56 protein-coding genes, 1 other RNA gene and 2 pseudogenes (1 of these 59 running past the window's edge) are annotated in these 57,671 nt (G+C 36.7%); 17 read left to right on the top strand and 42 right to left on the bottom strand.

Annotated features, from left to right (window positions below):
* The 3 genes in view from AC4BHA_RS03905 to AC4BHA_RS03895 are tightly spaced (at most 22 nt apart) and all read right to left on the bottom strand, a layout consistent with a single transcriptional unit that may run on beyond the window.
* Positions 1-714 carry the 5' portion of an aliphatic sulfonate ABC transporter substrate-binding protein gene (locus AC4BHA_RS03905; RefSeq protein WP_066101248.1) on the bottom strand. The gene continues 261 nt to the left of window position 1, outside the view, so only the first 714 of its 975 coding nucleotides appear in the window; it begins with the start codon at positions 712-714; its stop codon lies beyond the left edge, outside the window.
* A 22-nt stretch (positions 715-736) separates the two neighbouring features.
* Positions 737-1,546, bottom strand: coding sequence for a VOC family protein (locus AC4BHA_RS03900; protein WP_066101251.1), 810 nt, complete (start codon positions 1,544-1,546; stop codon positions 737-739).
* Between the two features lie 11 nt (positions 1,547-1,557).
* A complete protein-coding gene (locus tag AC4BHA_RS03895; protein ID WP_066101254.1) occupies positions 1,558-2,736 on the bottom strand; it encodes a M20 metallopeptidase family protein in 1,179 nt (392 codons plus the stop codon).
* A 240-nt stretch (positions 2,737-2,976) separates the two neighbouring features.
* On the opposite strand from AC4BHA_RS03895, the gene AC4BHA_RS03890 reads away from it, so the two are divergent.
* Positions 2,977-4,245, top strand: coding sequence for a hypothetical protein (locus AC4BHA_RS03890; RefSeq protein ID WP_490558192.1), 1,269 nt, complete (start codon positions 2,977-2,979; stop codon positions 4,243-4,245).
* Between the two features lie 220 nt (positions 4,246-4,465).
* On the opposite strand, the gene AC4BHA_RS03885 is transcribed toward AC4BHA_RS03890, so the two are convergent.
* Complete coding sequence (locus AC4BHA_RS03885) at positions 4,466-4,981, bottom strand: CueP family metal-binding protein (protein WP_148629480.1); 516 nt, start codon at positions 4,979-4,981, stop codon at positions 4,466-4,468.
* 552 nt (positions 4,982-5,533) lie between these two features.
* Here AC4BHA_RS03885 and AC4BHA_RS03880 point away from each other — a divergent pair.
* Positions 5,534-6,109 carry a hypothetical protein gene (locus AC4BHA_RS03880; protein WP_490558191.1) on the top strand — a complete coding sequence of 192 codons (576 nt, stop codon included), beginning with the start codon at positions 5,534-5,536 and terminating at the stop codon, positions 6,107-6,109.
* Between the two features lie 141 nt (positions 6,110-6,250).
* On the opposite strand, the gene AC4BHA_RS03875 is transcribed toward AC4BHA_RS03880, so the two are convergent.
* The 3 genes from AC4BHA_RS03875 to AC4BHA_RS03865 form a co-directional block, all read right to left on the bottom strand.
* Complete coding sequence (locus AC4BHA_RS03875) at positions 6,251-7,900, bottom strand: catalase (protein ID WP_490558190.1); 1,650 nt, start codon at positions 7,898-7,900, stop codon at positions 6,251-6,253.
* Between the two features lie 558 nt (positions 7,901-8,458).
* Complete coding sequence (locus AC4BHA_RS03870; protein WP_066101271.1) at positions 8,459-8,998, bottom strand: PadR family transcriptional regulator; 540 nt, start codon at positions 8,996-8,998, stop codon at positions 8,459-8,461.
* Positions 8,999-9,039: 41 nt separating this feature from the next.
* Positions 9,040-9,270, bottom strand: a complete 231-nt coding sequence (locus AC4BHA_RS03865; protein WP_139063792.1) for a hypothetical protein — start codon at positions 9,268-9,270, stop codon at positions 9,040-9,042.
* 53 nt (positions 9,271-9,323) lie between these two features.
* On the opposite strand from AC4BHA_RS03865, the gene AC4BHA_RS03860 reads away from it, so the two are divergent.
* The gene (locus AC4BHA_RS03860; RefSeq protein WP_139891400.1) at positions 9,324-10,865 is read left to right on the top strand and encodes a multicopper oxidase family protein; all 1,542 of its coding nucleotides are present in this window, start codon (positions 9,324-9,326) and stop codon (positions 10,863-10,865) included.
* A gap of 93 nt (positions 10,866-10,958) precedes the next feature.
* On the opposite strand, the gene sdaAA is transcribed toward AC4BHA_RS03860, so the two are convergent.
* From sdaAA to AC4BHA_RS03830, 6 genes are all read right to left on the bottom strand, one after another.
* A complete protein-coding gene (sdaAA, locus tag AC4BHA_RS03855; RefSeq protein WP_066101277.1) occupies positions 10,959-11,864 on the bottom strand; it encodes an L-serine ammonia-lyase, iron-sulfur-dependent, subunit alpha in 906 nt (301 codons plus the stop codon).
* Between the two features lie 33 nt (positions 11,865-11,897).
* Positions 11,898-12,557, bottom strand: coding sequence for an L-serine ammonia-lyase, iron-sulfur-dependent subunit beta (sdaAB, locus tag AC4BHA_RS03850; protein ID WP_066101280.1), 660 nt, complete (start codon positions 12,555-12,557; stop codon positions 11,898-11,900).
* 143 nt (positions 12,558-12,700) lie between these two features.
* Positions 12,701-13,372: a helix-turn-helix transcriptional regulator gene (locus AC4BHA_RS03845; protein ID WP_066101283.1), complete on the bottom strand. Its 672-nt coding sequence runs from the start codon at positions 13,370-13,372 to the stop codon at positions 12,701-12,703.
* Between the two features lie 307 nt (positions 13,373-13,679).
* Positions 13,680-14,663: a ring-cleaving dioxygenase gene (locus tag AC4BHA_RS03840; protein WP_490558366.1), complete on the bottom strand. Its 984-nt coding sequence runs from the start codon at positions 14,661-14,663 to the stop codon at positions 13,680-13,682.
* Between the two features lie 135 nt (positions 14,664-14,798).
* Positions 14,799-15,326: a YceI family protein gene (locus AC4BHA_RS03835; protein ID WP_066101287.1), complete on the bottom strand. Its 528-nt coding sequence runs from the start codon at positions 15,324-15,326 to the stop codon at positions 14,799-14,801.
* Positions 15,327-15,594: 268 nt separating this feature from the next.
* A complete protein-coding gene (locus tag AC4BHA_RS03830; RefSeq protein WP_490558189.1) occupies positions 15,595-15,828 on the bottom strand; it encodes a DUF3953 domain-containing protein in 234 nt (77 codons plus the stop codon).
* A gap of 1,150 nt (positions 15,829-16,978) precedes the next feature.
* Between AC4BHA_RS03830 and AC4BHA_RS03825 the strand changes: the two genes are divergently transcribed.
* A complete protein-coding gene (locus AC4BHA_RS03825; RefSeq protein WP_139891403.1) occupies positions 16,979-18,370 on the top strand; it encodes a DHA2 family efflux MFS transporter permease subunit in 1,392 nt (463 codons plus the stop codon).
* Between the two features lie 101 nt (positions 18,371-18,471).
* Here the strand turns inward: AC4BHA_RS03825 and AC4BHA_RS03820 are convergent, their stop codons facing one another.
* Both AC4BHA_RS03820 and AC4BHA_RS03815 read right to left on the bottom strand, forming a co-directional pair.
* Positions 18,472-18,927 (bottom strand): GNAT family N-acetyltransferase, encoded by a 456-nt coding sequence (locus AC4BHA_RS03820; protein ID WP_148629478.1) that lies wholly within the window; start codon positions 18,925-18,927, stop codon positions 18,472-18,474.
* A 191-nt stretch (positions 18,928-19,118) separates the two neighbouring features.
* Complete coding sequence (locus AC4BHA_RS03815) at positions 19,119-19,508, bottom strand: PepSY domain-containing protein (RefSeq protein ID WP_225983665.1); 390 nt, start codon at positions 19,506-19,508, stop codon at positions 19,119-19,121.
* 319 nt (positions 19,509-19,827) lie between these two features.
* Between AC4BHA_RS03815 and AC4BHA_RS03810 the strand changes: the two genes are divergently transcribed.
* Together AC4BHA_RS03810 and AC4BHA_RS03805 are read left to right on the top strand one after the other, a co-directional pair.
* A complete protein-coding gene (locus AC4BHA_RS03810) occupies positions 19,828-20,502 on the top strand; it encodes a response regulator transcription factor (protein ID WP_066101294.1) in 675 nt (224 codons plus the stop codon).
* Positions 20,499-21,860, top strand: coding sequence for an ATP-binding protein (locus AC4BHA_RS03805; protein WP_490558188.1), 1,362 nt, complete (start codon positions 20,499-20,501; stop codon positions 21,858-21,860). The genes AC4BHA_RS03810 and AC4BHA_RS03805 overlap by 4 nt, the downstream gene beginning before the upstream one ends.
* A gap of 100 nt (positions 21,861-21,960) precedes the next feature.
* Here the strand turns inward: AC4BHA_RS03805 and AC4BHA_RS03800 are convergent.
* Positions 21,961-22,546 (bottom strand): annotated as a pseudogene (locus AC4BHA_RS03800) (YdhK family protein).
* A gap of 365 nt (positions 22,547-22,911) precedes the next feature.
* On the opposite strand from AC4BHA_RS03800, the gene AC4BHA_RS03795 reads away from it, so the two are divergent.
* Positions 22,912-23,265, top strand: coding sequence for a hypothetical protein (locus AC4BHA_RS03795; protein ID WP_066101300.1), 354 nt, complete (start codon positions 22,912-22,914; stop codon positions 23,263-23,265).
* Between the two features lie 42 nt (positions 23,266-23,307).
* On the opposite strand, the gene AC4BHA_RS03790 is transcribed toward AC4BHA_RS03795, so the two are convergent.
* The 6 genes from AC4BHA_RS03790 to AC4BHA_RS03765 form a co-directional block, all read right to left on the bottom strand.
* The gene (locus tag AC4BHA_RS03790) at positions 23,308-23,700 is read right to left on the bottom strand and encodes a hypothetical protein (RefSeq protein ID WP_066101303.1); all 393 of its coding nucleotides are present in this window, start codon (positions 23,698-23,700) and stop codon (positions 23,308-23,310) included.
* 193 nt (positions 23,701-23,893) lie between these two features.
* Positions 23,894-25,021: a carboxynorspermidine decarboxylase gene (nspC, locus tag AC4BHA_RS03785; RefSeq protein WP_066101306.1), complete on the bottom strand. Its 1,128-nt coding sequence runs from the start codon at positions 25,019-25,021 to the stop codon at positions 23,894-23,896.
* Between the two features lies 1 nt (position 25,022).
* A complete protein-coding gene (locus tag AC4BHA_RS03780; RefSeq protein ID WP_139891408.1) occupies positions 25,023-26,222 on the bottom strand; it encodes a saccharopine dehydrogenase family protein in 1,200 nt (399 codons plus the stop codon).
* A gap of 73 nt (positions 26,223-26,295) precedes the next feature.
* A complete protein-coding gene (gene speE / locus AC4BHA_RS03775) occupies positions 26,296-27,156 on the bottom strand; it encodes a polyamine aminopropyltransferase (RefSeq protein WP_139891409.1) in 861 nt (286 codons plus the stop codon).
* A gap of 4 nt (positions 27,157-27,160) precedes the next feature.
* A complete protein-coding gene (locus tag AC4BHA_RS03770; RefSeq protein ID WP_139891410.1) occupies positions 27,161-28,633 on the bottom strand; it encodes an aminotransferase class I/II-fold pyridoxal phosphate-dependent enzyme in 1,473 nt (490 codons plus the stop codon).
* A gap of 762 nt (positions 28,634-29,395) precedes the next feature.
* Complete coding sequence (locus tag AC4BHA_RS03765; protein WP_066101318.1) at positions 29,396-29,872, bottom strand: hypothetical protein; 477 nt, start codon at positions 29,870-29,872, stop codon at positions 29,396-29,398.
* 323 nt (positions 29,873-30,195) lie between these two features.
* On the opposite strand from AC4BHA_RS03765, the gene AC4BHA_RS03760 reads away from it, so the two are divergent.
* The 3 genes from AC4BHA_RS03760 (at position 30,196) to AC4BHA_RS03750 (ending at position 33,246) form a co-directional block, all read left to right on the top strand.
* Positions 30,196-31,395 carry a dicarboxylate/amino acid:cation symporter gene (locus AC4BHA_RS03760; RefSeq protein ID WP_066101320.1) on the top strand — a complete coding sequence of 400 codons (1,200 nt, stop codon included), beginning with the start codon at positions 30,196-30,198 and terminating at the stop codon, positions 31,393-31,395.
* A 442-nt stretch (positions 31,396-31,837) separates the two neighbouring features.
* On the top strand, positions 31,838-32,773 hold the full coding sequence (locus AC4BHA_RS03755; RefSeq protein ID WP_490558187.1) for an SH3 domain-containing protein: 936 nt from the start codon (positions 31,838-31,840) through the stop codon (positions 32,771-32,773).
* Positions 32,767-33,246, top strand: a complete 480-nt coding sequence (locus AC4BHA_RS03750; RefSeq protein WP_490558186.1) for a phosphodiester glycosidase family protein — start codon at positions 32,767-32,769, stop codon at positions 33,244-33,246. The genes AC4BHA_RS03755 and AC4BHA_RS03750 overlap by 7 nt, the downstream gene beginning before the upstream one ends.
* A gap of 472 nt (positions 33,247-33,718) precedes the next feature.
* Here the strand turns inward: AC4BHA_RS03750 and AC4BHA_RS03745 are convergent, their stop codons facing one another.
* From AC4BHA_RS03745 to AC4BHA_RS03725, 5 genes are all read right to left on the bottom strand, one after another.
* Positions 33,719-34,093 (bottom strand): hypothetical protein, encoded by a 375-nt coding sequence (locus tag AC4BHA_RS03745; protein ID WP_066101323.1) that lies wholly within the window; start codon positions 34,091-34,093, stop codon positions 33,719-33,721.
* A gap of 231 nt (positions 34,094-34,324) precedes the next feature.
* Positions 34,325-34,521, bottom strand: a non-coding RNA gene (ssrS, locus tag AC4BHA_RS03740) — 6S RNA.
* 129 nt (positions 34,522-34,650) lie between these two features.
* A complete protein-coding gene (locus AC4BHA_RS03735) occupies positions 34,651-35,538 on the bottom strand; it encodes a TIGR01777 family oxidoreductase (RefSeq protein ID WP_139891411.1) in 888 nt (295 codons plus the stop codon).
* 84 nt (positions 35,539-35,622) lie between these two features.
* The gene (locus AC4BHA_RS03730) at positions 35,623-36,480 is read right to left on the bottom strand and encodes an ATP-grasp domain-containing protein (RefSeq protein WP_139891412.1); all 858 of its coding nucleotides are present in this window, start codon (positions 36,478-36,480) and stop codon (positions 35,623-35,625) included.
* Between the two features lies 1 nt (position 36,481).
* Positions 36,482-37,375: an ATP-grasp domain-containing protein gene (locus AC4BHA_RS03725; RefSeq protein WP_490558185.1), complete on the bottom strand. Its 894-nt coding sequence runs from the start codon at positions 37,373-37,375 to the stop codon at positions 36,482-36,484.
* Between the two features lie 171 nt (positions 37,376-37,546).
* Here AC4BHA_RS03725 and AC4BHA_RS03720 point away from each other — a divergent pair, with 171 nt between their 5' ends.
* Positions 37,547-38,311 (top strand): YqcI/YcgG family protein, encoded by a 765-nt coding sequence (locus AC4BHA_RS03720; protein WP_139891414.1) that lies wholly within the window; start codon positions 37,547-37,549, stop codon positions 38,309-38,311.
* 63 nt (positions 38,312-38,374) lie between these two features.
* Here the strand turns inward: AC4BHA_RS03720 and AC4BHA_RS03715 are convergent.
* The 3 genes and pseudogenes from AC4BHA_RS03715 to AC4BHA_RS03705 form a co-directional block, all read right to left on the bottom strand.
* Positions 38,375-38,557: pseudogene (locus tag AC4BHA_RS03715) on the bottom strand (KGG domain-containing protein); the annotation flags it as partial.
* Positions 38,558-39,109: 552 nt separating this feature from the next.
* Positions 39,110-39,784, bottom strand: coding sequence for an SOS response-associated peptidase (locus AC4BHA_RS03710; RefSeq protein ID WP_066101340.1), 675 nt, complete (start codon positions 39,782-39,784; stop codon positions 39,110-39,112).
* A gap of 74 nt (positions 39,785-39,858) precedes the next feature.
* Positions 39,859-40,338 carry a spore coat protein gene (locus AC4BHA_RS03705; protein ID WP_225983664.1) on the bottom strand — a complete coding sequence of 160 codons (480 nt, stop codon included), beginning with the start codon at positions 40,336-40,338 and terminating at the stop codon, positions 39,859-39,861.
* A gap of 226 nt (positions 40,339-40,564) precedes the next feature.
* On the opposite strand from AC4BHA_RS03705, the gene AC4BHA_RS03700 reads away from it, so the two are divergent.
* Entirely contained in the window at positions 40,565-40,780 is a 216-nt protein-coding gene (locus AC4BHA_RS03700) for a hypothetical protein (protein ID WP_066101348.1), read from the top strand.
* 30 nt (positions 40,781-40,810) lie between these two features.
* On the opposite strand, the gene AC4BHA_RS03695 is transcribed toward AC4BHA_RS03700, so the two are convergent.
* Positions 40,811-41,371 carry a phosphatidylglycerophosphatase A family protein gene (locus AC4BHA_RS03695; RefSeq protein ID WP_139891415.1) on the bottom strand — a complete coding sequence of 187 codons (561 nt, stop codon included), beginning with the start codon at positions 41,369-41,371 and terminating at the stop codon, positions 40,811-40,813.
* Between the two features lie 135 nt (positions 41,372-41,506).
* Here AC4BHA_RS03695 and AC4BHA_RS03690 point away from each other — a divergent pair, with 135 nt between their 5' ends.
* From AC4BHA_RS03690 to AC4BHA_RS03680, 3 genes are all read left to right on the top strand, one after another.
* The gene (locus AC4BHA_RS03690; protein ID WP_490558184.1) at positions 41,507-42,238 is read left to right on the top strand and encodes an alpha/beta hydrolase; all 732 of its coding nucleotides are present in this window, start codon (positions 41,507-41,509) and stop codon (positions 42,236-42,238) included.
* A 78-nt stretch (positions 42,239-42,316) separates the two neighbouring features.
* Positions 42,317-42,832, top strand: a complete 516-nt coding sequence (locus AC4BHA_RS03685) for a 2'-5' RNA ligase family protein (RefSeq protein ID WP_066101354.1) — start codon at positions 42,317-42,319, stop codon at positions 42,830-42,832.
* Between the two features lie 5 nt (positions 42,833-42,837).
* Positions 42,838-43,263, top strand: coding sequence for a GNAT family N-acetyltransferase (locus AC4BHA_RS03680; protein WP_066101357.1), 426 nt, complete (start codon positions 42,838-42,840; stop codon positions 43,261-43,263).
* A gap of 110 nt (positions 43,264-43,373) precedes the next feature.
* On the opposite strand, the gene AC4BHA_RS03675 is transcribed toward AC4BHA_RS03680, so the two are convergent.
* Positions 43,374-43,661 (bottom strand): hypothetical protein, encoded by a 288-nt coding sequence (locus tag AC4BHA_RS03675; protein WP_066101360.1) that lies wholly within the window; start codon positions 43,659-43,661, stop codon positions 43,374-43,376.
* A gap of 152 nt (positions 43,662-43,813) precedes the next feature.
* Between AC4BHA_RS03675 and AC4BHA_RS03670 the strand changes: the two genes are divergently transcribed.
* On the top strand, positions 43,814-46,129 hold the full coding sequence (locus tag AC4BHA_RS03670) for an ATP-dependent helicase (protein WP_318839204.1): 2,316 nt from the start codon (positions 43,814-43,816) through the stop codon (positions 46,127-46,129).
* Positions 46,130-46,197: 68 nt separating this feature from the next.
* On the opposite strand, the gene spoVIF is transcribed toward AC4BHA_RS03670, so the two are convergent.
* Both spoVIF and AC4BHA_RS03660 read right to left on the bottom strand, forming a co-directional pair.
* Positions 46,198-46,455 (bottom strand): sporulation-specific transcription regulator SpoVIF, encoded by a 258-nt coding sequence (gene spoVIF / locus AC4BHA_RS03665; RefSeq protein ID WP_066101365.1) that lies wholly within the window; start codon positions 46,453-46,455, stop codon positions 46,198-46,200.
* A gap of 188 nt (positions 46,456-46,643) precedes the next feature.
* A complete protein-coding gene (locus tag AC4BHA_RS03660) occupies positions 46,644-46,802 on the bottom strand; it encodes a YjcZ family sporulation protein (RefSeq protein WP_066101369.1) in 159 nt (52 codons plus the stop codon).
* A gap of 170 nt (positions 46,803-46,972) precedes the next feature.
* On the opposite strand from AC4BHA_RS03660, the gene AC4BHA_RS03655 reads away from it, so the two are divergent.
* A complete protein-coding gene (locus tag AC4BHA_RS03655; protein ID WP_490558183.1) occupies positions 46,973-47,659 on the top strand; it encodes a GNAT family N-acetyltransferase in 687 nt (228 codons plus the stop codon).
* A gap of 489 nt (positions 47,660-48,148) precedes the next feature.
* Here the strand turns inward: AC4BHA_RS03655 and AC4BHA_RS03650 are convergent, their stop codons facing one another.
* The 8 genes from AC4BHA_RS03650 to AC4BHA_RS03615 all read right to left on the bottom strand — a co-directional run bounded on the left by AC4BHA_RS03650 (position 48,149) and on the right by AC4BHA_RS03615 (position 57,631).
* Complete coding sequence (locus AC4BHA_RS03650; RefSeq protein WP_490558182.1) at positions 48,149-51,904, bottom strand: AAA domain-containing protein; 3,756 nt, start codon at positions 51,902-51,904, stop codon at positions 48,149-48,151.
* A gap of 308 nt (positions 51,905-52,212) precedes the next feature.
* Positions 52,213-52,569 carry a stage V sporulation protein AE gene (gene spoVAE / locus AC4BHA_RS03645; RefSeq protein WP_066101378.1) on the bottom strand — a complete coding sequence of 119 codons (357 nt, stop codon included), beginning with the start codon at positions 52,567-52,569 and terminating at the stop codon, positions 52,213-52,215.
* 22 nt (positions 52,570-52,591) lie between these two features.
* Complete coding sequence (gene spoVAD, locus AC4BHA_RS03640; protein ID WP_490558181.1) at positions 52,592-53,608, bottom strand: stage V sporulation protein AD; 1,017 nt, start codon at positions 53,606-53,608, stop codon at positions 52,592-52,594.
* A gap of 1 nt (position 53,609) precedes the next feature.
* Positions 53,610-54,089 carry a stage V sporulation protein AC gene (spoVAC, locus tag AC4BHA_RS03635; protein ID WP_066101382.1) on the bottom strand — a complete coding sequence of 160 codons (480 nt, stop codon included), beginning with the start codon at positions 54,087-54,089 and terminating at the stop codon, positions 53,610-53,612.
* Positions 54,090-54,101: 12 nt separating this feature from the next.
* A complete protein-coding gene (locus AC4BHA_RS03630; RefSeq protein WP_066101385.1) occupies positions 54,102-54,572 on the bottom strand; it encodes a hypothetical protein in 471 nt (156 codons plus the stop codon).
* A 364-nt stretch (positions 54,573-54,936) separates the two neighbouring features.
* Positions 54,937-55,515, bottom strand: a complete 579-nt coding sequence (locus AC4BHA_RS03625) for a hypothetical protein (RefSeq protein WP_066101388.1) — start codon at positions 55,513-55,515, stop codon at positions 54,937-54,939.
* A gap of 193 nt (positions 55,516-55,708) precedes the next feature.
* Positions 55,709-56,566: a nickel transporter permease gene (gene nikC, locus AC4BHA_RS03620; RefSeq protein ID WP_066102359.1), complete on the bottom strand. Its 858-nt coding sequence runs from the start codon at positions 56,564-56,566 to the stop codon at positions 55,709-55,711.
* A gap of 57 nt (positions 56,567-56,623) precedes the next feature.
* Positions 56,624-57,631: an ABC transporter permease gene (locus AC4BHA_RS03615; protein WP_066101395.1), complete on the bottom strand. Its 1,008-nt coding sequence runs from the start codon at positions 57,629-57,631 to the stop codon at positions 56,624-56,626.
* Positions 57,632-57,671: the final 40 nt, after the last annotated feature.

The raw sequence follows: 57,671 nt of genomic DNA, 5'->3' as shown, positions 1-57,671 counted from the left end.
ATCTGAATGCTCTTTCGCAAAGTCTGGCGTTGCATAGTAGAACGTACGATTGGGATATTGATAATCCACGTTTTCTGTAAATGTGATCGTATCTAATTCAACTTCAGCAGCAGCAAAGAATGGGTCATAGGATGCCAAAGCATCCACTTTTTTCGTTTCAAAAATGGATCTTCCCTGCGCAGCATCCTCCGGATATACCCACTCCACATCATCAACCGACAGACCGGCCTTTTCAATTGCCAGTACCGCTAAATAATGATGATTACCACCTTTTAAAACCCCTATCTTTTTTCCTTTTAACTGTTCAATCGAAGTAATCCCTGATTCCTTTAAAACCATCAATCCAACACCTTCAGGATTTGGTGCATCTGCCCCTACATATACAAGTGGTTTACCGGAGGCTTGAGCAAAGATTCCGGATCCGTCAGCAGCGTGTCCATAGTCAATGGCACCGGCATATAATCCTTCTAACAATGTTCCGCCATGTGTAAACATTTCCCATTTCACTTTGTACCCTTTTTCTTTCAAGGTATCTTCCAGATAGCCAGATTCTTTTAAAATATGTAGTGTATTCCCTTTTTGATAGCCGATCGTAATCTCTTTATCTCCATTTTTTGAAGCGTTACTTGAACTTTCTTTTCCGCATCCAGTGATGAATAATACACCAACCAGTAATAGAATTCCGATTAAGTAGTTTGATGTACGCTTTTTCATAGGTCCCCACCCTTATCTTCATTTATTTTGAAAATCTATAGATTGCTTTTGAAATTTGGACCTCTTCATCCTGTCCGGCACCGCTAAATTGGACTAAAAATGGCTTTTCTCCTCTTTTATTTAAAATGTCGGATACACGGCCTTCTCCATTCGGGCTAAATAAAACAATATCTCCACCCATTACATGCAGCCTTTTTCCAGTAGCATTCAATGAAGAATCGATAAAGGTTTCTCCTTCCTGCAAATCTAAATATTCAGCCCATTTTTTCGCTGTTTCATCATGCTTTTGAACAGCAAATCCTACGTATGATAAATGAATGTCACCTTTTTCATGCTTTGCGATGACAGATCGATCTTTTAAATCCTGTTTGCGTTCTTCGTCTTTTTGATCCCATTCAATAAAGAATGGTAAATCTAGTTTTGCTCCCTGTTTCCCTGCGTATAATAGCTTCCAGCTGACCACACTTCCATCGGGTCTTTTTCGACTCATCGGGTGCGGCCCATATACATCCAATCCATGTTGACGAAACCTCTCCGCAACACTTTCTAAATCATTGGAACGCAGCGCGATCCTTGATAATCCTTCTACGAATTGATCGTTCTTCAATGTTTCCCTTAAGCTATATTTCATACCAGAGGAAGATACTACTGCCTCTTTGTCATAAACACCGATCAATTCTATGTAACTTAAATCAAAATAACTAAGAGAATTATATGTACCTAAACTCTCATGCTTACCGCCTTCAACAGCGTGTAAGCCAACATCGCGAAACTGCTCTATTGCCTCTACTGGGCTATTAACAAAGTGAACAAGATGGTCAAATTGAAACATAAATCTTCCCCCTAGTCTGTTACTAAATAATGATTAGCTAATTGTAGAAAAATACGGCTTAACTGCAGCAATGCCTTTTCATCAAAATCAAATCGCGGATGATGGTGAGGGAACTGTGTTTCTGCCTGTTCATTATGTGCTCCAACATGGAAGTATGCCCCTGGTCTCTCTTCCAGATAATAAGCAAAATCCTCAGCTCCAAGGACGATGTCTTTTTCAACAAAGGCATCCAAAGAAATCGTTTCTTTTACTAATTTTTCAATTAATAAGGCTTCCTCTTTATGATTGACCAGGACTGGATATCCGTGGATATACTCTAATGAATACTCAATTCTATCAGCAACCTTCATCCCATCCAGAATGGCACGAATTTCGAACTCGATTTGTTGACGAACATTCGAGTTCATAGCGCGAACAGTTCCTTCCAAAACGGCCGAATCTGCAATAATATTAAAGGCATTTCCAGCATGGAAGCTTCCAACCGTTACAACAGCCGGTTCAACTGGATCAACACGGCGGCTGACTATCTCCTGCAGATTAGTAACCAACCTGCTCCCAATTGCTACAGTATCAATGGTTTGATGCGGTCTTGCACCATGCCCTCCTACCCCCTGCAAGGTGATTTTAAATGCGTCAACAGATGCCATGACAGGACCCGGTCTTGTTGCTATCTTCCCCACAGGCAAATCAGTCGCAAGATGCCCACTAAAGATGAAATCCACACCATCCAAAGCACCCTCTTCTATCATAAATTTTGCACCGCCTGGTGGCTTCTCCTCCGCATGTTGAAATAATAAAACTACTTTCCCCTTTAATTGATTGCGATGATTGTTTAATACTTTCGCTACCGCAAGTAAAGCCGATGTATGTCCATCGTGACCGCAAGCGTGCATGACTCCGTCAACACTTGATTTATACTCAACGTTCTTTTCATCATGGATTGGTAAAGCATCAAAATCAGCTCGGAAAGCAATGGTTTTTCCCGGATGATTGCCCTCAATAACACCGATCACTCCATTTCCTCCAACCTGCTCCTTCACGTTGATCCCAAAGCTTCGCAGCTTATCTGCAATGAATTTAGCAGTGTTGGACTCTTGAAATGACAATTCCGGATTTTGATGTAAATATCTCCTCCAGGAAACCATTTCCTCAAAATCTTTACTTAATTGGTCATAAAATCGTTCTGTCATTTGAACACCTCAAATACTGCTTAAATTTTTTAAATCCGAGCTATCAAATTAATGATTAAGAATAATCTTACAATTTATCCAAACATTACGTCAATAGTCAATTCCAACTAATTAGCTATGTTTTGTATGAATTATTGTTATTACTAATAATCGAAGAATTAATAATTTATAACCTAAAGCTCACTCTTCTGTATAATTAAGGTAATATGCGTTCTGATTATAAAGGGGTAGGTGCAAAATATGAATATAAAAATAAACGAATTAATTGATTCTACCAGAGCTAAATTTGGTTTGGATAATTATTATTTGAAACGACATTCATTATCTCGCAAGTTAAATATCTTAAATGAGACGGTATATTTTCTTGAAATGGAGTGGTTTCCTAATCATGTGGAGGAACAAGAGGAAGAAGAACTTAACCCTGAGGGCACAGCAGTTATTGAATTAGATATTAATAGCCTAAGATATGAGAGAGTAATTTTTGTAGGTGACATTTCTTATGCAAACGGCTTTAGATTTACTGAAGTTAATAGAGACACCGTTGTAAACTGGATTGAACAAGAAACTGGTTTGTCATATGGGAAGCACTTTAAATTGCATAAAGAAGAAAATGGGGAATTTAACTTTGAAGCATTCTTTGAAGATATATATTTTTCTCCCTCGGGTCATATTAAAGTGATTGTAGATCATAATGGTAACCTCACCCTCTACTCTAAACATGGTCTATTTCCACCCAATGAAATGATAAAGAAAGAAGTATACACACTATCTCTTGAATCAATAGAACACCTTGCATGGAAACAATTAAAGTTACTCAATTTCCCATCCTTTGAATCGGAACAACTCATCCCCGTTTATGGCGTGGAGGAAATTTATGTTACAAATGAACAGAAATCTGTAATCCCATTAGATTTCAACAAAGATATGAGACCCTTAGAAATAAATAAACCTATATATTGGGATGAACCCAACCTCAAACCATTTGAAAGACAGGAACTTAAATTGAGTTGGGATGTAACAATCGAGCAAGCAATATCCAATGAGCAGAGCCCGGATTCATTCCCAATTAGTAAAGCTGAGGAAGAAAAATGTATAGTAGGGGTCACTGAATTTTTGCGCCAGGTATACTCAAATGAAACAGGAAATTGGAGACTGAAAACTCTACACCGTGATCAAGGATACATCCACGCAATATTACGATTAAATCAAGAAGACACTAAATGTGTTTTTCATAGAAAGCTTATGATTATTTTTGATGCGAAGAGTTTGCAAGCTATTAATTACATGGATAATCAGCCTTTTATTGATCAATTTGGTCATTTTTCTTGCTCAGAAGAAGTTTTGGTCAATAAAAACGAAGCTTATCAAAAAATTAAAGATCATTTTGAGCTGACACCTCGTTATGTCTTTGATTCTCAGCAAAATAAATATATATTATGCGGACTATTAGATTGTCATTATGGAGTACGCGCCTCGAGCGGGGATATTATCTCGTTAAATGATTTGTAAGCACAGTAACCAAATAGATAAATCATTGATATAAAAAATCCGCCCATCGTTTAAATTGGCGGATTTTACTTTTGCTTATGGGGTGGAATCTTTGTAGATTTTTTTTGAATTTTTGTTGTAATTCCCAATTTATTTCCTTTAGTTCACTCTCTACTTTTATATTTGTATAGATAAAAAAATCAGCGTATAGTTAATCTCAAACATATTTCTGAATAGACACCTATATTAATTGCATTGTAGTAATGCAGGTATTGTCGTCCTTAAAGGTAGAAATCGTCGTTTCAGATGTTTTTTCTCCATAGTTAATTCTTACCTGATATGTTTTCTCCCGTGGTAACCATATATCTATAAACCCATTTTCCAAGGAAGTCATGGTTTCATCAACAATGACCTTGCCATCTTCATCTTGAATATATACATTGAAATCCTTATTAACCAGTTCCCCCTGGCAGCCTGTTAAACTGTGGATTTCACATGGATGAGTCTCTTTAACATAGGGTGCAATGGAAACAAAAAACTCTTCCGCAGGAAGATCATAAGACTTCTCCTTATCATCCTTCACAATTAACTTATGTGATGTAATGGACGCAGAGACATTATCAAAACTCCCCGTACTATAATCTTGAACCATTTCCCTTATATCCTGTCCTTCTTCTTTACTTTCCTCTTCCGAATTACATCCCATCAACAAAAAAATGGACCATAAACTGATCATGATAAATAAAGCTTTTTTCATCTTTTCAACTCCTGTACACTAATTCTATACAGGAATATTTTAACATACTAATAGATTTATATTTCTGTAATTGTTAACATTTATAGTCATTTAAAAAATGAAAGAGCCCTCACAAGGTTTTGCAAGCCAGCGTATACCAACAATTCTTTTACAATTTTATAATGCTATCTATTTTAGTTAAATATTTTCCAAAATATTGATTGATTTTCGTAGATTCTCTTTATCTTTGATTTCTCAGATGTCAAAATATTACATATATTAACAAATAAGAATACAAATCTTAGCAATCTTGCTCTGCTAGACTGTACTCCTTGAGGATCTTACATAAGTTTGCCAATCAATTTAAAATACATACTACATCACTAAAAAAGTCATTCCTTCCTATCCCATGAAATGACGTTTATTTAGGTTAGTTTTTAGCTTTTTAAAGATGAGCTAGAGATAAACACCTCAGTAGTTTTAATTTGTTGCCAAACACATGTTCAATATTTTCTATGATTAGCACGCTGGAAAAAGGGATAAACGAACAAATTACAAAGGAGTGGAAGGCTAATGAAAAGAGCGATGATTAAAACTGGGCAAGGAAATTCTGTTAGTGGAAAACTGGCTGAAGAGATCAGTTATGAAGATCTAGTAAGCTATGGGAAAAGAGCTAAGCAAACATATTTTCATTTTGAGGAAGTACCCGATTTTCCCTTTCCAGGATTATCACCTACCCTGTATCCAATCTGGGAAGAAGGTGAAGGAGACGGTTGTTTAGTACTCTATGCTGATTATAATTTCCTTCCGCAAGCTGCCCTCTATTTAAGCGTCAATATTGATTATTTAATGGAGGAAATGGAAAAAGTGGCAGAACAAGCTAATAATGATGCTGGTCACCAAATGTTTGAAATCGCTTATGCTGCAGAAGAAGATTATGATTATATGATTTCAACAGGGGTGGCTATAGATCCCGAAGAGGCCAGTAATCTCAATGATTATCTAGAATTTATCAGCCTCACTTATATTTATCCTCTATTTGTATCTTCTTTGCGTTTTGCTGCATTGAGACATCAGGAAGACTTGAAGCAATTGATTGAAGATATGAACGAAAATATGTATGAAGATTCTGAAAACCAAAGTTCCTAATTATCATATTGGGAAGGCGATTTAATAAAGGGAATCCTCTCTTTCTATCATTTATCTCTAACTACTTCTATTGCTTCAATAACAAATCGTCATTAAAAAACTGCCAGTCAAATTGACTGGCAGTTTCTTTTAGTCCATCTATTAATATGGATCAGCCTCATGGCTTTTCTTCACAGCATCTTTTGTTGCTTCCATTGCTGCTGCCGTACCTTGACCGAATCTGGATTTACCTGCTTCACGGCCTGGTACTGCAGATTCTTCCTTCATTTCTGCTAATTCTTTCATTTTCATTTCGATGCCTTCTCTTACACGGCGTCCATATTCTTCATCTGCTTGAGTGAAGTATTCCACCATGGCATCTTGAATACGTTTATCACAAATTGCAAGAGCATTGGATAGGTTGTTAATTAACTCATCACGTTCCCAATCCTCAAAGCTGCGATATGTTTCACCTGCTTGACCAAAGTTGTTAGGACGGTCAATTGGTTCACTCATGACTGCAGCATTGTATGTTGGACGGTGTTGCGGACGTTCTTCTTTACTTGCTTCCTGGAATCCGCCAACCATAGATGGCTCATAGTTAATATGCGGATTATCTCCGGATTCTTTTGGATCGCGAACATCCATTTGGCCGCGATGCTGATTAGTGCGAACTGGCACTTTTGGTGCATTCACTGGCAATTTAAGATAGTTCGGTCCTACACGATAACGTTGTGTATCAGAGTAGGAGAATGTACGTCCTTGCAGCATTTTATCGTCTGAGAAATCCATACCATCAACAAGAACTCCAGTACCGAAGGCAGCTTGTTCAATTTCAGCATGATAATCGACCGGATTACGATCTAATACCATTTTACCAACTGGCAACCATGGGAATTTGTCCTCTGGCCATAGTTTAGTATCATCAAGAGGATCAAAATCAAGTTCAGGATGATAATCATCCTCCATAATTTGTACATATAACTCCCATTCAGGGTATTCTCCACGTTCAATCGCTTCATATAAATCCTGTGTTGCATGGGCAGTTGTTTTAGCCTGGATAGAATCTGCATCTTCTTGTGTCAAGTTACGAATTCCTTGTTTTGGCTCCCAGTGATATTTAACCAACACTGCTTCGCCTTTATCATTTACCCATTTATACGTATTTACACCAGATCCCTGCATGTGGCGGTATGTTGCTGGAATACCCCATGGAGAGAATAGGAATGTAATCATATGTGTTGCTTCAGGTGTGCGGGAAACAAAATCAAACATCCTTCTAGGATCTGCCACGTTTGAAGCTGGATCCACTTTAAATGCATGAATCATATCAGGGAATTTCATTGCATCACGGATAAAGAAAATTTTAAGGTTGTTCCCAACCAAATCCCAGTTACCGTCTTCTGTATACATTTTAACAGCAAATCCACGTGGATCACGTGCTGTTTCAGATGAATCTTTTGCACCTGCCACTGTAGAGAAACGAATCATTAATGGGGTACGTTTTCCAGCACCGGAAAATACTTTTGCACGAGTATATTTTTCTACTGGCTCATCGCCAACTTTTCCATATGTTTCGAAATATCCAAATGCTCCTGCACCACGAGCATGAACGACACGCTCAGGTACTTCCTCACGGTCAAAGTGGGAAATCTTTTCAATAAAGTGATAGTTCTCAAGTGTTGCAGGTCCACGATTTCCGACTGTGCGGATATTTTGGTTATCCGTTACTGGATGGCCCTGACGAGTTGTCAAAGTCTCGCGTTTCATTTCTTCTTTCTTTGAACCATTATGATCTTTGTTCTCTGCCATACTGAAAACCTCCTCTTTTAATAGCTCTCCTTATAACCCCTGTATGATGAATATACAGTATTAAGGAGTACCATCTTTGGAATTAATTTCAATCTATAATAATTATAAACAACTTCTATTATTACTATAAATTACAGTTTAAAAAGATTGCAAATGATATGGTATTTCTAAGTTTTAAACCTCTTTTTTCAAAAAAAATACATGAAATTTATCCTATATTTCTACCAGAATTTTTAATAACAGCAGTTATCTAATGTTGTATGGTGAATGATAATTCTGTGAAGTAGATAAAAGAACCATAAATATATGTACCTTTATAAATGAGAAAATCTTTGTGTCCAATTCTAGTAGAAATAAAATATAGGAGTTTATTGGTGAGAAGCTGACCAATCTATATTTCATTTTTATAGAACACCTCTCCTTCTAGATAGGTATCGCCAACACTTTATTAGGCAGCATATAAAAGGCACCACAATTGTTAGTAGACTCTAACATTTGTGGTGCCTTAAAATCTCCAAATCTTTTGTAATTTTTCAAAAAAATATAGTTCCTGTTAATTTATATTTTCCTCTGTTTGATCTGTTTGATTAACTCTTCCAACCAGTAAATAGTATGATCTACTCTAGCAGTCACATACTCCCCTATAAACTCTACAAGGTTCTTGTTTTCCTCGTCTACTTCAACCTTTTTTTCAAAATCTTTAATATGCATCCATTGAGCACGGATATGCTCTGATTTCTTGTTAAGAATAGTTAGAACCCGATCACGATCGACATACCTGATATTAGCAATACCTACTACCATATCACTGATATCCTCGGCATTTTCCAACAGTTTGTATATTTTCTTAGGAAGCTCTTCACGTCCCTTATCCGTAATCGCAAAAACTTGTTTATCTGGACGATGTTCCTCTTTTATAACTTCAACTTGTTCAACCAATCCCTGTTTAGCCAACGATTCAAAGTGATAGTACAGTTTGCTTTCTGTTAATCCACCTAATTGATCCAATGGAATTGGCTCTGAAAGCTGCTTTTTTAATTTATAAGGATAATTATTATCCTCCATTAGTTTGCTTAATATAAAGATTTGGATAGCCATTTCTAAGCTCCTTCAGCATAATTATCTTTATTTTAGCAAAATTAAGCAGGCATTTCAGCAGTCTTCTCATTTTCGGTTTCATTTATTGCTTCATCATTCTCAACTGGAACTGATTTGTGGAAGGTACTCAAATAAATAGATTCAGGGAACTTCAGCCAGTCTGTTGTTCCCTTTTTTATTGCTAAAAATTTTAATGCATTTTCTTTAAACAATCGCCGCTCCGCTATTCTCACTAATTTATCTCTCTTTACTAGTCCAAATGACCACTTCAAACCATCCTGTTCATCATAGTCTAATGTATATTGTGAAAAAGGAGACCGACAACATGAGTCCAAAACTGGAAAAGTTCGTGGATCCACTCCAAATTATGAAAACCCTGAATCCCAAGGAGAATGGTCGAGGCGGAACATATTATGAAGTAAGAATGCAGGAGTTTCAACAAAAGCTACACCGAGATTTACCGCCAACTCGCTTATGGGGTTATAACAGCCAATATCCCGGGCCTACTATAGAAGCCAAGCAGGGGGAGGTTGTAAAGGTTAAATGGAAGAATAATCTTCCTGACAAGCATTTTCTCCCTGTCGATAAAACATTCCATCATCTAGAACATATGCCGGAGGTTCGAACAGTTACACATTTACATGGCAGCGAAACCCGTCCCGATAGTGATGGATACCCGGATGCCTGGTTTACAAATAATTTCAAGGAAGTTGGCGAAGCTTTCACAAGAAAAGTATATGAATATCCAAACAATCAGCGTGGAGCTACCCTCTGGTATCATGATCACGCCATGGGCATTACCAGACTGAATGTATATGCTGGTCTTGCCGGAATGTATATTATTCGGGATGAACAGGAAAAATCGCTGAAACTGCCAAGCGGTTCTTTTGAAATTCCCCTATTGATACAGGACCGGACATTCAACGATGACGGCTCTTTATTTTATCCAAGCCAGCCGGATAATCCCGCAGAAGGTTTACCAAACCCTTCCATCAGACCGTTCTTTCTTGGAGATACTATTCTTGTAAATGGGAAGGTATGGCCGTTTTTAGAAGTGGAGCCACGCAAATATCGTTTTCGTATTTTGAATGGTTCGAATACACGCGGTTACCAAATGGAACTTGATTCCGGACAATCTTTTTATCAAATTGGATCTGATGGCGGTTTATTGCCAAAAACAGTAATGATGGACAGCATTCTAATTGAACCTGCAGAAAGAATGGATGTCATCGTCGATTTTAGCCAATATGAAGGCAAAACCATCACGCTAAAAAATAATCTTGGACCTAATACAGACCCAGCTGATCAAACAGGTGATATCCTTCAATTCAGGGTAAATCAGCCACTTTCCAGCCAGGACAATAGCCATATTCCCAACAGATTATCCTATGTACCCTCTTTAAAACACAACAATATATCGGCCATTCGCAACCTCAAATTAGTAAGTACAACCGACCAATACAGCCGTACTCTGCTTTTACTCGATAATAAAATGTGGATGGATCCAGTGACAGAAAAACCACGATTAGATACGACTGAGATTTGGAGCTTAATGAATCTTACAAACGTTACTCATCCAATTCATATCCATTTAATCCAATTCCAAATACTCGATCGCCGGCCATTTGATTTGGATCGTTATAACGAGGATCGAACCATTATCTTTACTGGACCTGCACAGCCTCCAAAGCCAAATGAATACGGTTGGAAAGACACAGTTGCTGTCCCTCCTGGAGAGATTACCCGCTTGATCATGCGCTTCTCTCCATATAGCGGCTCGTATGTTTGGCATTGTCACGTTCTGGAACATGAAGATTATGACATGATGAGGCCTTACATGATTATAGATCCACATAAAGAAGATTAATGGATTCCTTCCCATTTAATTTCAGGACCACACTCACAACCATTTAAAAAGCGCCTGCCTGCATCTTAACTTGATGCGGACAGACGCTTCTTATTATTTTGCCAACAAGTAATCTACTAATTTAGCTTTTGGTTTTCCGAAGATTTCTTCTTCCAATCTGCGGCCTGTTGGAGTGGCTGCAAGTCCGCCTTCTGCTGTTTCCCGTAATGCAGATGGCATGGACTTTCCGATTTCATACATCGCACTGATTACTTCATCACATGGGATACGGCTTGTTACCCCTGCCAACGCCATGTCAGCTGCTGTTATTGCATTTGAAGCTCCCATCGCATTTCGTTTAACACACGGAACTTCCACAAGCCCGGCGACTGGGTCACATACAAGCCCAAGCATATTTTTCATAGTAATTGCAAAAGCTTCTGCGGATTGCTGCGGTGTTCCACCAGCCATCTCCACTATGGCAGCTGCCGCCATGGCACTAGCTGATCCAACTTCTGCCTGGCAACCCCCAGCTGCACCAGAGATGGATGCATTATTTGCTACTACAAAACCGAACGCTGCTGTCGTAAATAAGAATTCAATCATTTCCATTCTAGTCGGATTCAACTGTTCTTTAACGGCAAATAATGTACCAGGAACAACGCCGGCTGAACCTGCTGTTGGTGTGGCACAAATAACTCCCATTGCTGCATTTACTTCATTGGTTGCCACTGCTTTGCTGACAGCATCTAATAAAAGTTTACCAGATAGAGATTTACCTGAATTAATATAGTTTTGTAATAACACCGCATCTCCTCCGGTTAATCCCGAATGAGATTTAACACCATTAAGACCTCTCTCTACCGCCCGTTCCATAACTGCGAGGTTCTCATCCATTTGAGCAATAATATCTTCTCTTGATCGCTCGGACACTTCCATTTCCTGCCTAATCATAATTTCGGAAATTTTAACATTATTGGATTGTGCCAGCTCTACAAGCTCGGCCACATTTCGAAACATATTCTTTCCTCCTCTTGCTGTCAGTATTTAATTTTACATACGGATTACATGGTTTACGTTTGGCAATGAACTAAGCTCTTCTATGATTTCTTCTCCGAGCTTTTGATCCATTTCAATTACCATAATTGCGATGTCTCCCCGTTCTTTACGCGAAACCTCCATATGGCTGATATTAATCTCATTTTTAGCTAATACACTTGTAACGGATGATATCAGCCCAAATTGATCCCTGTGAATAACCAATATAGCTGGCTGCCCACCTGACAGCTTTAATTTAAACGAATTTATTTCAGTTATCTCAATCGTTCCACCACCAATGGAAATGCCGACTAATTCTAACTTTTTATCTCCATCATCAAACAAATTTATTTTAACCGTATTAGGATGTTCAACTACAGCCTCTTCAACCAGAAATTGAACTTCCATTCCTGCCTGTTCAGCGAATTTATATGCATCTGGAATACGCTCATCAAAGGTATCAAAATCCAGTAAACCAGCAATTAAGGCTAAGTCTGTTCCATGACCTTTATAGGTTTTTGCAAAAGAACCGTATAACGAAATGATTGCTCGCTTTGGTTGTTTGCTAAATATAGTTCTGGCTGCTCTTCCTATTTTGGCAGCTCCTGCTGTATGTGAACTGGATGGGCCAATCATAACCGGACCAATTATATCAAATGCTGATCGATACTTCATTATGTTTTTCTCCTTTTTTCAATCTGCTTTTTAGATAGCTTACTTTTCTTCAGATACTTCCAGCCAAAGCCCCATCGCTTTCATTCTATTAGAAGCTTAGCTAAATAGTGCAAAAATCCTTAATCGACAAGTAATAGATTCCTTTATTTCACCTGATATTCTAATTGGTAATCTATTTGTGTGCGTATTTTTTGCAAATAATTATAGATTGTAAACTTCGATACTCCTAAAACGGATGCTAAATAGTCTGTTGAACCTTTAATGAGGAAAGCACCTTTTTCCTGTAATAATCTTACACATTCTATTTTCTCTTCTAGACTCAACATGGATGGCGGTTTCTTAAAACCGGATAAAACTTGATCAACCATATCTTGAATGACTTCCTGTACGGTCGAATAAAAGTTTTCAGACTTCTCTTCTGTTTCAGTAAAAGAAATGAAATCCTGAATTTCTGCCTCGTATTGAATCATCATTGAAATATCATAATTAATGCAAATAGCCCCAATAACATGATTTTCCACATCCCGCAGAAAAATGGTCGATGATTTCATTGTGATTCCATTTATCAATCTGGTTTTATAGTTTGGAATATCCTCTATGTCAGATACAGGTTTAGTCAATTCGTTTAATACTAAATCCGTACATGGACTACCTATTTCTCTTCCTGTAACATTGCCGGCTAAATAGACAAGAGATTTTTTTAAATCTGCAAAATCATGTACCGCCACTTCACAGCGCGGACCAAACATTTTAACGATCATATCTGCTGTGCGTATCGCCATATTAAAAATCGGTGCATTCGGATCTATCGCCATACTCTCACTCCCTAAACGCAAACGGTTTCAAATCATTCTAAAATAAATAAAATTTAATCAAAAATGGATTTATTTGTTAACTCAGATATCATAACATGAATTTGGTATAATTTAAATAAAATTGTAATAGTTACAAAAATATTGTAACAATTTTCAAATAATCTATCTTCCTTATATAGAAAACTAGATTCACTATTAAAGATAAAAGGGCTAATCGAAATTTACGATTAGCCCTGAAATAGTATCTTAGTTTTCAATCTCATCTTAGTTGCTTATAATGAATTGCCGATTATGTTGTTCTTACTCTTTACAAGTATTCTTTTTCAAACGTTAAGGTACTGCGAACCGTATTAATGGATCGAACTATACTTTCAATTTGTTCTCGTTTTTCTTCTAAAAATGGCGGCAAGGATAATTTTTCTCCAAGAGTTTCGTATGGTTCATCCTCCATAAATCCAGGACCGTCCGTTGCAAATTCAAATAAAATATGCGGTGCCAATCTTGCATAGAGTGAACCAAAATAATAACGTTCTACATAACCTGAATTGGGTATATTAAATGCCTGCAAACGTTTTTGCCAATCCTTCAGCTCTGAGCGGTCATTCACGCGAAATGCCACATGGTGAACTGTACCAAAGCCTTGCTGTGCCTGTGGAAGAGTTGTATTGTGTTCTACAATAACCTGTGCTCCATTGCCTCCTTCGCCCATTTCAAACAAATGATAAGATTCATGGCTGTCTAACACTCTAAACAACAAAACCTCTTCCATAAGTTTTTTTAAATAATCGAAATTAGAGGTACGAATAAATATTAGACCCAATCCTGTAATAGCATATTCCAATGGGACAGGCCCCTTTTGCCAAGGCGTTCCGGAAGCTACTCCCTCATTACTCTGATCAGAAATTAGTTGATATGACTGATCATCAAAATCAGTAAAGGACACTGTGTTTTTGCCGAACCATTCTTGAATTCCTGTATGTTTAACTTCGTATTTATCAAACCGTTTAATCCAATAGTCTAGAGCTGCGTCACTTGGAACTCGGAAAGATGTTTTCGAAATTTCATTGTTCCCGTGAATTCCCTTTGAAATACTAGGGAAATCAAAGAAAGTCATATCTGTACCCGGGGAGCCGACATCATCTGAAAAAAATAAATGATACGTTTTAATATCATCCTGGTTGACGGTTTTCTTCACTAAGCGTATACCAAGAACCCCTGTAAAGAATTCATAAATTTTTTCTGCACTGCTCGTAATGGCAGTCACATGGTGCAATCCTTTTAATTCATTCAATATCATATCTATACCCCCGTTAACTATTTATCTCGAATTCGAGATATTGGATAAAAAAAGAGCGGAATCACTCATAAATTACCCTCTTTAGAAGACATTATCCTTCTTTATTTCCCCTTAGAAGAACGATTAAACTTATGCTGCCGGGTTAATCTCTAATTCTATTTCTATTTTAATATCTTTACCAATTAAAACGCCGCCCGTTTCAAGTGCTGCATTATAAGTAAGACCAAAATCTTCTCGGTTAATCTTCGCGTCCCCTTCAAAACCGTATACTTCAACTCCCCAAGGATTTTTGCCTTTTCCGCCAAATTCGACATCGAATGTAACTGACTTTGTTACATCCTTAATAGTCAGATCACCAGTTACTTTATAGTCATCCCCAGATCTTGTAATGCTTGTAGATTTAAATTCGATTGTAGGATATGCTTCCACATCAAAAAATTCAGCAGATTTCAAGTGTGTATCACGATCTTCTGAAAAAGTGTTAATACTTGCTGGATCAAATTGAAATGCAATTTGAGCTGTTGTCAAATCTGTTAAATCCGCGGCTTCAATATCTGCTGTATACGTATCAAATTTTCCTTTTACCTTTGATACCATCATATGTTTCACTGCAAAGCCAATTGTTGAATGAGACTGGTCAACTATCCATTTTGCCATTGTTATTCCTCCAATACTTTTATTTCGAATTCGAGACTTTATGTAAAATGCAATATATCTCGAATTCAAAATTCTTTAATTAAGGATAAATTTAACACGAGTACATTTTCTTGTCAATTTATTCAGGATTTTTTACCAATGTGGATATGGATCAGTTTATGCCAGATCTCTAAACAATATGATTACTCACAATGTAATCTGAAATGTAAGATGTGATCACATATTGATCATAAATCTGAAAGCGCCAAAAAGATCCTACTGCAGATTGTTAACTCAGTATAAAACCTTCAATTGCTACATACATGGCAAACAAAAATCCACCTAGACTCACCCAACTAAAAAGTTTTCGTCCTTTTTGATATTCTTCTAATCCGATGATTAACATCATTAACCCTAAGAAAAAAATCATAAATGGTTGGTACGCAAAGCTTCTTGTAATAAATCCGTATAATACAAATATTAAAACTACCGTTGAAAAAACATAGCGTAAAATTTTCAGCATGATTCCATACTCCTTATATCCTAGTAACAACCTATTACTATAGCTTTTCGACTCCTAATGCCGTTAATCCTTTTTTATTCTATACAGTTCTTAAAGATGTAAAACTTTATTTAATCAGAAAGCAGAACCTTTTCATTTTCAAATATTTCACATCTTAAATAATTATGTATCACAGGATGATTTTATTTACTATTTTCTTGGTGGCCAGTAGTGAAATAGGTATTCAGAGGATAATAAATCGGGAACTACCTATCAATGAATATTTATCAATAGTTGAATTTAGATAGAATAAACTACCCCGCTGTATGAAACCATCACTAATAACCAGTTAATCTAACCACCGCTTTATATTATTTTGAAATAATAAAATTCGGTATATGAATTACTTAAAAAATACAATCCACTTCCCAATTTAGTGCATGTTTACCCTGCTATAAATGTAAGGGGATACATTTTTAATAGATTTATATACTGATTCATCCTTGATATAACAAGGTTTCATTTTTACCCCCATGCATAAAACTCCTAATACATAAAAAGATCAATTATAAAAATATTGTCACAAAAAAACAAATTACTTACACAAGAAGAAATATTTTGTTATAGTGAAAAACAGACTGACTGGTTAGTATGGTGGAGGTGTACTAACAGGAGGGATACAAAATTGCTGATTATTTACGAATGCAATGGACTATCCCGCCAAAAGGATATACAGGTGTTGGATCCTACGAAACAAGCATAAAAATAGCAAAGTTTCGTTCTCTCACCATTTGAAAGAAGTATGATTCTACTTGCGAATACTGGATTTATCTCAAATTATCAATAATTAATGCCCAAGTGGAATGATTAAAAACGAATCAATGACTAAAAAAACATAGAGACAATGACTTGCTTTACAGTTAGCAAATATAGGTGAGTGAAAATTCGCCCTAATGTAGTTTTAGTATGTATGTTTACAAGAGTCTGATTTTAATTGAGAAAATTTTATAATCAAAGGTTTTATCGAATCTTTTTTCAGAAGATTCTGTATTCTTCTATTTCTTTAGTGATTAGACTTCCAATGAAGATGGATTTTTGCTCTACAAATGCGTTTCTCCCTGAGAGCAATCTCGAATTTACAAATAATTTATTTTTAGAGGAGTTATAACAAGTGAATAAACAGATACAAATCAAAACGGGACCGATAATGGCTGCCCTCTTGGTAGCAGGATTTGTCGGGCTTTTTAGTGAAACAGCTTTAAATATAGCATTAGGACAATTAAGCCAAATTTTTAGTGTGGATGCAACAACCATTCAGTGGTTGGCAACAGGCTACTTTTTAACACTTGGTATTTTAGTACCAGTTACAGGTATTTTAATGCAAAAATTCACGACACGCCAAATGTTCATGGCAGCTTTATTTTTCTCTCTTATAGGGACAGTTTTAGCTGCTTTAGCACCCACATTTAGCGTACTTTTAACAGCACGTATTATTCAAGCAGCTGGGTTGGCTATCATTTTACCTTTAACACAAAGTGTTATTTTCACGATTTTCCCGCCAAATAAACGTGGAGCTGCAATGGGAACAATGGGATTAGTTATTTTAGCTGGACCAGCTTTTGGACCAACCTTAGCAGGCATGATTTTAGACACCTTATCTTGGCATTGGATTTTCTGGTTCACCATTCCATTCTTATTAATTTCACTAATCATTGGCTATATCTATATACCGAATGTTAATGAAATCCGTAATGTCTCAATTGATATTTTATCTGTAGTATTATCTACAATTGGTTTTGGTGGTGTTGTATACGGTGTAAGTGTCGGTGGAGAGCTTGGCTGGACAAATGCAACCGTATTAGGAACAATTATTATCGGCTTAATCGCATTACTATTCTTCTGTATCCGTCAAAATAAGATGGAACACCCAATGTTAAACTTAAAAGCATTTAGATACCCAATGTTCGTTTTAGGTCTTGCTATGAATATTATTACCTTCCTCAACATGCTTTCCATGCTTGTTGTTTTACCAATGTATATGCAAATGGCCCTTATCGTTTCAGCATTTGTAACAGGATTAATGATGCTTCCGGGGAGTTTAATCAACTGTGTACTTGCGCCGATAATTGGTAAATTATTTGACAAATATGGACCACGTGCCGTGATTACTCCAGGTACAATTCTTGTTGTCATTGGATATGGACTTTATGCATCATACGGAACAGATACCGCTCTTTGGATTATGGTATTGACACATATCGTGATGATGTTAGGTGTTGGTATGGTCTTAGCATCCGTACAAACAAATACACTGAATGCATTACCTAGACAATATTATCCAGATGGTATTGCAATTACACAAACGTCTCAGCAAGTAGCCGGAGCTATAGGTATTGCGGTAATGGTATCTCTATTCTCTATGAAACAAGCTGATTACTTATCCGGTGCAGCCAATGATTTAACTGCAGCTGCAGCTACTGGTTCAGCATTTGTATTTAAGATCAGTTTAATTTTAGCTATCATAAATGTCGTTCTTTCATTCTTCTTGAAAAAAACACAGTAAACTGGGAAGATTGAGAGAAAACGAAACCAAATAGAGTGAAATAAATAAAGCTAACACCCTAAATCCTCTGCGATTCTAGTTGGTGTTAGCTTTGTTTTTATTTATCTATGCCCCTCTTTACGGGCTTGTATATATCCATAATAGACGCACGTTCCATTTTGGGACAAGTCTTTGACTTCAAATCCGCACTTTTCATAGAAACTGAAATTAACAGCGGACGTATGCGCGAACCAATCTCCATGAGGAAGCTTTTGTACACATAGTTCAACTAATTTTTTACCGATCCCCTTTCCTCGATATTCGGTTAAAACGACTAAATCCATTATAGTAGCGGCCATTATTTTGTCTGAAATAACCCGAACCATTCCAATCATTCGGCTAGAATCCCATACAGTATAAGCCCAGGTGGAGTTTTCAAATATTAATGAAAACTTTTCTTTCTGCCAATCTGTTGTGTTTCTCGCCCATCCTGCATCTGTAAAAAGAGATTCTACACTTTCAGCTGGAACTCCTTCTGTCCCTTCCCGGATGACTAAGCCGTTAAAATATTGGTACATATCGTCTCCTCCTTGTATCCAGATATCTTTTATATCATAATACCAGAATTTAACTTATCCATATCCATAAAAAAGAGACTCCCAAAAAGAGATAAATCTTTTGGCGGAGTCTCCTGATTATTAAATCCATTTAATTCAATTAGACATGTTCTTCCTCTTATGTTGGTTGTACTTAAGAAATTTTCATGAATTTAATTTTTATCATCAAATTCGGAACGGGAAATATGATCATCGTCAAAATCATCATCTATTTCTATAGTACCTGTTCTACCTTTTACAGTGATTGTTTTCAAAAGATTTTCTGAAGTTTTAATTTCAACATCGTATTCGTATTCAGAACGAGAAATACGGTCATCTTCCAAATTGAATTCTTTTTGAACACTGATAACTTCTCCATCAATTTGCTTCAAAGCTATTTCTTTAATTTGTGCTTCTGTATAGTTGTCATTCTTATTTGCATAGTAATAACCCATTCCAACATAACCGCCTACAATGGCGATACCAAGAACAATTATGGCAATAAAGCCACCGATTATTTTCTTTTTATTTTCTACTACCATGTTTTTGTATTTTGTTAACATAGCTATCTCTCCTTTTTATCGTTTATATACAATTTCCTTTTCTAGTTAATCTTCAAACTGGTCTAATTGGTCAATAAAATTGATTAGAATTTTTAATTTACGAAGAACATAAGACCATTTGACCAGAACAGGAACCAATTATCATTCCATTAATTTTGACGCCTCTCCTCCTGTCTTTTATTCTTTTCCTTGATCTTGACTTCATCATAATGGGTAAACATTAAAGGAACATTAATGAATAAAAATGATTTTCTCATCTTTTTTTAATAAACGTGAATTATAGTAAAATATATTAAATAAGAAGAAAAGGAGACTAAACATGCGGATTCTCATAGTCGAAGATGAACAAGATTTACAAAACGTTCTTGCAAACCGTTTAAAAGTGGAAAATTACAGTGTGGACGCATGTGGAAATGGGTCTGATGCACTCGATTATATTTCCATGGCTTCTTATGATTTGATCGTGTTAGATATAATGATTCCAGAAGTAAATGGACTGGAAGTTTTGCAGCATATAAGAGAAGAAGGTAATCGTACTCCGGTTTTATTGTTAACCGCAAAAGATACGATTGAAGATCGGGTCAAAGGACTGGATTTAGGCGCAGATGATTATTTAATCAAACCATTTGCCTTCGATGAACTACTGGCCAGGATACGGGTGTTAATGCGCCGGCAATCAGGTAACACATCCAACGTTTATGAAATGGGAGATTTAGTAGTGGACTGTAATACCCATAAGGTAACGCGACAGGGTAAAAATATTGACCTTTCCAGCAAGGAGTTTGCAATTTTGGAATATATGATTCGCAATAAAGATATTGTATTGTCTCGAGATAATATTGAACAACATGTTTGGAATTATGATTATGAAGGCGGCTCAAATATCATTGATGTTTATATTCGTTATCTAAGAAAAAAAATAGATAATGATTTTGAGATCAAGCTTATCCATACTATTAGAGGGTCTGGCTACGTATTGAGGATAGAGTCATGAAAAAATTATCTATTAAAATGAAGATCACTCTCTGGTATACGGGCCTAATTGTGATTATTATGGCTATGGTATTAAGTATTATTTTGGCCTCTTCCGATAAAATTCTTCTGTTAAATATCCAGGACCAACTCGAGGAATCAGTAAAAGAAGGTTTTAGAGATATAGATTATGAAAACGGACATTTAGAGGTAGATAATGATTTTGAGTATTATGATGATGGGGTCACTCTTTTAATTTACGATAAAAATGGTGCTTTACTGGAAGGCAATGTTCCATCTGGATTTAACGGGGACATACCAATGAATAAGGATGGACTTCAAACCATTGAACAGAATGGACAGGAATGGCTATTATATGATCATCCATATAAAAAATTTAATGATGAGATATGGATTCGAGGCGTTTATCAATTAAATCAATTATCGTCAGCCATGAACACCATTTTACTTGTGACGCTAATTGCTTTTCCATTCCTTATTATTGTAGCAGCTACCGGCGGATATTCTATTACAAAAAGAGCGTTTCGTCCCGTACAAAAAATGATTGATACAGTCAGTGAAATTAACGACGGACAAGATTTATCAAAACGTATTGACCTTAAGGGATCAAATGATGAAATTCATGCTTTGGCACAGACCTTTGACCGAATGTTCGATAGATTACAATCTTCATTTGAGAATGAAAAACAATTTACTTCTGATGCCTCTCATGAATTAAGGACACCTACTTCTGTCATCATCTCTCAATCTGAATACGCCTTATCTCAAATTGATGATTCAAAAGAAGTAAAGGAATCCCTTGAGGTCATTCTAAAACAATCCCAAAAAATGTCCTCTCTCATTTCGCAATTACTTTTACTGGCCAGAGTTGATCAGCAGAATATGGACCATTTTCTATTTGAAAGGCTTAATATTAGTGAGTTAACAGAAATGGTAGCAGAAGAATTAACCTATATGGCTTATAAAGCTGATATTGAGATAATTACAGACCTAGAGGATAATCTTTTTATAAAAGCAGATCAAACGTTAATCATGAGATTACTTATGAACCTGATTACGAATGCGGTTGCCTATGGAAGGCCTGGCGGATATGTAAAGATTAAATTATATCAGCAGGGTAATCATGTGATAGGTGAGATTTCGGATAATGGAATTGGCATTAGTGCAGAACATATAAATAAAATATGGGATCGTTTTTATCGCGTCAATCCTTCTCGTACCTCAACTGCTAACGGCAATACAGGTCTTGGCTTGTCGATCGTAAAATGGATTGTCAGTCTGCACGGCGGCACCATTGATGTATCAAGTGAATTAGATAAAGGAAGTACCTTTAAGTTTCGTTTACCTATAGGCTATTAAAGAGCTTAATTAGAGGATATTATTCTAGGCACCTACACCAGTATGATAGGTGCCTTTTAAGGTTTAACAAACAAAACGAATGGCTCGGCAATGCGAGTAATTATTCAACAGGCATCAATTCGTCATCTGTCACCCATTTGTGATTAGTTACTTCTTCCCCACCTGTTGTTGGTTTGTAATCAATCATATAAACAGTCGTTTCTTGTGCTGATTCAATTTTTACAGTGGTACCCTTCATTCCATCCATATGAGAGGCAGTCGTAATGGCTTCTGCACCAGGCTGCAAAGATTCCTCTCCACTATCTTTTATCTCTTCATGAATAATCCACTTATGATTTTTCACCCTTTCCCCACCTGTAGCTGGATTGTAAGAAATGCGGTATGCGGTTGTGTCATAAGCTCCAATGATGGTGGCTTCAGCACTTTTCATACCTTCCATATGTCCATCTTTAAGGATTGCATGGCTTCCAACTTTAAAAGTAGGGATTTTCAGCCACTTTTAAATCTTCCGGAACCTCACCAGAACCTGAATGATTCATTCCCTTCATATCATGAGATTGTGTATCATGTTGCAATTCTTTATTATTAGTATCCTCAGTTTGGTCTTCCTCAGTTGTTTGAGAGCAAGCACCCAGCACAAGAATACATACCGTTAGCAGAGATAAGAGAGAAAGTCTTTTTAACATATCTTGTCCTCCTTTTATGATAAACAGCAATTGTGTTCTTTATTGCATTACCCTTTTGTTATATGGTCTACCATATTTTTATATTTACCTTTACCTCTTCTATCATATTATCTGCTAATTTTTATGGTTTAAATGACTAATAGATTCATAAATCTGCTCATACATTTAGAAGACTGTTTAAAAATAAACAAATTAACCCTCTATTTTTTCTCGTATCTTAATTGAATTTTTATATAAAACGTTAACCAACTATAATGGTTGTCACATCCCCTATATCATTCACAATTTTTTCATTTTTAAAGGAGATTATTACGGGAATTTAAATAATGAAGCACCTTAGACTAATACGGAGGAGTTGAGCCAGCATGAATACCATACAACATTACTTCCTGATCTTTCGACTTATTCTTTTTTCCCCGTTTTATTGGATTGCTGCAGGAATTACACGTATCCTTTCATGGATCTGTCAATTCATTGCCTATTTCCCCATGATATATATTGTATTAATATGGCTCATTACTATTATTGGTGCAATTTATGAACGTTCATTTTCTATTGAAATGTTAATGGAAGGTATTTTAATATCAGCAATCGTCTACTTCATTCTTAGTATATTCAGTGGCTTGATTAATATAGTGCTGAATGCATTCTTTACCGTTTTCTTATCTATTAGTAACATTTTTGCGAAGTTAAGCGGTCGGACAATAGAGACTATATAACTTATTCAACCTTGCTCAAACTCCTGACTGGGTTTGAGCTTTTCATTCTTTTAGATTGTCTATACTCAACATGCTCCTTTGCTCATTCCGTTTCAGTATTTCAGCCATTACAAAAGCTCCTATTCCAAGGATGCTAAACAAAATTGCTAATGTAAAATACGCTGTAGCCATTCCGGCATTCACCGATAAATTCTGCACATCATATAAATTATATGCATTAACAGCCTTCTCCTCATTGAATATTTCTTCATATCCTTGGTCTATCATTTCCTCTTTACTATAGGGACTTTCATACACATATAATTTATACAACCCTGCACCTAAAGTAATAACGGTAAATAATAGTGCAATAATCACAACAATCTTTAATATAAATGGAAAATTCATTTTACTATTACTTCGTTCCTCAATCATGATAACCTCATTTTTTTCCATTTCGTCTCACCCCTTACTAGTTTTCAGTTGTTCTTCATTCAAAGTAATTCTACAAAAGTATTAAAAACACCTTTAACAATCAGAGATATCCGTCTTTAATCAAATCGTAGAAAACTTAATATACGAGTTTCTTCTATATATAATACCTATCTATAGAAGAAAGCCAGATTCACATTGGAATCTGGCTTTTTCATTAAGATAGTCTATTTTTAAAATCCATATAATTAAATTTATGCAAAATGCGGCATTCACCATTCTTGTCCTGTACAGCAATTGTCGGCAGGGCCATTCCGTTAAATGTATTGTTTTTAACCATCGAATAAATCGCCATATCCCCAAAAACCAATCGGTCATTACTTTTTAACGGCTGATCGAATGAATAATCTCCAATAATATCCCCTGTTAAGCAGGTTGGACCGCCTAATCTGTACGTATGGGCCTTTTCACCGGGTTCACCACTACCAAGAAGCGGAGGGCGATATGGCATTTCCAACACATCCGGCATATGACAGGAAGCCGAAGTATCGAGGATAGCAATTTCCACATCATTCTTTAATGTATCAAGAACCGTTGTCACAAGAAATCCGGCATTAAGAGCAATTGCTTCACCCGGCTCAAGATAAACCTCCAAATCATATGTCTTCTGAATACGGGTAATACAGTCCTCCAGCAGGCCTATATTATACCCATCTCTTGTAATATGGTGGCCACCGCCAAAATTAATCCATTTCATTTGCGGCAGCCATTTTCCAAATTTCTCTTCGACAGCATTGAGGGTTTGTGCCAAGGCATCCGAATCCTGTTCACAAAGCGTATGGAAATGTAATCCCGATACACCTTCCAGCAAATCTGGACGAAATTCATCAGCCGTTATACCAAATCTGGATCCTCTAGTGCATGGATCATAGATTTCATGGCCCTCTTGAGTCGAACATTCTGGATTAATACGGAGGCCTATGCTTTTACCTGCCTGGAGTACTTTATCCCCAAATCTCTCAAGCTGTGAAAAAGAATTGAAGATAATATGATCACAAATAGAGATAATTTCATCTATCTCATCTTCGCGGTAGGCTGGGGAAAACACATGATTTTCCTTTCCCATCTCCTCATAGCCAAGCTTAGCTTCATACAATCCGCTCGCAGCAGTCCCACTCAAATACTGACCGATTAACGGATACATTGCATGCATAGAAAATGCTTTTTGTGCCAGGATAATTTTACATCCGGTTCGACCCATTACACCCTTTAAAATTTTTAGGTTTTTCTCGAGTAGACCTTCATCTACCACATAAGATGGTGTTGGTAATTGATCAAAGCGCATCTTAGTCTACTAACTCCGGATCAAAGCTTTCTTTCCAAGGAAGTCCCCATTTATTCAATGCTTCCATGAACGGATCTGGATCAAATTCCTCAATATTGTAAACACCAGGCTTGTTCCAATTTCCGTTCATAACCATCATCGCACCAATCATTGCAGGAACCCCTGTTGTATAAGCAACCGCCTGTGATCCCACTTCTTTGTAACACGCTTCATGATCACAAACATTGTATACATAATAAGTTTTATCTTTTCCATCTTTTTTACCGCGGAAAATACAGCCAATATTCGTTTTTCCTTTTGTACGCGGACCAAGTGAAGAAGGGTCTGGAAGTACTGCTTTTAAAAATTGAAGAGGTATGATTTCTTTCCCTTCAAATTCGATTGGCTCAATAGATGTCATCCCAACATTTTCTAGACATTTTAAATGAGTGAGATAACTTTGCCCAAATGTCATAAAGAAACGAATCCGCTTAATGCCAGGAATATTCAAAGCAAGTGATTCAATTTCTTCATGATGTAATAGATACATATCTTTGTCACCGATCTCAGGGAAATTGTACGTACGTTTAATTTCCATTGGCTCTGTTTCTACCCATTGGCCATTTTCCCAATAGGAGCCATTTGCTGTTACTTCACGGATATTTATTTCAGGATTAAAGTTTGTTGCAAAAGGATAACCATGGTCACCTGCATTACAGTCTAAAATATCAATGTATTCAATTTCATCAAAATGATGTTTTAAGGCATGGGCTGAGAATACTCCTGTAACGCCAGGATCAAATCCGCTTCCTAATAATGCAGTAATACCCACTTCTTCAAAGCGCTCACGGTAATCCCATTGCCATTTATATTCAAACTTCGCTGTATCTTCAGGCTCATAATTAGCTGTATCCATATAATGAGTTTTAGTTGCAAGACAGGCATCCATAATCGTTAAATCCTGATATGGTAAGGCAAGGTTCATTACTATATCCGGATTCACTTCTTCTATTAAAGCAATTAGCTCATCCACATTGTTTGCATCCACCTGAGCCGTTGTAATTTTTGTCTTACCGCCGTCAAGCTTAGCTTTTAAATCATCACATTTGGACTTAGTACGACTTGCAATACAAATCTCTTCAAATACCTCACTGTTTTGTACACATTTGTTTATTGCCACAGAGGCTACTCCGCCACAACCAATAATCAGTGCTTTTCCCATTTTTCATATCTCCAATCCATTATTTATTTATCTAACAAACTTCTTTCTGCTTGTTTTAAACACTAGAAGATTTTCATGGAATATCTTCCACGTCCCTCAGCAGCTCCTCCACATACGTTGGCAAAGCAAAGGAACCACGGTGTAAATTAGGATTGTAATAGCGTGTTTTAATACCTAACTGTTTCCAAGCCTCTTGATTTAAATCTGCAAGAGGTTGATATTTTTTGGATGCAAATCCAAACAACCAGTGGCCGGACGGGTAGGATGGAATATGTGCCTGATATACCCTGCTAATTGGGAAACAGTCGATAATCCGTTGGTGCGCCCTCTGCATCGCTGCCCTGTCTTCTGCATAAAACGGACTCTCATGCTGATTTACCATAATTCCATCTTCATGTAAGGCCTTGTAGCAATTACCGTAAAATTCTTTCGTAAACAAGCCTTCACCCGGTCCGAATGGGTCGGTTGAATCCACGATGATTAAATCATATTGATTTTCACAGGATCGAACAAATTTCAGCCCATCCTCATAATGAATATGAACCCGTTCGTCATCAAGCTTAGAAGCTGTTAAAGGCAAATAATTTTTACAGGCTTCAACTACCTTTTCGTCAATTTCCACCATGTCAATATGTTCAATCTGTTGATAACGGGTTAGCTCACGTACAACACCGCCATCCCCTGCACCAATAACCAAAACCTTCCGTGGATTTGGATGAACAGCCATAGGTACATGGGTAATCATCTCATGATAAATAAACTCATCTTTTTCAGTCATCATCATATAGCCATCCAGGGTCAAAAATCTCCCAAATTCGTTCGAATCAAAGATATCAATCCTCTGAAATTCACTCTGTTCACTGTATAAATGCTTGTCCACCTTGATGGAAAGCTTTACTTCTGCCGTGCTACGTTCATGAAACCACAACTCCATGCTGTCACACTCCCTTTAGTACATTCAGACGTTCAATAGCAAGGTCTTCCGGTCCTGTCATGGAACAGCCTTTTGCTTTTGCATAGTCAATATACTCAATGATTTCTTTCGTAATTCTTTCACCTGGTGCGAGGATTGGAATTCCAGGAGGATAGCACATCACAAACTCACTGCACACCCGACCCTCTGTATCTCGCAGACTCAATGATTCTTTATCTGCATAGAATGCCTCCTGCGGTGTAATCACAACCTCCGGGTCAATATATTCTTGTGTAATCAGACCTGATTTATCAGTCGAATAACGGCGACGTATTTCTGATAGGGCACTAATCAGACGTTCGACATCTCTTTTCCGATCACCAACAGATACATAGGCCAAAATATTGCCTATATCTCCAAATTCAATTTGGATATCATACTCATCTCGCAATAAGTCATATACCTCAATTCCCGCTAGTCCAATATCTAATGTATGTACCGAGAGCTTAGTTACATCAAAATCAAATATGCTGTCTCCATTCACCAATTCTCTTGAAAAGGCATAATAGTTACCAATTTGATTGATTTCGTTCCGAACATATTCTGCAAGATTAATAACATCATCGAAAATCCGTTCTCCATTTAACGCTAGATTTCTTCGTGAAAGATCCAAGCTTGAAAGCAGCAAATATGATCCGCTTGTTGTTTGTGTTAGATTAACAATTTGCCTTGCATAACCAACATTCACAGAGGGTCCCATTAACATAAATGAGCTTTGCGTCAAACTTCCCCCGGATTTATGCATGCTGACTGAAGCCATATCTGCACCAGCAGCCATGGCAGTCACGGGAAGGTTTTTTCCAAAGTATAAATGTGCTCCATGTGCTTCATCTGCAAGAACAAGCATGTTATGCTGATGAGCAAGCCTCACAATCCCTCGTAAATCCGAGCAGATTCCATAATAGGTTGGATTATTGACCAAAATGGCTTTAGCCTCTGGGTTTTCTTTAATCGCTTTTTCCACCTGGTTGAGAGACATACCAAGCGCAATTCCTAGATTTTTATCCATTTCTGGATTTACATATACCGGCACGGCACCACATAGAACAAGCGCGTTAATGACACTGCGATGAACATTTCGGGGAAGAATAATCCTATCTCCCGCTTTACAAGCTGTTAGGACCATCCCCTGTACGGCAGATGTCGTTCCATTCACCATAAAAAATGCATGTGCAGCACCAAATGCCTCAGCTGCTAATTCTTCTGCTTCTTTAATGACGGATACCGGGTGACAGAGATTATCAAGCGGCTTCATCGAGTTAACATCCACGCTAACCGCTTGCTCCCCCAAAAAAGCTGTCAATTCGGGATTACCTCTCCCGCGTTTATGACCGGGTACATCAAAAGGAACAATTCGCTTTTTCTTGAACTCTTCCAAAGCTTCATAAATAGGTGCCCGCCCCTGCGAAAGACGAAATAATCTTTCTCGTTCATTCATCACAAACTTCCTCTCGCTGAAAATTCTCCCACTTCCCTTTCCATCTGGCTTAAATCATAAGAATTTATGGGGTGATTTTTATTAATTGATAAAGTTAAAAGACAACAAAAAAGCAAGTGTACGCGCATTTCATTGCACAACACTTGCTTGTAGATATTATTATCCTATTAAAAAGCATATATAAATACAGACATATTGCCACACATAAAATCCAATGAATTTTATGTCTGAAAAGCTTTTTAATATTCAACATACCTAAAAAGGAGATCAGAGTCTAAATAGCAAATAAATACTTTTACCACTCTTATTGACCGTTTCACAAGTTTTGCACGATTTATGTCGTACTGGTTATAAAGTAACCAACTTATAAAATTTGAGCTTCTAACTCAATCAATAGGGCAACTAATGTTGCCTGTCGGCATTTGACCCGGCTGTCCGTATGGCCTTAACTTCCCGTGGGCAAGTGGTCAATTTTTATCTGCTTGGAAAGACTCTAACTATTTGAATATTTGCTTTCCAAAATAACAACGCCCTAATATTATCAGTTTATGAAAAAATTAGCAATAGATGCAATTAACTTTTTATACCTTTAAAACCTAAATAAACCATTCTATCTATGTATAATTATTTATTTTTATCAAAAATATTCATGATTCTACATGGGTCATTGGAATGATTTTACACAAAAAACGACCATTTATCATTTAATAAGAGGAGATCGTGAGGGATGGAATATCATGATTAGATCAAACTGTTGAGGATCTAGACGATGAAGTAAACTAAATTGATGAGAAAAAAAGTTACAGCCCCTATTAAATATGGTTTTCCCAATATATCAAATTCTTTATTGTCGAGTGTCCAGTATAACTCTTGTCTAACCCAATAATTATTAGTGGTTGGTTCAGTATATTCCTTTGGGCCCACTCCTATCATTAAGAAAAAACACAAAACAAAGATACTGAATATAAAACTAAATTCGTTAATCTCTACTTTAAAATAACCCGACAGATAATAAACCAAGATATACTCAATTAAAATAGTAATGATAGCTAAAACTGCGCCATAAGCCATTCTCTTAATAAGAGAAATTTTCATATCTTCAGAGGTAATCGCATTTCCTTTTAGGCTTTCAACATACTCGGCTTGCTTTGTAAAAAGGACCACAAAACAAAAAATCCCAATAATAATGAAGATATTAACTATAATCTTGCTTAACTGAAACTCCAGAATTCCTAGCATATATCTCCTCCATTCATACACACAATCACTCATTATTTAAAGTCAGTAAACAGAAGAATAAATAGAGAATGATTTTTATATCTCCAATCAATTGTATCATCATAGAAATATATTGAATTTAAGAAAAACATTTTCTCTGCTCCCCTATAGCTTTTTCATTTATATTATTTAACCAATATGGATATCCCAAATTTAAGAGATTTAACTCCAATCACCAATCAAAAAACATTATTTTATTCTTTTTAAGCATAAAGGTTACTTTTTAATTCATTTTTCTGTATAATCCACATATAGAGTACAACTGTATTTATAAGGAGGACACCATGAAACGATTCGGTATATTACCCAAGATTATATTAGCTATTTTTCTCGGTATTGGTATAGGAATGATTGCTCCAGCCTGGATGCTTCGTATTTTCACTACTTTCAACGGGCTTTTTAGCAGCTTTTTAGAATTTATTATTCCCTTTATTATCATTGGTTTTATTGCTTCAGGAATTGGAATGATGGGGAAAGGTGCCGGCAAAATGCTCGGTATCACAACTGGATTAGCCTATGCTTCTACAATAATAGCTGGCTTGATTGCTTTTTTCGTGGCCAAAGCATTGTATCCTGTTATATTAAAAAACCAGACTGCTCAAAGCTTTGCAAATCCTGAGGAAGCTTTACTCTCTCCATATTTTACAATTGAGATGCCTGCTGTAATGGGTGTTATGACGGCTTTGCTTGTAGCCTTCACAATTGGTGTAGGGATGGCATCTATCAAAGGAGAAGCACTTCTTAATGTAATGGAAGAATTCAAAGAGATTGTCGTGAAAGTAATTAATACGATTATTATCCCTCTTTTACCATTTCATATCTTTGGTATATTCGCAAACATGACTCAGGGCGGTCAAATTGCGTCTATCTTAAGTGTATTTGCTAAAGTATTTGTGATGATCATTGCTTTACATTTGTTTATGTTAGTCATACAGTATACAGTTGCGGGTGCAGCTTCTAAGAAAAATCCATTTAAAATGCTTAAGACTATGTTACCAGCGTATTTTACAGCTTTAGGCACTCAGTCTTCCGCATCAACGATTCCTGTTACTGTGGATCGGACTAAAAAAATGGGTGTGAAAGATAAAGTAGCAAACTTCACTGTTCCACTATTAGCAACTATCCATTTATCTGGAAGTACAATTACCCTCGTCAGCTGTGCGATGGCAGTTATGCTGTTACAGGGTACGGATGCTAGCATCACACAAATGCTACCATTTATTTTAATGCTTGGTGTCACAATGATCGCCGCACCAGGAGTTCCAGGAGGAGCTGTTATGGCTGCACTTGGTTTATTAGAATCCATGCTCGGTTTCTCTGATAACATGCTTTCCCTCATGATCGCATTATACCTAGCTCAGGATAGCTTCGGAACAGCATGCAATGTAACAGGCGATGGCGCTATCTCAGCACTTACGGAGCGATTTGTTCCTAAAACCAGCAAAGAAATAATTCAAAATAAACAAATAGAAAATTTAATTTAAATACAAAAATAAGATAGATATACAAAAATGGTGTCCGTATAGAGATTTCAGTCAAAAAACAATAAATCAAAAAGGGAGACATGTTGTTAACTCAACATATCTCCCTTTTTTGATTAAATATAACCAGTTCAACAAGGACCTATGTGTCAGTCCATATCTTGTTATTTTCACAGAAAAATATCTGCAAACCTCATACTTTTTTCACTTTAGTTCAATGATTTTAATAAACAACTCACCTTATCTAAAAAAACACAAATACATCCTCATTTATAATTTACTTCTGTCCTTATTAAGAATCCTTTATTTATTCCTTATTAATTATATAAAAATAATAAAATAGCTAATTTTTTGTTTATTTCTATAAGTAAATATATTAATATTTTTATATTATTATAACTATCACAACAAATTATTTATCACAAATATTAGGAGAAAGTCTTGCATGAGAAACTCATTGACACAAAAAATCGTATTAATTTTTATTACATTTGGTTTGGTTTTATTTGGAACAACTGATTTATACACAAAAGTAGACGCAGCAACCGTTTCTTCTTCCACACTCTATCAAACGACAGCTAATGTCAATTTAAGAGCCGGTTCGTCCAATAAGCATAAAGTAATCCTAACCATTCCGAAAGGGAAAAATGTGACCTATCTCTCCAAATCCGGAAGTTGGTTTAAGGTTAAATATGCTAATAAGACAGGCTTTGTGAGCTCTTCTTATTTAAAGAAACCAACTGCTAATTCACAGGCTAGTACCCAGGCTACCGTTACATATCAAACAACGGCTAATGTCAATTTAAGGACTGGTGCTTCTAATAAGCATAAAGTAATCCTAACCATTCCGAAAGGAAAAAATGTGACTTATCTCTCCAAATCTGGAAGTTGGTTTAAGGTTAAATATGCTAATAAGACAGGCTTTGTGAGCTCTTCTTATTTAAAGAAACCAACAGCTAATTCCCAGACTAATTCACAGGCTACCGTTACATATCAAACAACGGCTAATGTCAATTTAAGGACTGGTGCTTCTAATAAACATAAAGTAATCCTAACCATTCCGAAAGGGAAAAATGTGACCTATCTCTCCAAATCCGGAAGTTGGTTTAAAGTTAAATATGCTAATAAGACAGGCTTTGTCAACTCGACATACATGAAGAAGTCTGTCATCAAAGAGACAGTACCTAATTATAAAAATGTAAGATATTATAATACGAATATTCATATCTATACAAGTAATCCTAATGCTAATTTAACAGTTTCCAAAGGAAAACCTAATGTTCTTGAACCATTGTCATCTATTAAGCTACCAAATGAACTAGCAAAGATAAACTTAGGCTTTTTAACTCAAAAATGGAACATGGTGGTTTATTTATGGTAAATGGACAAGTAACCAGTAACCATAATCCTAAATACGTAATTATGGAATATAAAAAGACAGGGAAAATAGATATTCGTAGTATCGCAACACCATTAATAAATCTTCAAGAATTAGAAGATATGAAGGAAAATAATTATTTTGCTGTTGGTACTTCATATTCTTTAGTACAGAACGGCAAAATAAATTTAGCGCATAGTGAGTATTTCTCACACAGTAAAAGCAGGAACCCTCGAACATTGTTTGGTCAGACTAAAGATGGACGGTTTATCATGGCAGTTACAGATGGCCGAATTAATGGGAGTAGTGGTTTAACAGCAAGCCAAAGCGCTGATGTTATGATGAAATTAGGGGCAGTTGAAGCTGTAAATTTAGATGGCGGAGGATCCAGCACCCTATATATCAATGGTAATTTAATTAATAAATTAGGCGAAAGCCCCAGAAAAATTGGCAGTGCTCTCTTTATTACAAAGTAAATAGAATATACAATTATAAAATAAACTCCTAATTGAAAAATTGGGAGTTTATTTTCACCATATAAGATATGATAATTTTTAAAGGATCCGAGTGTATGGAGATACAATTATCAGTTTGACTTTAATTATCCAACTTACTGCCAGTCGAATGTTCACTATTATTAGAAGGATTATAGTTGTTAGTACTATCAGATTGAGTATTCAAGTCTGAATCAAAACATCCTTTCATTAAAAAAAAGAGCTAATTGCTAATAGCAATTCTGATAATTAATTTTCAACATGCTGCACACTCCCATCTATCCGTATATTAAGGATTTTAAAAGGATGTATACAAAATAAAGACTTCTATCTCTTAAACAGATAGAAGTCTTTATTTTTCTCTTTTATAGTCATTGGTGTTAAACAAGGTTTAATGGTACCACCAGTTCAGCCTAGGTAATTTAAATTACAACAGAACTGCATTCTATCACGGTTATCTCTTTAAACGTAAAGCCATATATATAAATCCTGTAAATATAATAAAAATCCCAAAAGGATATAAGCTACTAATAACATGTTCGCTAGTCTGAGAAATTTCTTCAACAACCATACCCTTCCCTGTTAAACACTTACTTGGTACTATACGACCAATAATATCTTCGGAAGTAATAGGGTCGAATACTTGTATTGTTGAATCAATATTATTTGAGGTTTTAGAAAGTGAATTATGTGCAAACTGCACCTTATCCATTTCACTAGTCATCCCTAAATTAGCAGAAGCAACAGCGATTGTCTGTTTTTTTAATTCTGGTATCAAAGAAATAACTAAAGAAAATATGATTGCTAATATAAATAACCTGGAATTCATTAAAATCACCCAAATACTCTAAATAATATTTCCCGTTCCATCTGTTTTATTTTTATAAAATAAAAAAACTAATAGTAATTTCAATTTCAAATATTAAGATAAGTTATATTAATATTTTAATAAATACAAAATAAACAATCAACAACTGATTTCATTTTAGCCTTTGTATTTATTACTGTCTGTCATTTTTTATGGGTAAATATAAAAAACCAATTCCGAAATGGAATTGGTTTATAAGCCACTTTTGCCGTTACATATAAGAAAGTTTTAAACCACCACTTCTCCAAGTGGGTGTTCGCAAAAGCTTTCCTGCTTGTCCTCCAGGTCATATAGACAGAGGCTTGTCATTCCAGCCTTTATAATAAAACTCCCTATTACAGCTTAAAGGTTAAAACTTAAATTATGCATCACGTACAATGTAGCTCGTATTAAATATGATACTCCTCTAATCATTTAAATGCAATGGAGATGACTTCCATAATAAATATATAATTTCCATTAAAACGGAAGTTTATCAAGAGGACCAACACAAAATACAGAGGGTTAATCAAACTATCTCATTTAAATATATCTTTTAAAGCATCTTTCAAATTTTTATATTTAAACGTATACCCCACTTGTTCAAGCCTTTCAGGGAGTACCCAACGACTTTTTAGAACAAGCTCCGGCTCAGTTCTGATTAGAATTGCACCTGCCTTAAGCATCCACGCTGGTGTGGGGAGGCCAATTTTTCTGTTCATACTGTTACGGAGGTGAACCATTAATTCACGATTGGTGACTGGATGGGGTGAAGAACAATTAAATACCCCCTCCAAGTCTTCTCTGTTCTTAAGAAAGAGAACAAGTTGAAATAAATCTTCAATATGTATCCAGCTAAACATTTGTCGTCCAGATCCCTGATACCCTCCAAGACCAAATGTAACGAGATTTTTATACGGAGTCATAACTCCGCCGCTTCCCCCTAATACGATTGCAATTCTTAAGGCAACTTGCCTTGTATGCGGTAGTTCAAAGTTAAAAAATGTTTCTTCCCACGCTTTCGCAACATCGACTGAAAAGCCGCTTCCGATCTCACCCTTTTTCTCTGTCATAGGTCGATCTTCCGCATGTCTGTATATGGTGGCAGTACTGGAATTAATCCACAAAGGAGGTGGAGTCATACACTCAAGGAGGGCACTCCCCAATATAGCTGTTGTTTCAGTTCTAGACATGACTATTTCTAGCTTATTACTGGCATTATAGCGGCAATTTACCGATTTTCCAGCCAAATTAACCAATAACTCGGCCCCTTCAAGCGCTTCCTTTATTTCACCTTTATTATGCCAGTTAATATGTTCGTTGCTTCTGGAAATAACCAGCACATCATATCCCATAGAATGAAATTGCTTCTCAAAATACTGGCCAATAAAACCTGTTCCCCCAGCAATTACGACCTTCTTTCTCATCCACTCATCCCTTTACCTCAAATTTATGAAGTATATCACTAATATTTTATCAAATATTTTACATTCTTTTGAATAAAGGGATTATTATGCGTGCAAGTCAACCATTTGTTTATTAATATACTTCAGATACATATGTACAACATCAAAGTCGTATTGTTGGTAAAGTGTACGGGTACCTACTGCATCTTCTATTTCGTTGAACAGGAATTGCCCGTCCTGGCCGATGAGAAAATCGATTCCTACAAAGTCAAAATCAAATAACTCACCTATTTTATTTACTAAATTCACTTGTTTCTCAGACAAAGTATAACGCTCAGCCTTTCCGCCAAGTGAAAAATTAGACTTAAAGCTGTTGCTGGAATAACGTTTAACAGCTCCAATTATCTCCTTACCCAGTACGAAGACTCTCACATCAACACCTGGATTATCACACATTTCCTGTAGGATAACATCCCCCTTATTAAGCTCCCCCATCTGCTTAGTTAATTCTGTTTTGCAATCTACTTTAAAAACATCCGTCCCACCATGGCCGCTGTTGGTCTTCAAAATAAGTGGATAATTTAATAGCGACTGTCCCTCAGTGAATGAGATTGCCGTCTTCACAGATTTTATTCCATGGCTGTTAATCATTTGATGTGTTTTAGCTTTATGATTACAAATATCCGTCACTTGAGAATTGTTAAAAACTCTGCACCCCATTAATTCAAAATGAAGGCTTATTTGACTGTCTCGGGTGCGGTTAATGACGAAATCCGGTTGAAGTGAATTCCCCTCCTCCATATAAACGGACAATTTTCCATTATCAATTATTAAACTCAATTCCTCGGCAAATACAAGCTGGATATTTAGATTGTGCTGATTACTATTATTAATAAACTGATTGGCAAACCATTTATTTTTGTCATAATCCTCGCGCTTATAGATCAGTAAGCCTTTAAACATGTCACACCATCCGCAAAATATAATCGAAGATATGCTCAGTTACATCAATACCTGTACAATCATAGATATTTTTTATATGAGCATTTGAATTTACTTCACAAAGAATCGGTTCTTCCTCTTCGCCAAACAAAAGATCCACTCCACTAAAATCAGCTCCGATAATCTTACTTGCCTTAATTGCCAGTTCTTCAAATTCTTTCGGAAGAACATATTCATGCATGACCCCACCATTTGTCACGTTTGCTCTAAAATCTGTTTCGGAAGTTCGCAGCATAGACGCCACCACTTTGTCACCTACCACATGAACTCTTACGTCTCTGCCTTTACTGTTTTTAATGAATTCCTGATAAAGATGTGGGATTTGAAGTAGTTCTTTTCTCTTTTTCTCCAATTCTTCACGGGTTTGTACCAGATACACCTGCTCACCAAAAGATCCGTAGGCCTCTTTAATAACAATCGGATAGGATAATTCCCTTTCAATAAACTCAATAAATGAATGATCCTTTTCCAATATATTTGTAAAAGTCAGCGGGGAAAATATAGTTTTCGGTAATTTAATTGAATGATTGGCCAGTGCCTGGAATGTCATGATTTTGCTATCACACACTTCAATCACGGAAGCCTTGTTAAACAGTCGATAACCCATCTGTTCCAACTGATTTGCCAGACGAATATCCTTATCCAAGAACAAAATAAAATCCGGCCGTGCATGCTGTCTTTCACTTTTAATAATGGTTTGATTTCCTTCAATAACAGAGAATAATTCTGTATTTTTAACTAAGTCGAGAATGATTCCTTTTTTTGAAGCTGACTCTTTATACCAATCATGGATTTCCATAAATTTTGGAGACAGCAAACTCCCATTATAGATTAACCATCCATACTTTCTTTCCATATTGAGGATGCTCCTTACTATTTATTCGTTTGTTTTATTATATCAAACCAGTGAGAGCTGAAGAATTTCATCATTAATCTAATCGAACAAAGCAACCATTCCAATCATTTTCATATGATGAAATTATCCCTAATTGTCCCGTACGTAAAAATACGTCAAGGAGTTTAATTTATGAACCATTTACTGATTAAATCTGACTTTAAAAAGGGGAATCTTCTTCCGAGGTGGCTGAATGAGGCCTATAACTATTGGAGTTCTACTGTCAGTGACAATCAATTCCCATGTCACTTTGGCATGAAAGCAGAGCGAGATGGCCTCCTCCGCTATACGTATTGTGAGAATCATAATTTTTCTGCGCTTCCACATACACTTAGCGAATTTCTCAAACTTTCAAGGAAGAATCCATCTATTCGGTATGCATTGGTTCTTTTCGTAGAGCCTGAACTTAATTATCAGCACCTTGATTATGATTATTATAATGCCAATTTTTGGAGTATTTTATCCTATTTGCACGAACAGGATGATAAAGAATGGTCCAATGATATTCCCCTTGATCCAGATGATCCCCATTGGGAATTTGTTTTCAACGGGGAACCTATCTTTGTATCTGGCAATGCTCCTTTTTACCAAAATCGTATTACCCGAAATCTAGGTGATTGCCTAATCATGATTTTTCAGCCAAGAAGAATTTTTGCTGATACGTCTTATACTACTCCACATGGCAGAAAAGCAATTGAGGTTATTAGAAAAAAAGTTGAGAAGATTGAAAACATGCCGTATCATCCAGATTTAGGCGGCTATGAGGATTTATCCAAGAGAGAATGGAAACAGTATTTAATTACGGATGATTGCAATCCAATTAAAGGAACTTGTCCAATGAGGAATACTCTATTATCATCTGGTAAAGGTAATCAGAAAAAGGAAAAACCATGCTAAGTCAGCATGGTTTTTCCTTGATTGCTTATAGTATTTTTTTTAATTTCTGAAGAAGGTTTAATCGTTGTTTGCGCGGGCTTTACCGCCTTTTTCACCAATCTCTTTATAGAAGTCTTTATCATGATTTTTCTTGGTGGCTTCTCCACCCTTTTCGCCAATTTCTTGGTAGAAGTCCTTATCATGATTTTTAGCTGTAGCTTCTCCGCCTTTGCGTCCTGCTTCTTCTCTAGACATTTTGTCTGCCATAAATAATCGCTCCTTTTTAAGAAATTATTTTGTTGCTTACACTACTATATTTATCCTCTTTTAAAAGATAAAAACATAATTACACGCATTTAACCTTTTTGTTATTCTCTTGTTATTCGAACTTAATGTTTAAATTCGAAATAATAGTTTCAGTCGTTGTTATCATACTAGCATTTCATAGTATCTCTCTTACTACCATTTTGTAATCAATATGTTGCCTTTCCTACTTCTCATATTCTAATTTTTACCATACAGTAGTATGATTGTACTGTAGTTTACTATATTGAATGAAAAAGTTAATCAACCTATTTGAAGGAGGTCAAGGAAACATGATAGTAGTCATTATTCTTTTTTTATTTTTACTAATGTTGTTAATTGAAAAATCGAAGTATGAAAATAGCACCTATTAACAAGAAACGAATAACTCTTTTTAAAAGTAAGGTTTAATACGGGATTATACGGCGAATACCTAATCGTCAGAGTTTTAGATAATCTGAAGGATTTCCACAGAAAACGAAAATTTCCGTTAATAAATGCCGAGAAAAATAATAATCAACATATTCTTTGAATTACGTGTTCCGAATTATTTTTGGGTGAATTCACATCAGCACTTACTTCAAAAGCTTCCATTAATTCAGGATTAAACGGACGTAAATATTGTTTTAGTAAATGCGAATCATGAATCTTTGGATTCAGCCACTTTTGTTCATCTTCCGGGTTAAGAATAACTGGCATCCGGTCATGTATGGAAGACATCAATTCATTGGAGGACGTTGTAATAATGGTACACGTGCATACGGCCTGTCCTTCTGGTGAATTCCATGATTCCCATAAACCTGCCAATCCAAATGGTTCTCCGCTTTTCAATTTAATCCGCATCGGTATTTTTCTTTCAGGCGTTTGCTTCCATTCATAATAGGAATCAGCCACAATTAAACAGCGTTTATTTTGGTATGCCTTCCGAAAACTTGGTTTTTCCGCAAGCGTTTCTGATCGAGCATTGATCAGCTTATATCCTATTTTTTCATCCTTTGCCCACGATGGAATCAATCCCCACCTCAAATAACCTAAGCGATTTTTGGATCCATCATTAATAACGGCAACAATTCTCTGAGACGGTGCAATATTATAACTAACTTGATAATCTGCCTCATCAAAGGCTGCCTCTATATGAAATCGTTCAATAATCGTTTCAAACGTTGAAAATAACGTAAATCTACCACACATATGTATCACCTCATGGCCATTATAACAGTTTTATTTCAGGAACCAAAAAGGCACCCATCTAGGTGCCAGAGCCTTCAATATTTTTTTGCAATTGCTCTATTAGCGTTGTTTACATCGTTTTTAATCAAAGCACTTAAATCATATGCGGGATACATATTATTCTTATACATATAGTTAAATACCTGGCTATGCAAATCAATCATTCCGTTTAGTTGGTTTGTTAATGTCTTTTTCAAAACAGGAGTAGCCGTTTCAGTGATGGCTATCGAATAATTCCGGATTAATGTTTTTGTTAATCCCAATAAATTCCCTGCAAAAAAGCTGGCGTCCGGTTGTTCTCTTTCATCCTCTTCCCTTTGCGGTGCTCTTGGAAAGTATTGCAGCAACTCTTTAATATATCTTTCCAAAACTTTAATTGTAGTCAAATATAGATTTTTCAACTCCTGATTTGGTACATCTCTGACCTTCATTTTCAAGCCTACTAATGCATTTGATGCAAATGCTACTAATTCATGCAATTCCAGTGTTTCATGATATGCAAGTGTATTAGCCAAACAACTTCCCCTCCTTCATTCCTTCACAAAGAGTATATGATTGCTAGGCTTGTCTCTTTCCTTCTTTTTATCTTGGTAAATATCTTCTACTATCAAGGTTCATTAAACGGATGATTATTTAATGATGATTAACAACTTCAACAAAAACAAACATCGAACATACGTTTCTTTTTTGTTGAATAAGAAACATATGTTCGTATATAATGAAAATAGGAGGTGAAGATAAATGAATGATTTACTTAGGAGCATGAGAGAACAAATTCCCATCGATATCATCTATGTCTCGAATAAAAATATTTTTACAAAACGCCGTATTCTGGTTAAATCAATGGGTGAGCAACTGATTCGTGCCTATTGTTTTAACCGCAAACTCTATCGAACATTTAAGAAGGAACAAATCTTATCTACCCAACTCGTTTATCAATCCCAGCGGTCATCATAAAAAGAAAAAGAAGAGGTTCCCCCCCTTCCCTTAGCCAATCATTTCTTCATGATCTATATCTTCAATTTCATCCTCGGACAGGGATTCCTCTTTATCACGCAGACGATGAGCTAATCTGGAAGCAGCACTTGCTGCAATTGCAGCGACCAAATCATCAAGGAATGTATTTACGCCTCTTCCCTCTTTCTTCGTATCTAAATATCGGATAATCCCCACTTTATTCTTATCCAGGTGACCAAATGTTGTCACACCAATACTTCCATAACCGAGCACAGCTCCTAAGGCAATGGTTTCATCCACACCAAATAAGGACTCATCAGACTCAACAATAGACTGCAATGGCTCTGACAGCATGCCCTTTTCAGCTAATCGATCTAATTCAATACCTACAAGAAGGGCATGCTGAATTTCACGTTTCATCAGGACACGTTCTATACTATATATGCATTCATCCAGAGTTAAATTATCATTATAAGGAAATTGCATTTCATAAACAATTTCAGCGATTGCTTCAAGTGTAACACCTCGACTTTGCAAGGCAAGTTTAGCAGCATTTGTCACTGTTTTACTATGTACACGTTTTTTAATCATATCTCTATTACTCCTTTTTACACTTTCATCCATTATACCATCAGAATCTTCATAATATCACAAATCTCCTGATTATTATATACAAGTTAGAGTATGCTAAAATATACCTGAAAAGAATAACAGGGGGTGAGCTCATTGGCATTAAAAGCCGGAACAATTAAGGGTATATCTTTTAACAGCAAGGAATTAAATGAGGAAATCGAACTCCTTGTATATTTACCTTCAGCCTTTTCCCATCTGTATAAGTATTCCGTCCTGATTGCACAGGATGGTAAAGATTATTTCCAATTAGGCAAAATTGGACGAGCTGCAGATGAGCTTTTAGAAAGGCAAGAAATAGAAAATATAATCATTATAGGTGTCCCTTATAAAAATGTTGAAGATCGCTGGAATAAATATCATCCTGACGGCCTGAAGCATACTGCCTATAAAAGGTTTCTTGCACATGAAATTGTTCCATATATTGATGCCGAATATCCGACCTACCAAATGGGGCTGAGCCGCGCCCTAATCGGAGACTCCCTGGCAGCTACTGTTTCATTAATGGCAGCTATGGATTATCCCAATACATTCGGCAAGATTGCATTGCATTCCCCACTTGTAAACGAGTCCGTACTATCAGCAGTGGAGTCTTTTCAGTTCCCGCATTTAACGCAAATCTACCATACGATTGGAAAGAATGAAACAACAGTACAAACATCTAAAGATGGGATCATAGATTTTGTACAACCTAATCAGGAACTTAACTCGATTATTGAAAGCAAAGGCTTTCCGGTCTTTTACGAAGAGATTGATGGAGACCATACCTGGAGGGCATGGCAGTCAGATATGAAGAGGACACTTACCTGGCTCTTTCACAGGACATAATTAGCAAGGAAATTTTTTTGAATATTTGCTATAATGAAGTAATATCTAATTTTACAAAATAAGTCAGGGGGTTCTTACATGAATTTTGGAATTGCTATTTTCCCTTCAAAAAATTTGCAAGACATTGTAAACTCATATAGAAAGCGTTATGACTCACATTACTCTCGTATATCTCCTCATGTCACATTAAAATCTGAATTCACAGCCACAGATGAGCAAATCAAGGAAATTTCAGCTAAACTCGAGGAGATTGCAAACCAACACCAGCCTTTTACATTAAAGGTCTTAAAAGTTAGCACCTTCCAACCAGTCAATAATGTGATTTATTTAAAAATTGACCCTACTGCCGAATTAAGTGCACTTCACGAAGATTTCCATAATGATATTCTGGGCAAAGATAAAAAATACAAATTTGTTCCGCATATTACTATTGGTCAAGATTTATCTGACAAGGAACATAACGATATTCTCGGACAACTGCGTCTCATGAAATTCGAACACGAAGAAGTAGTTGATCACTTCCATTTACTCTATCAAACTGAAAATGGGGCATGGAAAGTATATGAAACATACCAATTAAGAAAGGACAACTGATCACGATGAACATCAAGATTGTATCAGAAAAAGAAGAATTGGATCAGGTATTTTCGGTACGTACTAAAGTTTTTGTAGATGAACAAAATGTACCTGAAGAAGAAGAAATTGATCATTTAGAAGAGGAATCTACACATTTTCTCGTAATAGATGAGGAAAGTAATCCAATAGGTGCCGGACGCTTCAGGGTGGTTGATAGCTATGGAAAAGTCGAAAGGATTTGTATCTTACCAGATTTCCGCTCAAAAGGGGTGGGCAAAGATTTAATGAATGCCATAGAACAATATGCCCTATCTAAACAAATTGAGATCCTTAAATTAAACGCTCAAAACCAGGCGATCCCTTTTTATGAAAAACTCGGTTACTCAGTTATATCCGATGAATTTTTAGATGCCGGCATCCCTCATCACACTATGAAGAAACATATTTAAGACTGCAGCCGACTGCAGTCTTAAGTGTTTATACTCATAAACATTAAAGGAAAGCAGCGTATTAAAATACGCTGCTTTCCATATGTATAGAGTGATTTTAAATGTATGGTTTAAATACTTTCATTAATAAATTGACCGACCCCAGTCATTTCAGTAGCGGTTTTTTTGACTATTTCTGTCGGCACATAATTTTTGTAAATGCGATTAGATGAACCTCTAAAATCGTCTGAATTGATTTCCCTGTCAAATGAATCCCGTTCTTCATTCTTGCGATGGAATCTGATTGGCTGTACAGGCTGAAAGCACGAGATCATATTTTTAGTCAGCTTCTCCGCTGCAATCGTTCTGTTCGTGTACTGTATGTATTCGTATTGCGTGATTGGACTTATGTACCCCATTCCTTTTCCACCTCACTTTTTTATCCTTTTTTTACTTTTATTACCCGCTTTTTAAGGGAATAAAACTACTATCCTCTTTTGTAATATATGATTCGATTTGATAAGATGATATTTGTCTGTCGTTTTTAAAATTTTTTATATAAATGAGGAATATGATGAAAACAGCTAATTGGAAAAACGAATCTATCTCTTTACTCACATGGCCCAAGGAGGCATTTGCTCGTATTCATGAAGCTGGAAAAAATGGTGAACTTCAATGTAATCATTGTGGTCAACCTGTTTATATGTATCTTGGAATCCATGAAGAACCATATTTTATTCATCGTGATTCTTCACGTCCTCCTTGTGTGGACAAAACTGAGAAAACGAATCCGGCAGTGAATGAAGCTTCAGTGGAATACGGAGGATTTCGCTTACCGCAATCCAGGTCCATTACCAATTGCTCTGATGAAACTATCTGGCAAGGACCAAAGTCCATTACAAGTCTGCCATCCTATAATGAAAAACATCTGCCTGGGGTGAATAGCAATCATCCATTCATCGACATTCTGAGTGCCCACGGCTGGTTATTGGACGATCAACAAGCAAATGCTGTCGTAACTGATGCAAGACATTTACTCGTTCTTGCAGGAGCAGGCAGTGGAAAAACCCGTGTTTTGACTGCTCGGACAGCCTTTTTACTATTAGAAAAACAAACGGATCCTAAATCGGTGATGCTCGTTACGTTTACATCTAAAGCAGCTGCTGAGATGAAAAGCAGGCTACAGCAAATGCCCGGTGTAACTCCCTTTATGCTGCAGCATGTATTTACCGGTACCTTCCATTCCATTTTTTATCGAATTCTTTTACAACATGAACCTCAAAAATGGCATTCAAGTAAATTGATAAAATTTGATGGGGAGAAAGAATATGTCCTAAAAATAGCAGCTTCAGAATTAGGAATCGATGAACGGGAATTTGCATTTGATCAAGCCTTACAGCAAATCAGCAGATGGAAAAACGATTTATTATCTCCTCAGGATATTCATCCTGCTGACGATTGGGAAGTCAATTGCCAGGAGCTTTATAAAAAATACGAATCATATAAAGAAATAAATAATAAATTCGATTTTGATGATATGCAAACAGGCTGTTATCAACTTTTAAAAGAGAATGAACAGATTCTTAATTTTTATCGAAACCGGTTCAAACACTTTCTAATCGATGAGTTTCAAGATATTAATAAGGTACAATATGAGATTGTTAGACTGCTTGCTTCAAATGCAGAATCTGCATGTTTTGTAGGCGACGATGATCAGGCCATTTATTCATTCCGTGGCAGTGATTCTGCCTTTTTACAAAACCTGAAGCTTGACTACGATTATCTCGAAACCATAATCTTGTCAGCTAATTACCGTTCTGGGCATAAAATCATTCAAACAGCCAACAAGATTGTTTCTCAAAATAAAACAAGAACACCAAAAAAAATGGTGGCTACACATGATCAATCACCTTCTCCGGTTTTATTTTATCCATTTGATGAAGAATCTGAGGCAATCATGATTATGACCGACATAACCGAAAAAATAAGGCATGGAGCAAACCCAGAGGATTTTGCGATTCTTTATCGTACCAATACAATGAGCCGTGCTATTTTTGAAAAGCTTGCATCTTCAAGTCTTCCATTTCGGGTGGATTCTGACTATGATTCCTTTTATACAAGAAAGACTGTGCGCAGTATTTTGGCCTTTATGAAAGCAAGTATAAATCCAGATGATCCGGGAATGCTACAGGATTTATTACCGCCGCTATATTTGAAAAAGTCGGCAGTCCAGGATGCTAAAGCTCTATCCATCCTGAATGATTGCACTTTGCTCGAGGCACTTCGATTCCTCAATAATTTAAAACCGTTCCAAATGCGAGCAATAGATAAAGCTGTCTCTGTCATCCATTCACTTAAGGATTTGTCTCCATCAACTGCTATCGAGATGATAGAAAAAGAACTCGGTTTTGGGGCCTACCTCAAAAAGCGGGGGAATGAAGGCAATAAAATGGACAAAGGGTCGGACGATATCAAGGATGTGAAAATTGCTGCAAGACGCTTTGATACAGTGCTGGAATTTATTCTTCATGCGGATCATATGACAGCCATGTCAAAAGAGATTAAATCAATGTCTAAAAAAACAATAAATGCTATTCAGCTGAGCACCATCCATCGTTCAAAAGGACTTGAATATAAATATGTTTATATTCTTGGCTGCGTAGACGGAAACATGCCTCATGATTATGCTCTGGAATCTTGGCGTGACGGTGACAGGAAACCTATGGAGGAAGAAAGACGGTTATTATATGTAGCGGTAACACGCGCATGCTCGGGATTATATATTTCCATACCGGAAAATAGACGTTCAAAACGGGCAAGATCTTCCCGTTTCTTAACGATTTTAAAAGGGGAGCCCTCTTACAAAGAAGAACTGATTACCAAATAACCGAGTAATACAGATCGGCAGTTTGAGTCAAATCAAATGTTCTTCATATGTAAAGGTGGCTCCTTTACTCATTTTTTATTATTCATCATATTGGCAATTGTATTAAAATCTAATGATTTCCCATCCTTAATGATTGATTGTACCAACTGGTCCTCTACATCCTTCGGTACAGGCTTGTTTGCAATTTGCGAAACCCTCTTAATGACGTTGCGGACTGTTTTTTCATCTTTAAAATTTGCATTTTGTAAGGAATTAGCCAGCTCCATTACATCTTTCATATTTACGCCTGTTTTCTTTTCCATATTTTTAAAGAATCCATTATCCATAATTCAGCCTCCTTATCGTTACTGCTATCATATGAAAGAAAATAGGAAAGGTGAGACTCATTTCTCCATGCAAAAAAGGGATTCAGTATAGACTGAAATCCCTTTCTTTCATTTACTAATTGTAAATACTTAATTAACAGTAGGGCATAGAAGAGGTTTTAGGTCTCTTCTATGCATTTCAATTATTATTAGCAGAAGCTAGCGCCAACAATAATTAACAAGATAAATAGTACAACGATTAGTACGAAAGTAGAACCGTAGCCACCGCCGTAGCTACCACCACCGCCGTATCCATAGCCGCCACCGCAGCTGCTTCCGCCGCCGCCGTATCCATAACAACCAAACATGTAAGTCACCTCGCTTTCGCTTAGTACACTCATAACATATGTTAAAAGTGTTTCCTCGGTTTGGGCTAATCTCCATATAAGAATACCCAAATATTAAAATCGGCAATAATACCTTGAATTACTGTAAATATATCTTTTACACTAAAAGAAAACAGTAAGGAGTCATACACATGGCTATAGAGTGGAAAGAAGTAACAGAATTAGAGGATGAACTATTAAGGAAAGCATTATCTTTATATCATGATTGTTTTCCTGAATACGTGCGTGAAGATGAATGCGTATTTTACGAGTCCATCAGACAACGCGAGAAAAATACACCTAACAAATTCCATTTTTTAGTTGGAATCCTAGACGATAAAGTAATCTGTTTCTCAACTGCCCATTATTTAGCTCAAGTAAATAGCGGTTACATTGTTTATATAGCAGCCGATCCGAAAGAACGCGGGAAAGGCTTAGGGAAACAAACACTTTTAAAAATGGAGAAACTACTTAAAGAAGATGCCGTACATGCTGGGTACCCATCCTTAAAGGGAATCTTCCTCGAAACTGAAAGAGAAATTGATGCGCAAAACGAAGAAGAATACAAAGAAACCATAAATCGCCTTCAATTCTTTAACCATCTTGGCTTTTCACCTATAAAAGGATACCAGTATGTCCAACCACCACTATATACTGGACAAACTCCGGTGCCTTTATATCTCGCATTTAAAAAGTTAACTCGCGGAGAAGATATTAATTATGATCAAGTTGTTACAGCAATCTATCATGAAAAATATCATAAAATGAATAAAATTTCCTTAGCTGTACTTGATGAATGCATAACGTCTCAGAGGAATATTTCGGAAACCATCCAATAGCGGAAACAAAAAAGGGTTCTTTGGGGGCATAGGTGCCTGAAAAGTGGTCGGTAGGTGTTTGATAGTAGAACTTTCCTCGGGACTTCACCTATCTTTCACCCGCCTATCCCCCTGTATAGCCCGGGCATAGGTGCCTCATAGGTCGGTTATAGCTGCTTTTCCCAGGACTTCACCTACCTTTCACCCGCCTATCCCCCGGTATAGCCCGGGCATAGGTGCCTCATAGGTGGGGTATAGCTGCTTTTCCCAGGACTTCACCTACCTTTCACCCACCTATCCCCCGGTATAGCCCGGGCATAGGTGCCTCATAGGTGGGGCATAGCTGCTTTCCCCAGGACTTCATCCACCTTTCACATACCTTTATCCCACCTATCGCACAATTTTGGCGCATACACAAATACCCCGGCCATCGCCGGGGTATTATATTTTAATAGGACTCCAGTTTAACTCGTTAATAGCAGTCTTTGGAATTAGCTACTCCTGGATTAATCAAATTTCACTAACTTTCTTTTTTAATTCTTCGTTTCTTAATAGTTCTTTCACCTTTTGATCCATTCTTTCGATTTCTTGAGCAGGGGTTTTCCACCAGTTTCTACTCCAGATTCTTTCGATTGTCCATCCTCGGCTTTCAAGGAATCTTTGACGATAGATATCCCGTTCTTTTGCATTGGCCGAGCTATGGTACATTGCTCCATCACATTCAATCCCCAAAATATATTTGGAAGAATCATTAGGATGGACGATGGCCATATCGATTCTGTACCCGGACATTCCTACTTGCGTATGGACTTCATACCCTAAATTTCTTAATTGATTATAAACCTGTTCTTCAAAGGGGGAATCAAAATGCAGTGCCAGTTCTTGTACATGTGTATTTACATTATCGTTAATTTCTTGGACAACCGACTGTATTTCCTCTCTGTTAGTACGTGAAACGGCTCTTACATATTTTAAATATGATTTAAGAAGCTTTGGTCCAATTTGTGCTGTGCCCGCAACATTCAGCTCTTCCGGCTCGATACTAGATACTACAATAATACGTTCCTTTGCTCTTGATACGGCTACATTCAATCTATTTTCTCCACCATATTGGTTAAGCATTCCGAAGCGATTATAGACCTTTCCTTCTTCATTTTTAGCATATCCTATGGAGAAAATAATGATATCTCGTTCATCACCCTGAACATTTTCAATATTTTTCACAAATACTCTTTCATCCAGTTCTTTTGACATCACTTGATTATAAGCAACATTGAATTCTTGATCGTTTGCAGCCGATTTTTCAATGATATCCAGTATTTTGGTTTGCTGTTTGGCATTAAAAGTAATAATACCGACAGTTTTATCGGGCTGCTTAATCAATGTTCCTTTTAATAGTCTATAGACCTCAAGTGCTTCTACTTCGTTTGATTGATTGATCCATCTGCCATTCACTTTTTTCCATTGGATAGCTGGAGGATCTTTTAAAGGCTCGACATTGGGAGCAATCTGAACATGTCCATTATAAAAAGCATGATTAGAAAAGTTAATGAGTTCCTCAAATTTCGAACGATAGTGCCACTGAAGAATTTTTTCTGGAAACCTTCTTTTCGCTAGATTTAATAAACTTTGCGATTCATCAACATCATATTCTTCTTCATCATCTTCATTTACAAAAGATGACTGGAACATATTAAATGGCGGCAATTGCTTTTCGTCTCCAGCTACAATTAATTGTTTTGCTCTAAAAACGGCAGGAAGACCGCTTTCCACTGTACATTGAGAAGCTTCATCGAAAATTACCAAATCAAATAAATCATCATTTAACGGGAAAATTGAAGAAACTATTTCGGGTGATGCCAACCAAACCGGCATTAAATTCACAAGACCCTTCTCAGTAAATTCATTCACTAATTTGCGCAGTGGCCAAATCATCCTCTTTTTCCCTGCCTGATGTTTAAGATCTCTCATTTCCCTCGGGTAAGCTTTCTTAAGCTCCTCGACTGATTGTGTCAATTGATGAATTAAATATTGGTTAGCAACTTCTCTTTTTCGGTCAACCAGTTGACTAAACTTTTCCCGTATCCTTGAAAATTCGCTCGTTGAAATCTTCTTAACTTCAGGATATTTATTTTCCGTTTCATCAATCCAATGAATATATGCCGAGTTTTTAAATAACTGGACCCAGTACTCCGGTAGAGCTTGTTCAGAAGCAGGACTTTTCATGCTGAGTTCTTGAATGATTTTCTTCGTGACCTCTGAACACTCTTCCCAATATGAATCCATTTGCTGTAAGTCCTCAAAATCTTGATGAATATACTCTAATAATTGATCTAATTCCTGTAATGGAATATCTCCATCCGCAATTCTGCTTTGATAATTTTCGATCATTTTTTCATCGAAATATTTTTTTAGCTGGTTGATTTCATCAGACATTTTCTTTGTTTCTTTACCTAATTGATTCATGATTATAAGGGCTTGCTTAATTTTGATCCAGTCTGCAGAACTTGTTCCTTTAAATTTTCCGCCCTCTAATAACTCTTCGATAATTGCTTTACCAGAAAAAGAGGTCCACCACCATATTCTCAAGCCTTGCAGTGTCTTTTTACCAGTACCCTCTAAATCAGGATAAATGCTATCTAACTTGTCACCTACCAGCCATGTATACGCAGGTGTAATTTTTTTGTAATCTAAGGAATCCAAATAATCAGAGGCGTTCTTCGCTTTCACAATTAAATCATTTAGAAGTTCTACTAGGTTAAGCTTATCTTTAATGGAAAATTGAGCGAATGATTTACGCTTTTTCAATTCGTAAGACTCGCTGCCGAATCGCTCGTACCATTCAGCATAACTGTAGATTTTTCCACCAATCTCATCTAGTACATCTTTATTTAACTCACTTAACACAGGTTTTAAATTTAGCATTTTGTCCATATGATCTAATGGTGTTGCTTTTCCGTATAAATCATATAAACGATACCCAAAATCCTGGTACTCATAAAGCCCTTTAGCAATATCATTTAACAGCTTTTCATGAGTAAACAAGCTATTTGATGTGGATTTCAAATCTTCAAGTGACCGATCAAATAATACTTTATTAGTCTCAAGAACCGCACTAATTTTATTATAAAGCGGCTTTCGATCTGTTTTTTCATCATGCACCAAAGCTATATGATTGGATAATCTCAGCCCGTCTAAGCGTTGGTATACTACATCTAGAGCAGCCCTTTTCTGACAAACTACTAATATTTTCTTTCCCTGACTAAGTGCGTCTGTAATTAAATTAACTATAACCTGAGATTTCCCTGTTCCAGGCGGTCCGTGAACAACAATCCCTTTCTTATATCTCGCTTCTTTTAATATTTCCTCCTGTGACCCATCCGTAACAAGCAAATTCATTATATCCGGTTCTTTAGTCTGATTATCTTCATTGTCATTGTTTAAATCTACTGCTGACTCAAACTCTTGTGGTTCTATCAATTCACTGACTAACGATGATAGATTAGCGTCCTCTGAAAGGTCTATCAAGGCATCAAAGTCTTTAACTAGTGAAGAACCGCCTTGTGGAAAGTTTCCGATAATCGCATTTTCCAATAGTACGATTCCAGTGGATTCAGGAATTTCATCCCTTTTATATTCTTTTAACTTTGTGAGTCCTTCATTAGAAAATGAAAGATTAATATCATGTGCTTGGAAGAAAGTATCCCATTTTTCCCTCTCATAAGACTTAGCGATTTCTGCAGCCTCTTCGAAAAATTCTTCGGTAAACTGGACACTATTTAATTTCTTAAACGCCAAAAATAAAGTGCGATTGATTTGCGGACCACCTTCTTCCACACGAATGATCCATCTCTGTGTATTTACCTTACTTTTTTCTAAACGGATTGGATATAAGAATAGGGGAGCCTGAAAAAAAGTCCCATCAGAGAGGCTTCCTGATATAAAGGGGTAGCCTAAATAAAAGTCGTGAATACCTGTTTCTTCTTCAATTCCTTTTATATTTCGCAATAAATCTGTGAGTTTTTTCGAAATGACCATTGAATCTTCATTCTCTATTGTTGGCTTAAGTAACGTAATTTCACCTTTAGACTGCATGACGATTTTCTTTACAATAGCTTCACTGATTTTTTCATTATTGTTTGATAACTTATCTAGTTCAGTTAAATCGAAACTCCATTTATTGTAGATTTTTAATAATCGAATAGAGCGATTACGACGACTAATATCATTCAATTTATCTCTCATATGAATTAGTTTTTCTTTCACCGTTTTACCTTCTTTCCAGATAAAAAATTCTACACCTCAAAAAGGAAGAGCATACGCCCTCCCCATAACTTATTGTTTTAATACAGAATATATTCAACGGAATTGGAGTGTTAGATCTTCTAAACAGGTATCAATTATCGGCTTTTTCAATTTTATAATACCATGAAAATGGAATTTTTCTTCCAAGTTACACAAATTACCAATCATACATTCCACATGCTGTTACTAGCCCTCTCCAGCGCGCTCTTACAACCGCTTTTGCATCATAAAGAATCCCCTTAGTCATAAACTTAAGGGGTTCTCTTTCATTAACCTTTTGGTTTAAAAATCAAGGCTGCGATAAATCCAAAAACTATCGCTGCCGTTATACCTGATGATGTAATTTTAAACATTCCGGTTAACACGCCAACGATGCCATGCTTTTCTGCTTCCTCTAAAGCACCGTTTACAAGCGAATTCCCAAAGCTTACTATCGGAATAGATGCCCCAGCACCTGCAAAATCCAATAATGGTTCATACCATCCAAAACCACCCAATATAGCGCCAATGACAACAAATGTCGAAAGAGTATGGGCAGGTGTTAATTTTGCTACATCAAATAGAAGCTGTCCAATCACACAAATAATGCCTCCTACAACAAAGGCCCAAAAAAACATTGCCAGCATATATGCTCCTCACCTTTCAACGCTATAGTCTTTCAATAGCAACTGCGTGTGCTATACATGGAATGGACTCCCCTTGCTGGAAGGTCAGCGGAGAAAGAAGCGCTCCGGTTGCTGCCAGTAAGATGCGTTTATATGTACCCTTTCTCATTTCATTAAGTAAATGGCCATATAGAACAGTCGCGGAGCATCCTGCACCGCTTCCACCTGATTTTACTGGTTGATCGTCTTTATAAATCATTAAACCGCAATCCCTAAATTTTTCTTTATTTAGCTTTAAGCCCTTCTGCTCCAGTAAGTCAAACGCAGTGTCATGACCAATTTTCCCAAGGTCACCTGTAACAACAAGGTCATAATAGTCCTCGTCAAGGTTTAAATCCCTGAAGTGATGATAAATCGTATCTGCTGCAGCAGGTGCCATCGCGCCTCCCATATTAAATGGATCCTTCAATCCCATATCAACAACTTTACCGATGGTTGCACTGGTTACAACGAGCTTACTTTCAGATGAGTTATCATTCTTCTCCACCAAGGCAACTCCCGCCCCCGTTACGGTCCATTGGGCTGTTGGCGGTTTTTGACCGCCATATTCTGTTGGATACCTGAATTGCTTTTCTACGGTTGTATTATGGCTTGAGGCACCAGTCAATATCTTGTTGGCACCGTCATAATTAATAATAAAGGATGCCAGTGCAAGGCCTTCCATAGATGTTGAGCATGCACCAAACAGCCCAAAATATGGGATGGCCAATGTCCGGGCTGCAAAGCTAGTAGGTGTGATTTGGTTAATTAAATCTCCCGCAAAGAAAAATTGAATATCACGAGTTTGCAATTTCTTTTTATCCAAAGCTTTTTGAACCGCTTCCTCAATTAATACACGGTTCGCTTTCTCATATGTTTTCTGATTTAGCCAAAGATCATCATGAATAATATCAAAATCATCAGCCAAACGGCCATTGCCTTCAAAAGGACCGACAGCTACGCCTGTAGAGGAAATGACAGGATGATTATGCAGCACCCAGGTTTGTTTACCAGTTAGCATATTAACCTCCTATAACCATTAGATAGATTTGCTTTACTAATGCAACGACAAATGCTGAAAAAACACCATATAGGATTACAGTTCCAGCCAATTTAAATATATTTCCTCCTACCCCAAGCACAAATCCTTCTGTTCTATGCTCAATCGCTGCTGAAATGACGGAATTACCAAATCCCGTAACCGGAACAGCACTTCCCGCTCCAGCAAATTGGCCAATTCGATCGTAAACCCCAAAGCCTGTTAATAACATAGCTAAAAATATCATCGTTGCTACAGTTGGGTTACTGGCTGTTTGCTCAGTAAAATTAAAATAAAATATATACATATACGTAATAACTTGTCCTAGTAGACAAAATAGCCCACCTACAAAGAATGCCTTAATACAATTCTTTACAACAGGACGTTTTGCTTCATATTTTTGTTCCAGCTCTTTATATTTTTGTTGTTCAGGGGTTAGTTTTTCATTCTTTTTATTTGCCATATGTACACCTGCCTATGCCATATCCTTCTGTAGTTTCATTATTTTATCAAACCATTTTCCAGCTTTTTTCTTAGAGTAACCTTTATCCTTCACATTCACGATTAACTCGACTGTTTCAAGAAATATTTTCATATCACTTGATACAGTAAAATCAAAGGATTTAAAGCTTTTCTTTAACTCCTTATCTAATTTACTTTCGATACTTTTCATTCGAAAGCGTTGCATATGCTTAACCTTGTACGCAACCAAAATATCTTTATTCTTTTGGACAACAGCCACATCGTAGATTTCTTTATGGGAAGCTACTTTCTCTTTTATTTTCTCTAATGGTGCCTTTGAATGATCACCAAGATAAACGGGATCTTGATCCACGGATTGAATAAGTGACATCTTGGCTTCTTTACTGCTTGAGTCACCGGAACATCCGCTTACTATTGTGAAAAACATAGCTATAATTAAAAATACAGAAATCCTTTTATTCATAGCACCTTCACCCCCTCATTACAAATTGAAATTATTATCCTGTATTGTTTGTTAAACACAGCATTTTATCCAATTTATTTGGAATAACATTAGATGTAGCTTAATTGCTGCATAACAACCTAAAATAAAAAAAACTGCTGACTAAACAGCAGGTTATGGTTGTAAACGACCTTTTTTATTATTTTTTGTACATCCACAGTTTTTTTTCTTTTGCTTGGAAGGCGTTCTCTTGATTTGGCTTGCTTTTTGTTTTGGTATCTTCATAAAAGGGGTCCTCCTTCCCTGATTAGGACTCATACAGTATAAGTATGTAGGAAGGTTTGGTTTGTCTAATACAGATAACCAGATCCGATACAGAAGTATTTTAAAAACGAACTATTTTTATTTCTTTTATTTGCCGCAATGTATATTTAATCCATTTCTTCCCAAACGCAACTTTAATATAGACATAATCCCCCTTTACTTTTTCAATCGTTCCCCTCAGCCGCTTCCCATCTTCCACTATAAAATCGCAGACCGGGCTCGACATGAGCAACGGCATTTTTGAGAGATAGGTGACTAATTCCTCCTTCGTCATATCCTCTATACGTTTACGCTTTGTTTTTCCATTCGCTTCACTTACATCCAATAAATCAGGCTCCCGTTCTTTCAGCAAATCAGTATATTGTTTCTTTTCTATCTCAAAGCTTAATAATGGGGGCTGCTGCTGCAAACTATCATCACTATTTCCCTCTTCAAGTCCTTCACGCGAATTATCTTTATCAGCAATATGTTGTTCCCATTCCTGTTGCTGATTAATTTTATGCATCAATTCTTTAGTCGCAGCATTTGTAAAAAAGTCATCTATTTCCACAATTTCTTCTTCACGCAATCGTCTCATTATTTGCTCCTTATCAAGCCAAGCATTTGCTGGCAGTGCACTATTAATCTCATTATGGCTCATATAGTTACCTCCTTAGCTTCTATCTGCTATATATATGTGCAAAAGACTGTAGATATATCTGAGCTCCCCTCTCTGCTGAAAGCGTTAATTATGGTTTATCATGACATTGCCTGCCCATAGCCAATTTTTCACACAAAAAAACCGCTCTCTAACAATTGCAGAGGAGCGGTTCATACTATTTTTATTTTCTTATTTAACGCTGTTTCATTTTTGGATCAAGGGCATCTCTCAGTCCATCACCCAATAAATTAAATCCAAGGACAGTTAACATGATAGCCAATCCTGGGAAAAAGAGCGTTCCGGGAGCCTGTACTAAAAAACCCTTCGAATCCGCCAGCATTTTTCCCCATTCAGGTGTCGGTGCCTGTGCGCCCAAACCGAGGAATCCAAGCGCCGCTGCTTCTATAATTGCTGTTGCAATCGCCAATGTTGCCTGAACAATAATTGGTGTCATACTGTTTGGAAGGATATGACGAAAGAGAATTCTTGAATCCTTCATACCAATTGCGTTGGCTGCCATAATATATTCCTCTTGTTTAACACTCAGTACTCTAGACCTTATGAGGCGGCCAAAATTCGGAATATTTATAATGGCGATTGCGATCAGGGCATTTTGCAGAGATGGCCCTAAAATAGAAATAATCGCGATTGCCAATAAGATACTTGGAAAGGCAAGAAGGATGTCAAAAAAACGTGAAATAATTGTATCAATCCATCCGCCATAATATCCAGCTACAAGCCCCATTATTGAACCTACTATAACAGAACCCAGTACAGAGAAAAATCCAACGGATAAGGATATACGCGCACCATATAATATTCGTGAAAGAATATCCCTCCCAAAGTCATCTGTTCCAAACCAATGTTCAGCAGATGGCGGTTTTAAACGGTCTGTCAAACTAACCTCCTTATATCCATAAGGAGCAATAATCGGAGCTAATAATGCCAATAATATAAAGAATAAGACGATACCAAGGCCCACCATTGCCAAACGATTACGTTTAAAGGCAGCCCATGATTCCCCCCATGGAGAAACCACTTTTTCATCCATTACCAATGGTGTCTCTTCTGTATTTCGTACTAATTCCCCCAATGTCTACACCACCCTTTATTTGGAGTATTTAATTCGTGGATCGACCAATGCATAAAGGAGGTCGACAACTAAGTTAATGAATACAAAAGCAGCCGCAATCAGTAAAATACCAGATTGAATAACCGGATAGTCACGATAGCCGATTGCTTCATATAAATAACGCCCTATGCCCGGCCAAGCAAAAATAGTTTCTGTCAGAATAGCCCCTCCAAGAAGTAATCCTGTTTGCAGCCCTATGACAGTTAAAACCGGAATAAATGCATTTTTCAAAGAGTGCTTGTACACCACCCAAAACATACTGACACCTTTTGCACGTGCTGTACGAATAAAATCTGATTTCATAACTTCAAGCATAGTCGATCTTGTCATCCTAGCAATAATGGCCATTGGAATAGTTGCTAAAGCGATACTTGGCATAATCAAATGCTTAACCGCCACAAAAAATTGATCGAAATCACCTTGCAGCAACGTATCCACCAAATACAAATTAGTTATCGCATTGATTGGATCTCTGATATCTTCACGTCCCGTTGTCGGTAACCAACCCAGCTGAAGGGAAAAAGCCCATTGCTCCATTAACCCCAGCCAAAAAATAGGCATGGATACTCCAATTAAGGCTAAGATCATAGCTAAATAATCAAACCAGGAATTTGAAAACCACGCACTGATGATGCCGGCATTTACACCAATAACGATGGCAATAATCATCGCAACTAGCGTTAATTCTAGCGTAGCAGCAATATATGGCCATATCTCACTAGTAATCTCTGCATTCGTTCTAATGGATGTACCCAAATCACCGGTAAACAAATTCTTAATATAATCTATGTATTGAACATACCAGGCTTTGTCCAATCCAAGCTCTTGAGTTAAAACTGCAATGGACTCTTTTGTTGCCCTTTGCCCTAAAATAACCTGTGCCGGATCTCCAGGAATGGCTCTGACAATGGCAAATACAATCAGCGTCATTCCAAACAGAACCGGTATAACAGACAGAATCCTTTTCATTGTATAAGAAAACATCTGTATGCACCTCCATAATAAACAGGCGCCCCTATATGAA

This window comes from Pradoshia sp. Z3_51 (assembly GCF_058215915.1).
The sequence above is the reverse complement of the archived record's forward strand: the minus strand, read 5'-3'. Positions and strand labels throughout refer to the sequence as shown.

What these genes read in the sequence shown, in the direction of transcription:
- AC4BHA_RS03900 (WP_066101251.1), bottom strand. Translation starts at nt 1,546, where the DNA reads ATGTTTCAATTTGACCATCTTGTTCACTTTGTTAATAGCCCAGTAGAG.
- AC4BHA_RS03895 (WP_066101254.1), bottom strand. Translation starts at nt 2,736, where the DNA reads ATGACAGAACGATTTTATGACCAATTAAGTAAAGATTTTGAGGAAATG.
- AC4BHA_RS03890 (WP_490558192.1), top strand. Translation starts at nt 2,977, where the DNA reads ATGAATATAAAAATAAACGAATTAATTGATTCTACCAGAGCTAAATTT.
- AC4BHA_RS03885 (WP_148629480.1), bottom strand. Translation starts at nt 4,981, where the DNA reads ATGAAAAAAGCTTTATTTATCATGATCAGTTTATGGTCCATTTTTTTG.
- AC4BHA_RS03880 (WP_490558191.1), top strand. Translation starts at nt 5,534, where the DNA reads ATGAAAAGAGCGATGATTAAAACTGGGCAAGGAAATTCTGTTAGTGGA.
- AC4BHA_RS03875 (WP_490558190.1), bottom strand. Translation starts at nt 7,900, where the DNA reads ATGGCAGAGAACAAAGATCATAATGGTTCAAAGAAAGAAGAAATGAAA.
- AC4BHA_RS03870 (WP_066101271.1), bottom strand. Translation starts at nt 8,998, where the DNA reads ATGGCTATCCAAATCTTTATATTAAGCAAACTAATGGAGGATAATAAT.
- AC4BHA_RS03860 (WP_139891400.1), top strand. Translation starts at nt 9,324, where the DNA reads ATGAGTCCAAAACTGGAAAAGTTCGTGGATCCACTCCAAATTATGAAA.
- sdaAA (WP_066101277.1), bottom strand. Translation starts at nt 11,864, where the DNA reads ATGTTTCGAAATGTGGCCGAGCTTGTAGAGCTGGCACAATCCAATAAT.
- sdaAB (WP_066101280.1), bottom strand. Translation starts at nt 12,557, where the DNA reads ATGAAGTATCGATCAGCATTTGATATAATTGGTCCGGTTATGATTGGC.
- AC4BHA_RS03845 (WP_066101283.1), bottom strand. Translation starts at nt 13,372, where the DNA reads ATGGCGATAGATCCGAATGCACCGATTTTTAATATGGCGATACGCACA.
- AC4BHA_RS03835 (WP_066101287.1), bottom strand. Translation starts at nt 15,326, where the DNA reads ATGGCAAAATGGATAGTTGACCAGTCTCATTCAACAATTGGCTTTGCA.
- AC4BHA_RS03830 (WP_490558189.1), bottom strand. Translation starts at nt 15,828, where the DNA reads ATGCTGAAAATTTTACGCTATGTTTTTTCAACGGTAGTTTTAATATTT.
- AC4BHA_RS03820 (WP_148629478.1), bottom strand. Translation starts at nt 18,927, where the DNA reads ATGTACCAATATTTTAACGGCTTAGTCATCCGGGAAGGGACAGAAGGA.
- AC4BHA_RS03815 (WP_225983665.1), bottom strand. Translation starts at nt 19,508, where the DNA reads ATGTTAACAAAATACAAAAACATGGTAGTAGAAAATAAAAAGAAAATA.
- AC4BHA_RS03810 (WP_066101294.1), top strand. Translation starts at nt 19,828, where the DNA reads ATGCGGATTCTCATAGTCGAAGATGAACAAGATTTACAAAACGTTCTT.
- AC4BHA_RS03805 (WP_490558188.1), top strand. Translation starts at nt 20,499, where the DNA reads ATGAAAAAATTATCTATTAAAATGAAGATCACTCTCTGGTATACGGGC.
- AC4BHA_RS03795 (WP_066101300.1), top strand. Translation starts at nt 22,912, where the DNA reads ATGAATACCATACAACATTACTTCCTGATCTTTCGACTTATTCTTTTT.
- AC4BHA_RS03790 (WP_066101303.1), bottom strand. Translation starts at nt 23,700, where the DNA reads ATGGAAAAAAATGAGGTTATCATGATTGAGGAACGAAGTAATAGTAAA.
- nspC (WP_066101306.1), bottom strand. Translation starts at nt 25,021, where the DNA reads ATGCGCTTTGATCAATTACCAACACCATCTTATGTGGTAGATGAAGGT.
- AC4BHA_RS03780 (WP_139891408.1), bottom strand. Translation starts at nt 26,222, where the DNA reads ATGGGAAAAGCACTGATTATTGGTTGTGGCGGAGTAGCCTCTGTGGCA.
- speE (WP_139891409.1), bottom strand. Translation starts at nt 27,156, where the DNA reads ATGGAGTTGTGGTTTCATGAACGTAGCACGGCAGAAGTAAAGCTTTCC.
- AC4BHA_RS03770 (WP_139891410.1), bottom strand. Translation starts at nt 28,633, where the DNA reads ATGAATGAACGAGAAAGATTATTTCGTCTTTCGCAGGGGCGGGCACCT.
- AC4BHA_RS03765 (WP_066101318.1), bottom strand. Translation starts at nt 29,872, where the DNA reads ATGCTAGGAATTCTGGAGTTTCAGTTAAGCAAGATTATAGTTAATATC.
- AC4BHA_RS03760 (WP_066101320.1), top strand. Translation starts at nt 30,196, where the DNA reads ATGAAACGATTCGGTATATTACCCAAGATTATATTAGCTATTTTTCTC.
- AC4BHA_RS03755 (WP_490558187.1), top strand. Translation starts at nt 31,838, where the DNA reads ATGAGAAACTCATTGACACAAAAAATCGTATTAATTTTTATTACATTT.
- AC4BHA_RS03750 (WP_490558186.1), top strand. Translation starts at nt 32,767, where the DNA reads ATGGTAAATGGACAAGTAACCAGTAACCATAATCCTAAATACGTAATT.
- AC4BHA_RS03745 (WP_066101323.1), bottom strand. Translation starts at nt 34,093, where the DNA reads ATGAATTCCAGGTTATTTATATTAGCAATCATATTTTCTTTAGTTATT.
- AC4BHA_RS03735 (WP_139891411.1), bottom strand. Translation starts at nt 35,538, where the DNA reads ATGAGAAAGAAGGTCGTAATTGCTGGGGGAACAGGTTTTATTGGCCAG.
- AC4BHA_RS03730 (WP_139891412.1), bottom strand. Translation starts at nt 36,480, where the DNA reads ATGTTTAAAGGCTTACTGATCTATAAGCGCGAGGATTATGACAAAAAT.
- AC4BHA_RS03725 (WP_490558185.1), bottom strand. Translation starts at nt 37,375, where the DNA reads ATGGAAAGAAAGTATGGATGGTTAATCTATAATGGGAGTTTGCTGTCT.
- AC4BHA_RS03720 (WP_139891414.1), top strand. Translation starts at nt 37,547, where the DNA reads ATGAACCATTTACTGATTAAATCTGACTTTAAAAAGGGGAATCTTCTT.
- AC4BHA_RS03710 (WP_066101340.1), bottom strand. Translation starts at nt 39,784, where the DNA reads ATGTGTGGTAGATTTACGTTATTTTCAACGTTTGAAACGATTATTGAA.
- AC4BHA_RS03700 (WP_066101348.1), top strand. Translation starts at nt 40,565, where the DNA reads ATGAATGATTTACTTAGGAGCATGAGAGAACAAATTCCCATCGATATC.
- AC4BHA_RS03695 (WP_139891415.1), bottom strand. Translation starts at nt 41,371, where the DNA reads ATGATTAAAAAACGTGTACATAGTAAAACAGTGACAAATGCTGCTAAA.
- AC4BHA_RS03685 (WP_066101354.1), top strand. Translation starts at nt 42,317, where the DNA reads ATGAATTTTGGAATTGCTATTTTCCCTTCAAAAAATTTGCAAGACATT.
- AC4BHA_RS03680 (WP_066101357.1), top strand. Translation starts at nt 42,838, where the DNA reads ATGAACATCAAGATTGTATCAGAAAAAGAAGAATTGGATCAGGTATTT.
- AC4BHA_RS03675 (WP_066101360.1), bottom strand. Translation starts at nt 43,661, where the DNA reads ATGGGGTACATAAGTCCAATCACGCAATACGAATACATACAGTACACG.
- AC4BHA_RS03670 (WP_318839204.1), top strand. Translation starts at nt 43,814, where the DNA reads ATGATGAAAACAGCTAATTGGAAAAACGAATCTATCTCTTTACTCACA.
- spoVIF (WP_066101365.1), bottom strand. Translation starts at nt 46,455, where the DNA reads ATGGATAATGGATTCTTTAAAAATATGGAAAAGAAAACAGGCGTAAAT.
- AC4BHA_RS03660 (WP_066101369.1), bottom strand. Translation starts at nt 46,802, where the DNA reads ATGTTTGGTTGTTATGGATACGGCGGCGGCGGAAGCAGCTGCGGTGGC.
- AC4BHA_RS03655 (WP_490558183.1), top strand. Translation starts at nt 46,973, where the DNA reads ATGGCTATAGAGTGGAAAGAAGTAACAGAATTAGAGGATGAACTATTA.
- spoVAE (WP_066101378.1), bottom strand. Translation starts at nt 52,569, where the DNA reads ATGCTGGCAATGTTTTTTTGGGCCTTTGTTGTAGGAGGCATTATTTGT.
- spoVAD (WP_490558181.1), bottom strand. Translation starts at nt 53,608, where the DNA reads ATGCTAACTGGTAAACAAACCTGGGTGCTGCATAATCATCCTGTCATT.
- spoVAC (WP_066101382.1), bottom strand. Translation starts at nt 54,089, where the DNA reads ATGGCAAATAAAAAGAATGAAAAACTAACCCCTGAACAACAAAAATAT.
- AC4BHA_RS03630 (WP_066101385.1), bottom strand. Translation starts at nt 54,572, where the DNA reads ATGAATAAAAGGATTTCTGTATTTTTAATTATAGCTATGTTTTTCACA.
- AC4BHA_RS03625 (WP_066101388.1), bottom strand. Translation starts at nt 55,515, where the DNA reads ATGAGCCATAATGAGATTAATAGTGCACTGCCAGCAAATGCTTGGCTT.
- nikC (WP_066102359.1), bottom strand. Translation starts at nt 56,566, where the DNA reads ATGGATGAAAAAGTGGTTTCTCCATGGGGGGAATCATGGGCTGCCTTT.
- AC4BHA_RS03615 (WP_066101395.1), bottom strand. Translation starts at nt 57,631, where the DNA reads ATGTTTTCTTATACAATGAAAAGGATTCTGTCTGTTATACCGGTTCTG.